Here is a 57,671-nt window from a genome sequence, read left to right as displayed (position 1 = left end):
CTTCCTGCTCATGATGCCTCACAAGCCTCGAGTGGCCGCCGATGAGTACGACCCCTTTGGAGTGCCAGGGCATCGCGCTCAGGCACTCCGTGTCGCCGACCCATCGCCGCAGCGTCGATCGAATAGCGAACCGATTCGCCTCTGCGGCACCCGACCGCGTGACATATGGACAGCACTGTGGTCCTCGGCGAAGTCGGCGGGCGACGCGGCCTGACTTGTTCGGTTCGAAACTGAAGTTAGGCTGCTGGCAAGGAACGTGCTTCGCCAGCGTCACGGGCGGGTTACGGGAACTTAACGGTGAGTGTCTGACTGCGTAGACATGACTACGCAAACATACAGGACTATGGCCGGCGATGGGAGATGCCGTGACGCGATTGGCGGGGCCGGGTGGAAGCCCTCCGACGCCGCGCAGCGTGGACGTCGCGCGGCTGGCCGGCGTCTCCCAGAAGACGGTGTCCAGGGTCCTCAACGACGAGCCGTATGTCTCGGCCGACGTGCGCCGGCGGGTCCTGGACGCCGCCGAGGAGCTCGGCTACCGGCGCAACCAGGCGGCCCGGGCGCTGGCCTCCGGGCGGACCCGGTCGATCGGCGTGGTGACGCTCGGCAGCTCCTTGTACGGCCCGGCGTCGTGGCTCATGGGCATCGAGCGGGCGGTCCGGGAGGTGGGCTACACGCTGCGGGTGGCCACCACGATGGAGGGCGACCCGGGCGGCATCGCGAGCGCCCTGGCGTCGCTGCTGGACCAGGGCGTGGACGGCGTCATCATCTCCGAGCCGATCGACGAGGGCGTCGGCCCCATCAGCGTCGACGTGCCGGTCCTGGTCCTCGGCGCGCCGCCCACCTTCACCGCGCGGCAGGTCGTGACCGCCAGGGTCGGCGCGGGCCGGCTCGCGCGGGCCGCGACCGAGCACCTGCTGGAGTTGGGGCACGCGACCGTCCATCACCTGGCCGGCCCGCAGCGGTGGTATTCGGCACGGGACCGTCTCGCCGGCTGGCGCGAGGCGCTGCGAGCCCACGGCGCGGACGAGCCGCCGGTCGTCGAGGGCGACTGGTCGGCCGCGTCCGGCTACGCGGCGGGCCGGGAACTGGCCGGCGACAGCACCGTGACCGCGGTGTTCGCCGCGAACGACGACATGGCAATCGGTCTCATCCGCGCGCAGCTCGAGGCCGGGCGCCGCGTGCCCGAGGACATCAGCGTCGTCGGGTTCGACGACATCCCGGTCTCCGCCTACGTCACTCCCCCGCTCACCACCCTGCGGCAGCCGTTCGACGAGGTCACGCGGCAGGGCCTCGCGCTGCTGGTTCAGGTCATCGAGAAGCCGGACGTCGAGCTTGCACCGGCGGCCGACCAACCGGTCGAGCTCGTCGTCCGCGCCTCGACGGCACCACCGCCGCCCCGGCCGATCCCGGGACGTGGCCGCCGAGCGATCCCCCAGCCCACGGTGGCCCGCACGGTCAGCCCGCCGGCAGCGAAGTCGCATCCGCCGCGCCCGTGATCAGCGTCGATTTTTCCACCTACGGCGGCACGTCACCCGATGCCCCCACGGCCGTCGCCGACCAGCGGCGGTAGCACCCGCGCGGACGCACACCTCTCGATACCCCCTGTCCCCAACACGCCGTTGCCCGACGCGCCGGTCCCGCTACCCTTGCGACGGGAGTTGACCATGGCCACATCGTCCCCAACAGTCCCCGGTAAGCCGCCGAACCTTGCTTGCCTCGGCCGCAGCGGTGTCGTCGAGTGCCGCGCTGGCCGCGTGCGGCGGCGACGGCAAGGGCGGCGGTACCTCCGCCACCGCGGCGGTGAGCCAGGCCGACATCGACAAGGCGATGTCGACCGCGACCGAGCTGACGTTCTGGGGCCTGGGTTCCGGACATCGCGCAAGAGGTGGCGCTGTTCGAGCAGAAGTACCCGGCTGTCAAGGTGGCCAACGCCGGTCAGGGCGCCCCGGAGTACACCAAGCTGCGCACGGCGTTGCAGGCCGGTACCGGTGCTCCCGACGTGGGGCCTCGCCTCCTGCGCCTCCCAGACCGCAGGGGGCGGACCTACGAACAGCGACACGGTCGTACTCGTGGTGACCGGGTCCATGCTCTCGATCGTCCCGCTCGTCGTGGCCGTCCTGCTCCTGCGGCGGTACTGGCAGAGCGAGCTGGCCACCGACAGCGTCAAGCAATGACCGACCGCTCCACCTCGGAGGTTCCCCCCATGGCAGTGCTCCCCGCCCGCGTCCTCTTCGGCGCCGCGTACTACGTCGAGTACCAGCCCTATGAACGACTCAAGACCGACCTCGACCTGATGGTCGACGCCCGCTTCACCGTCATCCGGGTCGGCGAGTCGGTCTGGTCGACCTGGGAACCGGAGAACGGACGGTTCAACCTCGAGTGGCTCCAGCCAGTGCTCGACGGCGCACACGAACGCGGCATCTCCGTCATCCTCGGCACGCCCACCTACGCCGTGCCGCCGTGGCTCGCCCGGCAGTACCCGGAGATCGCCGGCGAGCGGGCCACCGGGCAGCGCATCGGATGGGGCGCGCGGCAGGAGGTCGACTTCACCCACCCGGGCTTCCGATTCCACGCCGAGCGGGTCATCCGGCAGATCGTCGGCCGGTACGCCGGCCACCCCGCAGTCATCGGGTTCCAGGTGGACAACGAACCCGGCAACGAACTGCTGCACAACCACGGCGTCTTCCAGCGATTCGTGGACCACCTGCGCACCACCTACGGCGACGTCGAGACCCTCAACCGCGAATGGGGCCTGGTCTACTGGTCGCACCGCCTCTCCACCTGGGCGGACCTGTGGACCCCGGACGGCAACGCCCAGCCCCAGTACGACGTCGCCTGGCGGGCGTTCCAGGCCCGCCAGACGACCGAGTTCATCGGCTGGCAGGCCGGCATCGTCCGGGAGTACGCGCGCGGCGACCAGTTCGTCACCACGTGCATCGCCTACGGCCGACCCGCGGTGCACGACGACGAGCTGACCGAACGCCTCGACGTCGCCGCCGGCAACCCGTACTACGTCATGCAGGACGCCCTGGCGCTGCCGGACCGCGACCACGACGACGTCGAACAGCACGGGAAGACCACCGGGGTATGGGCGCTGTACCAGAGCGCAGACCGCATGTTCTCGTCGCGCCAGGCGCCGTTCCTGGTCACCGAGACCAACGCCATGTCCATCGGCATGCCGTGGGACAACCGGCCGGCGTACGACGGCCAGTGGCGGCAGGCGGCCTGGGCGCTCGTCGCGCGCGGGGCGCAGATGATCGAGTACTGGCACTGGCACACGCTGCACTTCGGCGCGGAGACCTACTGGGGCGGGATCCTTCCGCACAGCGGCCGGCCGGGCCGCACGTACGCGGAGCTGTCCCGCCTCGGCGCGGAACTGGACGCCGCCGGCCCCCTCATCGCCGCCCTCGAACCCGACGCCGACATCACGATGGTCTACTCGATGCCGAGCAACTGGCTCATGCAGAAGTACCCGCCGCTGTCTGCCGCGGACGGTGGACCGGACGCCGCGGCGTACCACGGCATCTTCGACCCCTTCTATCGCGGCGCATTCGACGCCGGCCGGCAGGTGCGCATCGTCCACGCCGGGCAGTTGCACGACCCGAGCGGTGAGCGGACCGGCCCAACGCCGGAGTCGGCCGCGCGACGGCATCCGGTCCTGGTCGTCGCGGCGCTGTATGTCGCCGACGACGCGACGCTCGACTGGCTCGCCGCCTACGCGGCCGCCGGCGGCCACCTCGTACTCGGCCCGCGGACCGGCTACGCCGACCACGAGGCCCGCGCGCGACACGAGCCGGCGCCCGGACGGCTCGTCGAGGCCACCGGAGTCCGCTACGAGGAGTTCAGCAACCTGGTGCGCGATGTCCCGGTCCGTGCCGCCTCGGGCGGGCCGCTCGACCTGCCGGAGCGGGCGGCGGCGACGCGCTGGGCCGACGGCCTCACCGTCGTGGACGCCGATGTGCTCGTCGAGTACCACCATCCGCACTTCGGCCGCTGGCCGGCGGTCACTACCCGCCGCCACGGCGCGGGCCGGGTCACCTGCGTCGGCACGGTACCCGGACGCGACCTCGCCCAGGCCCTCGCCGCATGGCTCGCGCCGGTGCCGACCGGCGGATGGCGCCGCCTCCCGGCCTCCGTCACGGCCACCACCGCCACCTCCCCGGACGGGCGCCGGGTCCACGTCGTGCACAACTGGAGCTGGGAACCCGTCGCGGTCGAGGCGCCGGTGCCGCTGACCGACGCCCTGAGCGGTGCCGCGGTCGCGCCGGGCACGGCGGTGCACCTCGGCGCGTGGGACGTGCGCGTCTTCGCGGCGGCCGGAACTGAAGCTTCTGGCTGACCCGCCGCGGGTGAATCGCGGATCAACGAAGCCGATCGTCGCGTTGCCGAGGGTCCGCGCTAGATCAGGACCTTTGGCGCGACGTCGGCGAAGAGCCCTGGTGGCGTCGAAGTGTTCGCGTCGGCCGTGGTAGCGGGCCTTCGGGATCACGCGCAGCTTTCCGAGGTCTCTGGATTGTCGCGTGCGGGCGACTACCCTGCTCGTGTGACTCTGCTACTCGAGACGCGTCCGTCCGACTCGCCGTGGGTCGAGTCCGTTTGGACCTCGACGAGCGAGCAGGTCTTCGAGATGACCTCCGTCGCGGCGGTGCGCTGGGGTCTGGTGTTCTGGCAGCGCGAGGGCAGGTCCTACGCGAGCGTCACGGGTCCGGAGAGCAGGTCCAGCATCGCGCCCGTGCCCGACGGCGCGACGTTTCTCGGCATCGACTTCGCCTTGGGCACGTCGCTGCGGACCATGCCTACCCGGGCGCTGCTCGACGGCGGCATCGAGCTGCCCGACACCACCCACCGGACCTTCCGGCTGGACGGCGCCCGGTGGGAGATCCCATGCCCCGACGATGCCGAAGCGCTCGTCACGCGTCTGGTCCGCGCGGGAGCCGTCGTCCGTGATCCGGTCGTCACCGAGGTCCGGCGGGGGCACGTTCCCAAGGTCTCGGAACGCACCGTCGAACGCCGGTTCCGCGCGGCAACCGGGCTGACTCAGGGCACTGTGCGGCAGATCGAGCGTGCCAGGAAGGCATCGATCCTGCTGACCGCCGGTATGCCGGTCGCCGATGTCGTCGCCAGACTCGAATACTTCGACGAGCCGCACCTGGCCCGTGCCCTGCGCCAATACATCGGGCACACGGCACGGCAGCTGCGGGAAGGCGTCCGTGGCGCGATCTCGCTGGACCTCAATCAGCGAACGACGTCGTAGATCAGCTTGACCACACCGTTCGGATAGGCCTCAGACTCGCGTAGACGAAGCATCTGCTTGTCGTTGTCTGCCCGGCTGAACAGACTCTTTCCGGCACCGAGTAGCACCGGGAAGAGCAGTAAGTTGTACCTGTCGATCAGTCCCGCGTCCGCGAGGCGGCGAGCAAGCGCAGCGCTCCCGTGTATGAAGATCGCGCCGCCACCGCTCTTCTTGAGTTCCGCGACGTCATGAGTTGAGCGCAGGATCGTCGTCGGGCCCCAGCCGTCGAGGAGCGCGTCGTCGGCCAGGGTGGTCGACAGAACGTACTTCGGCAGTTCCTTGTAGGCGGCATGGTCCGGCGAGTCGCGCCAGACCGGCGCGAACAGCTCGTAGCTGTGCCGGCCGAACAACAGGGCGGTCGTGTCCTGCAACTCCTCATCTTTGAGCGAGAAGACCTCGGGCAGGACCTCAATGTCCTTGATCACCCAGCCGCCGCTGCGGTGCTCCTCACCCGGGCCGCCACCCGGGGAATCCAGCACGCCGTCGAGCGACATGAAGCCGGTGTAGACAAGATCGCGCATGGCGACACCCCCTGGTAGATCAAACACAAGCTGGTCCGCCCAGGGTAAGAAACGCCACCGCCCATCGTCTTGGACGGAAACGACACCCGCGGAGCCGTCAGCACGAAAGAGCGTCACCAACAGGGCCATGGACCGGCAAGATTAGTTGCCACGCACTCACATCGGCACGTCCGGATGCCTCACCCGGGCGTTATCTGGCTGCGCTCCGTGACGCGCAGGACACGGCAGATCCGTACCCGCACGGACCCCGCTGGCCAGGCGTGTCAGAGCGGATCCAAGAGCAGCACGCCATCCGGTGAGTAGACGAGCACCGCCCTGCAGAAGCCACGTAGCGGCGCACCCGTCGCAGCCCCACCCGCGCGAGGTTGACCAGGAGGATCACGTTGCCGTGCGACCTGGCATGACGAAGATGTTTCATTGACGTGAACCAATGCTGACCCTACTGTTGTCGAATCGATTCGAACACGCGGACCCGCGGCCTGTAGGCAGACCCGACCGGGCTGCAGCAGCGCCGGGGCCATGTCGCACACAACGCTTGAGCCTCGGTGTCGAGAGGAACTTCTGATGACGGACCTGCCCGTGAGCCGTAGGCGCCTGCTCGCCACCGCCGCGCTGAGCGCCGGCTCGGCGGCCGTAATCCCGGCCGTGGGTGCCGGACGGGCCGCCGCCGCTGCGCCTCAGGTCACGCTGCCCGAGCGGGGGATCTACGACGCGACGGCGGCGACAACCTGGACGGACGGGTTTCTCACCGGCAACGGCGAGTACGGCGCCGTCCTGTACGGAACGCCGACCCTCGAGAAGGTGATCTTCAATCACCACCGCTTCGTACTGCCCAACAGCAGCCGGGGTGTGACCCCGCCAGTAATCTCAGGGCGGCTGGCCGGCGTGCGCGACAAGGCGCTGGCCGGGAACTACGGCGGAGCCAACACGGACTTCGCGGCTGGCTGGAACCTGCGCTGGACCCAGACCTACCACCCCGGCTTCGAGTTGCAGATCAGCACGCCAGGCATGACAACGGTCAACGGATACGCCCGCACCACCGACTTCCGGACCGGGGAGGTCAACTCCACCTGGATCGACAGCTACGGCACCTGGACTCGCCGCGCCTTCGCCTCCCGAGCCGACCACGTCGTCGTACACGAACTGACCCCGGCATCCGGACGATCCATCGACGCGACGCTGAGCGCCAACACATCCCTCGCGGGCGTCCCCGGCTCGGTCCGTTTCACCACCCTGGCCAGCGTCATTGACGGCTCCGGCTACCTGAACCTGCGAGGCGCCTACCCGTCCGGACAGGGCGCGTTCGGCTTCGAGGGCGTCACCCGGGTCGTCGCCAGCGGTGGCACGGTAGCCGCGAACGGGTCGACCATCGTCGTGACCGCGGCAACCAGGCTCCTCCTGCTGACCAAACTCGACCGTTACGAGTCCCCCACGGCCTGGGACAGCAAACCGTTGCACGCGGCGCTGGCCGCGGTGCGCGCCGACTATGCCGAGCTACGGACCCGGCACGTCACCCTGCACGCGGCGATGTACGACCGCTCCCGCCTGGACTTGAACGTCTCCGCCGCCGACCGGCAGCTGTCGACCACCGAGCTGATCGCCCGGCAGAACGCCAATCGCAACACCATCGATGTGGCCCTGCTGGAGCGCCTCTACGACAGCGGCCGTTACCTGTTCATCAGCTCCAGCGGCGTCCTGCCGCCGCGGTTGACCGGAATCTGGGCCGGCACCTGGAACGGCGCCTGGGCCGACGATTTCACCACCGATGCCAACATCAACCTGCAGGTCGCCGGCGGCAACATTCTCGACCTCACCGATGCCATGCAGGGCTACTTCAACCTGATCCTCGGCCAGCTCGCGCACTGGCGTACCAACGCTCGCAACCTGTACGGCGCCCGCGGCTTCCTGGCCCCATCGCGAACCGATGGCGAGTACGGACACATGCTGCACTTCGACGCCGGCTTCCCCGGCCAGTGCTGGACCGGTGGCGCGGACTGGCTGCTCTACCCGCTGCTGGAGTATTACCAGGTCACCGGGGACCGGACGTTTCTGGCTGAGAAGCTGGGACCGGCACTGATGGAGCTAGCACTGTTCTACGAGGACTTCCTGACCCGCACCGATTCGGCCGGCCGTGTGGTCTTCGTGCCGTCGTTCTCGATGGAGAATTCGCCGGCCAGCACGAACGTCCTGCTGGCGATCAACGCCACCGGCGACATCCAGGCCGGCAGACACGCCCTGCGGGCGGCTGTCGAGGCCGCCAACGCGCTCGGTGTCGAGCAGGGCGCCGGTCAAGGTGTCGCACGCTGGACGGCCCTGCTGGCGAGGATCCCGCCCTACACGGTCAACGGCAGCGGCGCCCTCGCCGAATGGTCCTGGCCGGGACTCACGGACCGCTACAACCATCGGCACGTCCATCACCTGTACGGCGCGTGGCCCCTGCACGAGATCAATCCCGAGGAGGCGCCCGGTCTGGTCACCGCCGCGCTCAGGGCCCTGGCGCTGCGCGGTGACGAGAACACCTCAGCGCACGGCAGCCTGCATCGAGCCCTTGCCTCCGCTCGGCTGAAGGACGCCGCCGGCGTCTACAACAACCTCCGGAAGATCATCGGCAACAACATGATCTTCCGGTCGCTGATGACAGCACACAACCCGAACCTGGAGACCTACAACGCCGATGCGGCAAACACGCTGCCGGCCGTGCTCAGCGAAGCGCTCGTGTACACCAGGACCGGTGTCATCGAGCTGCTGCCCGCCGTGCCCGGCCAGCTCGCCAAGGGCACCATCACCGGGGTCCGCGGACGCAACCAGGTCCGCATTCACAGCCTCTCCTGGGATCTGCCTGGTCGCTCAGTAACCGTGGCACTCACCTCGACGATCACCCAGGCGATTACCCTCATCAGCCGGCGCGGGATGGCGTCCATCACCACTTCCGCGACGGTCACCCCCTCGCCGCTCGGCCCGCATGCCCGGGTGATCTCGATGACGGCCGGACAACAGATACAGGTCGTCGTAGGTCTACCAGCCGCCGCCGGCGGCGGCGTCGTTCGACTGCTCAACCGGCGCAGCGCAAAGGTGCTGGACGTCAACGGCGGCTCCACCACGGACGGGGCAACTGTCATCCAGTGGCCGTGGACTGGCGCGGCCAATCAGCAGTGGCGACTGCTACCCAACAGCGATGGCTCATTCCGTCTGTCCGGTGTCAAGAGCGGGAAAGTCCTCGACAGCCCAGGCGGCTCCGGCCAGGGCGCGGCACTCGTTCAGTGGGCCGACAACGGCGGACGTAACCAGTGGTGGAACCTCGTCCCGGCAGCGACCAGCGGATACTACCGGCTCGCCAACGTGAGCAACGGCTGGTGTGTCGGGATCGAGGGCGGCTCCACCGCAGACGGCGCCAGGGCGGTCCAGCAACCCGTCAGCGGCGAGATCAGCCAGGAATGGCAGATCCTTGATGCCTGAGGCGGATGGTCAGAGGCACTGGTCGCAGCGGCTCCGGGCGATGGGCCGCCAGCACCTCAACAGCCACCGACGATCGTGCAAGCGGTGAGCGCACACCCCCAATGGCTTCGCCGAGCGCCCGTACAACACCTCACCCAACGGTCGATGACCGTCGATCGCCGCGGTGTCGTGCCGGGAGACATGGTTGTCGCGGAGTGAGCGGCTCAGCCCGCCGCAGGCTGCTTGTGTCTGATCTCTTCGAGCTCCCACAAGCCACGGATGTGGGCTCGGTTACGAGCCGTGCTGGTCGGGACGACAGCATCGCCGCGGTCCGGAGGGCAACACCTTGACCTTCGGTTGTTTCGGTTTTCGCGGCAGATGAGCATGCGTCTCGTCGGGGGGAAGCGGGACAGCGAGCAGGCCATCCCGCCTCGTCTTGAGATTTCGTCTACACCGTAGATAGAATCTACGACGTAGACGAGGCGTACGGTGGTCGCGAACTGACAGGGGCGGCGAGCATGACTTCGGAATATGTGACAGTTCCCGGGGCTCGGCTCTACACAGAGCGGGCAGGCTCCGGCGCTCCGCTGCTGCTCATTTCGGGCGGCGGGGGCGATGCAGGAATGTACGAGGAGGTCGTCCCGCTTCTCGCGCGCCGGTACACGGTGTTCACCTACGACCGGCGGGGCAATTCGCGCAGCCGGTTCACCGACCCGCAGGCACCGATCGGAGTCGCTGCGCAGGCGAGCGACGCCGTCGCGGTCCTGGACCATTACGGGGTGAAGAAGGCGTACGTCTTCGGCGGCAGCGGCGGCGCGATCATCGCACTCGAGGTGCTGGCCAACCACACCGACCGGCTATCCGGTGTGGTGGCGCACGAACCACCGCTAGTCTCGCTCCTCCCGGACGACAGCGCGGAGCGGCGGGCGCTCGCCGAGATCGCCCGGATCGCCCGAGAGAAGAGCCCTTTGCGGGCGTACGCGGCCTTCGGTGCCATGACCATGGACGACCCGCCCTGGCTGTTCCGCTCGACTGTGGGACAGGCCCTGGTCGCAGCCGCCTCCCGGGCCGCTCTACCGGTCGGCGCGGCCGTGCGCCGGGTCACCGGCCGCGAGCCCAGCTCGATGACGCGCCAGTTGGGCAATGCCGACCTGCTGCTGCGGCGGGAACTGCCGCTCATCGGCCTCGACTACCACCCGGACCTGCCCGCGCTGCGCGAGGTCGCCGTGCCCTGGCGGCTGGCCACCGGCCGGGACAGCGTCGGCAAGCCGTACTACCGGCCGGCGCACATGCTCGCCGAGCGGCTCGGCGTGCCGTGCGAGGAGTTTCCGGGTGGACACACCGTCTACCTCGAACAGCCAGACAGGTTCAGCGAAACCCTCGAGAGGATCCTCGAAGGATTCCCCAGGTGAGCACACCCGCCGTGCCGCCGCCCCCGACGCGTCCGACACTCAACCGCGAGTACCTGGCCACAGCCGCGCTCGCGCTGATCGACGCCGAAGGGCTGCGCAAGTTCTCCATGCGTCGCCTCGGTGCGGTCCTTGGCGTTGACCCGATGGCCGCTTACCGCCACTTCGCGGATCAGGAGGCGTTGTTCGACGGCATCGCCGAGGTGCTGTTCGTCGAGATGGACACCGACTCACTGCCATGGCAGGCGCCGTGGCCGGAACTGGCCGCGCAGTACTGCCGCCGCCTGCGCGACGTGCTACTACAGCACCCGAACGCCGTTCCGGTGTTCGCCACCCGACCCGTGCGATCATCTGCGTCCATCGATATGGGTATCCGCGCGGTGGCAAAGCTGCAGAACGCCGGCCTGCCGCCCGCCACCGCCTTGCGGATCCTCCGATGCCTGCGGGAATTCACCATCGGGCACGCGCTCAGCGTGTCCATCCTTCAAGCGGGCGCACAGTCACGAAGCAGGAAACCTGACAAAGGCAGCTCGCAATACAACCTGTTGGCTCAGGCGGCCGACGAGACCACACCGGACGACCATTTCGAACCAGGCCTGCAAGCTATGCTCTGCGGCTTTCAACATTCCTGACCTCACCACCTGGACCGAAGTACAACCGTGACCGATCAACGCCCTGGGCTCAGGAGATCGTCCACCCGCTCCCGGCAACGGCGTCGCCTATCTCGGTGACACCCCAGGCACATACTTCGAGAACCCGGACGCGGCGCGCGGCACCGATGACGCCGCTGCGGTGATGGCGCGCCCTCGTGACACGGGCCATCGAGCCGTCGCACAATCCGTGGCATGAGTGCCGACGAAGTGCAGCCGCCGGTAATCCTGCGGGTACAGCAGCCCACCGACCCAGTCGGCGCGGTCACCGAGGAGGACGCGGCACGGCGAGCGGCGGCCTACCCGATGACACGCATCGGCGCCCCCCTGTTCGGCCACGCAGTGCAGGTAGATGACGGGCGGTGGCAGGTGTACGCCGTCGTGTCGGATACGCCACAGGCCGCCCGGGACGAGCTTGCGCACCACCTCATGGAGCAGCTCGACGAAACCACTGACCCCCCGCGGGCTGCGGAGTTGACCACCGCGCTCGACGTCCTGGACCGGGAGAAGGTAGACGAGGTGGTGATCAACGGCCGCGTGCACCGCGTCGTGCGGGTGGACACGTTCGCGCGGTTCGGCCCGGACGGGCCCGAACCGCCCCGACCCACCGACCGCGACCCCCGCAACGCCGAGGACCACGACAGCTTCCTCACCCCAGAGATCGTCATCGACCCAGACGCGGCGACCGGGCCGAGTGAGGCGATGCTGCGGGCAGAGCTGACGACCGCGCACTACCCCCGGGCCCAGGTGCCCGCCACCGTATATGCCGAGAGCGTCGCCGCCATCGCCTCTCACCCAGTCGGCGTCATCCTGCCGACCCGCTACGCCGCAGCCGAATCTGTAGCAGGGTCGTGGCGGCCCTACAGTCGCGCGGTCGCCACACCGCAGCTGGCCCGCGACGAGATCACCTTCGGCCTGCGCCACATCGAACCGCGTCTGCTGAGGCTGACCGACGACCAGACAGCCGCCTACCAGCAGACCGCCGACGACCTCGATACCAATCCCGTCGACGACGTCACCGCGCTGGGACGCCATTTCCGGGTCACCCGCATCGAGACGCTGCTGCGCATGAGCGCCAGCGGCCCGGAGATGCCCCGACCATCGGACCCCGATCCAGACCAGCCTCCGGGCGCGGGCCGCCAGCGCTAAGACCAGCAACGGCAACACTTCAGGCCCTGGACATCGTTCAACCGGCCGCCGAGAGCCGCTTCGCCCCCCTCGACGTCGACCGGTCTGGCACCACCAACTCCCGGACAATGAGCTGCGGCTGCTGACACGACCAGCGGTGCGACTGACGACACGGCGCCGAACTGGTGTAGGCATGATCCGAGAGCGCATGGCTGGGGAGGTGGCATGCCGATGGAACCCGAGATCGTCGGGTTGCCCGGTCAGGTCTGGGGCCTGGCGGCCGCGGACCGAGACGGGCCGATCTATCTGACCAGTTATGCGGGCCGCAGCCCGAGCACCCGCAACCTGTACACCACCGTCCTCACCGCGGTCGATTTGAGCGGAGCCACGCTCTGGCAACGCACATTCGCAGGCCATCCGTTCCCACCCCGCGTCGACGCGGGTGGGACCGTGTGGGTAACCCACCACGACGGTGCCAGCCCACCCGTGTTCACACTCACCAGCGTCGGCGCCGAGGGCTCGGTGCTGCATGAAGTCACCCCGCAGCAGGAGCCGGGCGAGCACCTGGGAGCTGCCGTTCGGATGCCGGACGGCTTCTGCGTCCTGTGGCTACCGACCGCGCCACGCCAGCGGCTTCCCCAAGGCCGCACTGCGCGCCTGGCTCGCCTCAGCGACACCGGCAGCACCATGTGGTCCACGCCCCTGCCCCTCGAGACGGTCTCCTTCTCCGGCGTCGTCGAAGCCGGCGTAGCGACCGGATGGCACGTCCAGCCCAAGAAAGAGTGGAGACCATCAACCCTGGAGGCGGATCACTGGCAACCGCTGCTCGTGGCCGGCGATCGCATTCTCGCTGGGATCAGTGACGGAGGCAGCGGCATCGGGAGGTGCACCATCCTCGACACCGAGACCGGAAACATCATCTCCACCACAGAGCCCGGCCCCTACCACCACAAGGCCATCGCCGGCCACGGCCGTTTCCTCGTCGGCGCCCAGGGCTACGGGGCGTTCTCCAGCACCCTCTACGGCCCTGACGGCCAGCCAATCCACACGTGGCCCAGCCACGGCCAGATGCTCATCGACCAGCACGGCACGATCCGTGGCCCGGAATCGGAGAACAGGCTGCCGTCCCGGTCGCAGTTCCGGGTTCTCAACCCCGACGGATCAATGGACGACGGCCCGCCTCTGTCCGGCTACTACACCAGCTATCCCGCGCTCGACGCCAACGGCGCCGCAGTGTTCTGGCGCGACGGCAAGCTCCTGGCCGTCGACGCGAACCTGGACCAGCACGAACTGTTCCGGCGCACCGATGACGACCGAACCGTCATGAGCAGAACCCTCCTCCTCCAGGACGCAACCGTCGCTTTCGCACTCGGCAACGAGCTGCTCATCTTCGGCGACACCGGCCTGGCACCGCTCGCCGCCGGCCCATGGCCCTGCGCCGACGGCAACATCCACGGAAACCCCGTCATCCCAACGCTGGCACCTCCCACCATCTGAACACCCACTCGACGAACCGCTCCCGACACCTACTCGTTCGGGCCCGCTGGAGATGTCAGCCTGCCTGTTCCCGGTCGTCGATAAGGCCGCCATGTCGACCTGCGGGTGTTCCTGGTAAATGCGGTAATCAAAGATGTTGGCCATGAGCCACGAGCACCACACCTTTCACAACCCTCCATCGGCAACGCCCGACGATGTGCGGAAGGCTCTCGACCGCAACGACATCGCCGGGGCCACGGATGCCATGGTCGGATCGGCGTTGTACGGCGACGGCGACTGGAGAGCCTCGCAGGAGCTCTACCTAACCCTGCTCGATCACCCCGACCACCAGGTGCAGGCGCTCGCGGCCACCTGCCTCGGGCACCTCGCGAGGGTCTACGGTCAACTCGACCAAGATCGTGTAGTGCCCGCACTCCGCCACGTACGCGCCAGACCTCACGTCAGGGGGACCGCCGGTAACGCGTTGGAGGACATAGAGACCTTCTTGCATCCTCGGCGTGCGCGCTGGCGTGGGCGCCTCTGGCGACTTGTACGACCGGGAACCTGGTTCTGACGCAGTCCGGCGCAGCGGTCTTCAGCAGTCGCGAGCCGGGTGCAGGCAGGACGTGCACGCTCAGTGGTTTGCCGCCGATCGGTCGGCCGCGCGTCGATCTCTATCCGCAGTGAATGGCAGTCGAGGCCGTGCGGGGAATCGAACCCCGGTGCGCGGTTTTGCAGACCGCTCCCTGACCACTCGGGCACACGACCAGGATGCCCACGGAAGGATTCGAACCTCCGCCAACCCGGCTCCGGAAGCCGGTGCTCTATCCGCTGAGCTACGTGGGCATGCGTGGGAGTCGAGAGATTCGAACTGCGCCCGTGTGGGCGCAGGGGACCGGCTGCGCGATGACGGCCGGGCCGGTTTCACGGCTGCGGCGAACGGAGGCCCAGAACAGGCATGTGGCCAAGGATCCGTGTGCATGCGGTGCACCCAAGTCCCATAAGGCCAAGCTGCGTCGATCCGGGACGTACGAGAGCAAGCCGATCGTGAGCGTGCCCGACCTGGCGCGACTGGCCTGGATCGCCGGGCTCATCGAGGGTGAGGGCGCCTTCGTTCGAAGGCGGTCCGGAGGAGGGGTGGTTCGCGTTCAGATGACCGACCTTGACGTGATCGAGACGCTGACCGAGCACCTTCCGTTCGCTCCGCGGGTCTGGTCGTACTCGCCCACGGTGGCTCACCACAAGCCGTCATGGATCCCCAGTGTCCAGCGGCGGCGCACCAGCGCAATTGGCCGCCTAATCTCTGTGCGCGCCCCTGGACTTGAACCAGGCGTGCCGTAAGGCGCCCGTTTTACAGACGGGGGAGCGACCAGCCGCTCACGACGCGCTTGGGGTGACTGAGCGGAATCGAACCGCCATCACCGGGACCACAACCCGGTGCTCTACCGTTGAGCTACAGCCACAACTGCGGCCCGGAGGCCAGTGCCCGTACCTGGACTCGAACCAGGGCGACCCGGTGTGTGGGACCGGTGCTCTGCCGCTGAGCTACACGGGCGTGGCTCCCCCGCCTGGACTCGAACCAAGATCAGCCGGTTAACAGCCGGCCGCTCTACCTTTGAGCTACAGGGGAATGGCAGCGCGGACGGGACTCGAACCCGCAACGTGTCCCGGGTGAAAGCCGGGCGACTCTTCCATTCGTCCACCGCGCCAGGTGGGTTGCGTGCCGCGAGCTGGAATCGAACCAGCGACCTACGCCTTGTCGAGGCGCTGCTCTCCCGCTGAGCTACCGCGGCGGGAGCGGGGGCGGGATTCGAACCCGCGTTACTCCGGCTTATGAGGCCGGCGAGGACAACCGAACTCCTCCACCCCGCAGTGCCGCCCGAGGGAATCGAACCCCCGCAGTCCGGAGTAAAAGTCCGGAGCCCGGCCATCAGGCGCGAGCGGCTTGTGTACGTGCCCCGGGCGGGGCATGTCACAGAACTGCAAATGGTCGCTGCCCCCGTCGTCGTCGGCGGGGGCAGCGTCGTTTGCGCTGGTGTGGCGATGGGTGGCGGTGCGGGGATCGTCTGCCGTAGCGCGGGTTAGCCGGGCCAGGTGTGGGGCGGCGTGATGGCTGACGGTGGCTCGGAACGCAACCTTGTTGGTGCGGACGTCGTGGTAGATCTGCACGGCGAAGGCGTCCAGAAGGCGACGGAGACGTTCCGTCGGTAGTAGGCCGAGTTTGATTTCCATCTCGGGTAGGGCGGCGAGGATCTCGGCGCTGCCGGGGTCGGCCGGCATGGTTTCTTCGAGGCGGGCGAGTTCGGCGGTCTTGGTCTCGCGGTCGCGGTCGAGTTGGGCTCGGCGTTCGGAGATTTCGGCGAACACGGTGCCGTCGGGGTCGTCGTTCTCCTCGATGACTCGCAGGAGGCGTCGGCGGCGGGTGGTGATGTCGTCCAGGGTCCGTCGTAGTACGCCGATCTGTCGCCGTTGCTCGTCGGCTGCCTGCTGGGCGGCGATGTCCAGGCTTCGGGTAGCGAGTTGTACCCGGTCGGGGCCGAGGACGTAGGTGTTGAAGAACCGGTCGGCGAAGTCGAGTAGGACGTCTTCGGTCACCGAGATCATGCTCGGGTGCCCTTCGGGGATGGCCCTCTCTCGGGGTTGGCAGGAGTAGTAGGTGTATCCGGTGACGGTGCGGCCGAACATGCGCCGCTGGCACGGCGCGCACCAGACGTAGGAACGAAGCGCGTAGACCCGTTTGGTCTGCCGGTGCCGGTTGGGAGAACCCTGGCGGGCGTCGGCGCGTGACCGTTCCCGAGATCGGCCCACGTTCTGCGCGGCGAGGAACGTCTCGATCGGCACGATGCCCGGGTGGGTGGGCTGTGCGGAGACGACCCACTGCTCGCGGGGGTTGATCTTGCCGGGGTGCAGTTTGTCTTTGGTCGAGCGCCGGTTCCAGACCATGTGGCCGGTGTACTTGGGGTTGACGAGGATCTCGCGGACCGCCGAGCCGGTCCATCGTCCGACCGCGCGGGCGGGGTCGACGGGTTGTGGGGGCGGGTAGCGGTCGAGGTCGGTGTTGAGCCGTTCGGCGATGGCCCGGTAGGACAGCTTCTCGTCGATGCGCCAGGCGTATATCTGCTCGACCACCGGCCCTCGGTCGGGGTCGATCTTCAGTTTGGTCTTGTGTTTGCCTTCCGCGCGTTTGGCGGGGACCGGGTGTTTGTGCTTCTCGGCGAGGTAGCCGTATGGAGGCTTGCCGACGTTCCAGCCCTGGGTGGTGTGTTCCTCGAAGCCGTCCCACGACTTCTCCAGCATCTCGATCATGTACCACTCGGCCACACCCTGTTTGGTGCGGCGCAAGAGGATCTGGGCGGCCCGTTTACGGCTGTTCGACTGCATGACCGGCTCGTCGGCGGCCAGCAGCGGCACCCCGGCGAGTTCAAGATCGTGCTCGATCTTGGTGCCCTGGTGGGTCCAGCGGGCGATGCGGTCGATCGACTCGCAGATGACGACATCGAAGCGGCGATCCGGTGAGGTGGCCTCGTCGAGCATGTCGGCGAGGCCGCCGTCTCGTTGCACGGCGATGTCGAACTTCTGCCATGCGGTGCCCCGGCCGCGCTGGCTGAGTTCCTTGCGGGAGGATTCCACGTCCCAGAACCACGCGACGATGACCATGTTGGGCAGCAGAGCCCGTTCGGAGTTGGTCAACTGCCGGGGGATCGACAGGGTGGGGTCCTGCTGCTCCTCGGTCGAGGTACGCCCGAGGAACGCGACCCGTATCGTCCGCTTCGGGGCAGTGGTGGCGGGTGGGCGTAGCCAGTCGGGCAGGGTGCTCGTCACGGGTGGCCTCCGTCGCGGATGAGTTGAGTCAGCACCTCGATGTAGTCGACGCTGCGCAGTCGCCAGGGCATGACCGGCAGCCGGTCACCGTCTCGAATCTCGGGGACGTGAAGGAACTCGATGCCGGCGACCGCGAACGCACGTAGCAGCGCGGTCCTCGTCACCGTGTCGCAGGACAGGCGGTGCACGTCGGTGCTGATCACGAAGTCGAACCGGCGATCTGGCCGGTTCGCCTCGGTGAGCAGGTCATCCAGACCACCGTCACGGCTGACCGCCCGCTCGTTGTCGAGGAAGAGGCTGGCGGGTGCCCGCCGGTAGTCGGGCCGGGTGCCGAGGTCGGAGAACACCGCCGTGATCGCGCCGTGGGGCAGCATCGAGACGCACTGCTGGTACTGACCGCCGACCACGCGGGCCGCCGTGGCGAGGTCACCGGCCTCGGCGGTCCGGCCGTAGAATGCCACACGCGGGCGCACTGTCGTGCAGTGGATGTTCATGCCTCGGCCAGGGTGCCGGTAGTGGGGTCAGCGGACCCTGATGGGCAGATGGCGACGGTGACTGCCCCATCGTTCGGTGCGATGGCGGATGTGTCGTGGGGGCCGTAGACGACGATGCGCCCGGTGCCGTGGCGGGTGACGGTGGCGTACATGACGCGCGTGCCTCCTGCGGTTGGTTGGTGTCTGGTCAGGCCACGGGCCGACCGCCGGTGCTGCCGGTCGACCCGTGGACGTCGATCACCGCTCAACTCCGTGAAGGGATCAAGACCGCCCCGAGGGCAACACCGGCCACGGCACACCGAGTGGCCCGGCGGGCGACCAATCAGGCGGGCTCGGCGTGGTGCTACTGGTCGTGAAGCCAGGTCAGCACGTCGAGGATCACCTCGGCTTGCAGCACGGCCAGCCGCCGACCGGCCTCACCATCGAGCACGGTGACGTCGAACCGCACCTCCGGCACATCACCGCAGGCAACCGTGCCCTCTGCCGACTGCCCGTCACCGCAAGCCGGAGACTCGCGATCGGGCGGGGTCGACACCCTGCGATGTCTGCCGTCGTCCGCCTCCGGGGCGGACGGTCCGTGCCCGTCCGGTACTTCCGGATCGGGGGTGCGGGGGACATGGATAGGGGGAAGGAACAAACCGGCCGTTGCCGGCTGGGGCCGGTCGCCGGGGGTGGTGAAGCTGGGCTTCGGCATGGGCGTGTGGGCCACGTCCGCCGACAAGCGCTGACACTAAGGGATTACAAATTCGGGCCTCGAATTGGAAACCGCGCTGCGCGCCGAACAACTCGCATCGCCCGCCGACGCCCGGTTGAACAAGATCCTCAACGGGTTGAACACACAGGTCAGGCTCGTGAGGTGCCGGCTTCAGGCGGCACGGGAGCGGCGTGGAGCGCCAATGTGATCAGTGACAGGTTGCACAGAATCTTCGCCCAGTTGAACAAGATCATCTTCTGCTGGAGCACGTGTCCTGACTGACCGCCTCTGGCCGTGGACGAGATCGCCATGTGGTGCGGTGCGCCGGCACGACCCGTACGCGTCCCCGTGCGCCGTCCCGGACGTTCGACGATCCCGTCTCCGCGCCTCGTCCTGCGAGGCCGTCCGCACCAACCAGTGCGACCCCGCCGTCCCCGTCCGCCGTCCGCGCCGGACGGCCTCCGTCCCCGTCGCCTGCTCGCCCTGTCCGACCGTCCCCATCGCAGCGGCGCTCGCCCCATGGAGGGGTGACCAGCGGTAACCCAAGCCCGAATCCTCGGCGCCAGCTGAGCTTGCATCGGTCTGTCAACGGCGGACTGGAACTGGCGCGTCGTCGACACGGTCGGGCTGATTGGCCGCGAAACACGTGCTGTTCAGGGGTGAGGGTTCTAACGAGAGGTCCAACGAGCGATCCAACGAGGAACGCAACGACCACGAACAGCCGGGTGAGAACGCCCCCTTCAGCACGTCGTACAAGCACGTCAACGGGGGTGAGGAGGGCCGGTGGACCGGAACCGACTGATAAGAGATATCCCTCCTACCCGCACATCTGCCAACGGCAGTCCCCCGCCTGGCGGCGTCCGTCGTGGCCGCTGAACTCGGCCGACTCACCCCCGCGAACGCCCCCTGCTCGGCGCACTTCCAGCGACCGAACTGCGGGATGCCCGTGCGCGCCTATGCCTCGGATTCCGTCCCGGTCAGCTCGTGACCGTCGCCGTCGGTCGCCGACGCGAACCACGAAGTCGGGGCAGCACCCGCCGTGGTCGGCGCGGCGCGGCGCACCCCCGAAGCTCCTGGTCGACGGCGTGGCAGACGTCCATACTTGATGATCATGGTGCCGGCCTCTTGGCGTCCGGAGCACGGCTCGATCTCACCGCACGTCACACACTCTCCGGATGGTCGGACCGTCAGGTGGCGTTCGAGTTCTGCCTGGGCTCGTTCGACCTCTTCCAGTGCCACGCTGGCCAGATAGGTCGTGCTCACCACGGCCTCGACGATGGCGTTATGCGCAAGGCGCATATCCGAACGAGTGCCGGTCGAGGGCTTGGGCCGAGCGGCGTGCCGTCTACCCGTAGCGCCAGACCTTCCTCGTTCGACGAGCCGTGGCCGTGCATCCGGATCTGGTCACCGACACGGGTGACGCGTGGAGTCAGATCACTGCGTCCGTGCATGTAGTCCTGCTCCCCGACCTCGATCACGTTGCATAGCGATTACGGCTCCGGCCAGGTCGAGCGCTACGGAAAGTGGATCATTCGCCGTAGCTGGCAGGTAGCCCTGGTCTAACCCGCTCGCCTTCATCAACGGGCGTAACGCCTCTTGGTGTTCAACCGCGACAGCTGGGTGATTGATGAGGTCGCGTGCCGCGTTCGCGTCCTCGTCGTGGATCGCATCTGCCACCAGTTGTTTGGTCAGGTTGTCTACAACCTCAATTGGCATGCCCGCCGAGAGGTCCAGGGCCGTCAGTTCGAGGCGGACGCGGAACACTGCGAGCATGGGAGTTCGCGGTACGGCTGACACTCGATCGATGAGGTCAGCGTGGTCGACGGCGACCGTCCCCAGGGCCAACTCCTGCCAGGTCTTGAGGAGCCCATGCACCGCTTGCTCCCACGGCGTCTCGATCTCGGTGGCCGCGAGGAGAGCCGCTGCTGACGGCCCTTCGTCTTGCAGGAGATGAGCGACGATCGCGACCTGTCGTCCATCGAGGAGGGTTGGTCCGATCCCGTCGTATCGGCGTGCATGGTTTACGGCGTCGTCCCACCGCCCGGCGAGGGTGAGGGCACGGGTTCCGTCGGAGAGCAGTGTGCCGCGCAGCCAACTGATGATCTGACTCAGTTCTTCGGGATCGGCGGGAAGTTGTCGAGGATGTATCTCGAGGCCGTCCAGAAGAACGGGAGTGCCGCCGACGATGGCCGCGTACAGGTGGGTGAGTAGGCGGTACGCGCCGTCGCCGTCGCCTTCACGAATGCGCAGGCGAGCGAGGTTGACGACTGGTTCGAGAGCGAAGCGGGCGGTGTAGCCGTTCAGCGGGGCTTGGTGGAGGTAGAGGCTGGCGTGGCGGCGGCACCAGGCGCGGGCAAGGTGGGGGTCTCCGCAGTCGGAGGCGATGAGGGCGGCCCCGTTGAAGACCATGGACGCCTTGTCCGGATCGCTCTCCCGGTGCGCAGTCTCGGCGAGCCTGACGAGCCGGTCTACCCGAGCGTCCAGTGGTTTGGCGGGCGGTCGTTTGCGGGCGACGAGAGGGAAGCGGGCCGCGATGGTGGCGGCAAGAGACGGATTCATGGTGTCCTCATCCGCTGCGGAAAGGCCGCATATGGGCAACGAGGTGCGTTCAGGTCGTACGTGACGGCTCAGCTGCGCTCGTCCTCGGGGCACCCGGGGCGGGACAGGGCACCGCCCCGGCCTGGCTGCGGTCAGAAGGAGATCGTGAGGATGGTGTCGGCTCGGCTGATGTCGCCGTAGTCGGCGGGCCGGGTTCCTGCGCGGTGCGCGGTGACGGTGGGCTGGTTGGGGCGGTTCGCCTCGTCCCATTGGTCGAGCAGGTTGGTCAGCTCGGTGGCGAGCGTGTTGGCGTCTGGGCCGTGGGCGATCGCGCCGAGTTCGTGGTGGCCGTTGCCTGCGTCCTGGAAGGCGAGGTAGGCGATGGTGCCGCCGTGGTAGATGGCGGCACCGGCCCACCGGTAGGCCGGGGTGACCAGTCCGCTGGTGCGGGCGGTGTCGCCGACGCCGAGGCGGCCGAACGGCCTGCTGGTGTGGACGAGGAGCCACAGGTCGAGGTGGCCGATGGGGTCGGCGTCGCTGACTTGGATGCCGGTCCAGCGTTCGAGCCGGGGGTGGCTCAAGGCGCTGGCGAGGGCGGCGCGGTCGGGCTGGTCGGTGGCGTCGAGTTTGAGGACCACGTCGGTGTCGAGGCGTACGTGGTGGTCGGTGTGTTCGGTGCTGCCGCGCATGGGAACGAATCCGCAGACCAGCGGCGTCGTGGTGCTCACTAACTGGTGGGGGCCGGTGCGGTCGAAGTCGAAGCATCGGGTCAGGCCGCTCTCGTGCACGCGCAGGGGCACGACGACGCGGCCGTGGTCGGCGAGTTGTTCCCACCAGGCGGCGGAGATGTCCCAGGCTCCGGCGGTGACGATGATCCGGTCGTAGGGCGCGTGATCGGGGTCGCCGAGGGCTCCGTCGCCGCAGACCACTGCGACGGTGTCGTAGCCGGCGCGGTCGAGGCCGGCGCGGGCGCCGTCGGCGAGGTCCTGGTCGAGTTCGATGGTGACGACCGTGCCGCCGGGGCTGGTCAGCTCGGCGAGCAGTGCGGCGTTGATGCCGGTGGCCGCGCCGATCTCCAGGACGCGGTGGCCGGGTTGTGGGGCGAGTTGTTCGAGCATGTCCGCGACGAGGCTGGGGCTCGACGCTGATGACAACGCGGCACCGTTGGGGTCTCGTTTGGTGACGATCTGGCGGCGGGTGTACACGGTTTCCAGGTCGACGCCAGGGAGGAACTGCTCGCGGGGGACCGTACGGAACGCATGCGCGACGGGGGCGGAGCGGATGTGGCCGCGCTGTTCGAGCGTGCTGACGAGCTGGTCGCGGAGCGTCGCGGCACTCGACGTTCCCGGTGCGGTGGGGGAAGTGTTCACTGTGTTGACCCTACTGTCGATCTTGGCGGCGGGTTGATAGCCGTTGGGGGTGTCGAACGGGTGGTGGAAGGTGACGGTCACGGCCGACGTCGCGAGCAGCCAGGTGTCAGCGGCGGAGATGCCGAGCCGGTTGAACAGGAACAGAAGGTGGTGGGTCAGCACCTCGCGTAGGTCGCGGGTCAGCGCGCCATGCCGGTCGAGGAGGCCGAGGTCCGCGCCCGCCTGCTCGTGGGCTTGTGGCCAGCGCGGGGCAATGGCCAGAGGGCTTTCGGACGTGTTGTCGGCTGCGGTGAGTAGGCGCTGCACGGCCGCGATGAGCTTGGGGCTCGGCGCGGGGTTGTTCGGCTGGTGCCGGCGCGAGGCGAGGAGCCGCCAGACGTCGCCCTGCTCGGAGAACTCCAGTCCGGCGGCGCGCATGAGGCGAGTGGCGAGTAGGACGCCGAGTTCCCGCCTGTGGGTGCCGCCGGTGGTGGCGAGATGGCCGAGGATGTGGCGGCTGTCCGCGTGGAAGAGGGTGTGGGCGATCGTCATTGCCTGGTCCCCGCCGAGGGCGTACGCCTCGGGCCGGTAGACGGGCTCGGTGACACCGCGGATGCGGTCGTCGTCGGTGATGGAGGCGAGGAGGGCGTAGAACTGGGCGAGCCGGTCGCCGGGCAGTAGTCGCAGCCGCCACGTCTCGCTCTTGCGGATGAACCAGAAGGCGGTGATCGCCCGGTGGTCTTCGGCAGCGGTGAGCTCAGGGGCGAGCCGTGTTGCGGCGAACTCCTCTGCGGTCTTCCAGTCCGAGAAGGTCAGGTTGATCTGGCGCCATCGGCTTACCGGTGCCACGCCTGGTGGCTCGGTGTCGGGTTCGGAATCGAGATCCACGATGCTCTCCTTGTCTAGTTGATCAGTAGGCTGGTGGCCCAGCGGACGTCGGTGCCGGTCGCGACGGTGTGCAGGGTGAGGGCGATTCCGGCGGGGCCGGTGATCAAGCCGGATCGTGCCGGGGTGGTGTCCGTGGCGTGCTGGATCAGTAGGCGCACGATCTGGGGCAGCTGTTTCTGGAGGCTGGTGGTGCGGGCGTCGGCGGCGGCGTACCAGGCCGTAGTGGCAAGTCCTGCCCAGCCGTGGCACAGCGACGGATCGACGATCCGGCTGAGTTGGAGGGGGTCGGCCAGGCAACTGGTCAGACCCTCTTCTGCCGCCTCTTGCCGAGCGGCGTTGTTGAGAGCGATCCCCGCTAGCTGCTGGGCGCGGGCGACTCCGGGGGTGCCGTAGCACCAGGACGGCCGCGCCGGTCCGCTCATGGAGGGTTTTCCGGCGTGCAACTCCGCGACGGTGATCTTCTCCGGCCACCACGGTCCTGCAGGGCTTGTCTGCTGCCAGCGGTCGAGCCACGTGCAGATCCGGCGGATCGCCTCCGCGTGCCCCGGCACCCGGATGTCCTGCCGCATGGCCAGGGCCAGGAGAGCCAACGGGCCAGCGATGCCGTGCGCCATGCCGAAGTTGGCATGTCCGCCCTGCTCCGAACCTTCGCGGTCGGCGGGGTCTGCGCTCCACCAACCCGGCGCGAGTCGGCCTGCGGCGTCGTTGGAGTGCACCGGCTCGGTGAGCCGTACCAGGTACGCCAGCACCCGCCGGAGCAGCGGTCCGTCCGGGGCGCGGCGCAGCAGGTGGGCTCCCAGGCCCGTCAGCCCACGTACGAGGTCGAACTCCGACAGCGAGGGCCGGGCACCCGCCGCGAGGCGTGCCGTGGCAGCGGCCAGGCGGCGTTCCACCAGGTCATCGAGGGCACTATCAAGCGCGTCCAGGGCTGCTGGGCGGGAGTGCGGCATGGCCATGGTCAGTGCGTGGGTGACAGCGGGTGTGCCGAACCAGAGTCCGGCTCCGCTGCCGCTGTTCAGCGGGTCAGCGGTCGCGCGTCGCAGCCATGCATGGACCGGTTCCCACCCGCCGTGTCCTGTCTGCGCTCGCACCCCGTGCAGGAGTGCCACCCCGGTGGCACCCCGGGACAGCGACTGGGCGTACCAGCGGGTACTGCGTGGCCCGTAGTCGTCCGCTGCGAAATCCGGGGGCGGCGGCTCGGTCAGGGTGTCGGTGATGCACGCGGCCATCGCCTCAGCCGCCCGGAGCAACGGTGTTCTCAGCGGTGCTTCGGTCATCGGGATGCTCCTTTGGCGCGAACCCGGCGACGCACCGCCGCCAGCGCGACATGGCGAGCCAACCGATAGGTGAGCTGTTCGGCGTCTTCGGGACCGAGAGCGCGAACGACGTGCAGGTGCATCAGCGACGCGAGCACCGAGGCTGGGGTGAGCGGGCCGGCGACGGCGGACAGTTCGGCTACGTACCGGGCGGCGGCCCTGGAGCGCTCCCGCCATGCATGCTGGATGGGCTCCGGAAGTTCGCTCGGGTCGAGGGTGACCGCTTGACGCAGCACGTCTCGCTGGACCGGCGCCTGCCCGGTCTGCTCGGGGCGCGCCACCAGCCACTCGCATCCGTCGGTGCGGCTGCCGAGCATCGAGGCGGCCAGGTCGACCATGCTCAGGGCGGTCAGTGCCCGCTGATCGATCCCAGACTCGGGCTGCGCTACCAGCTGCGCCAGGGCTGCAGTGGAGTCGGCGGCGAACAACTTCTCGGCCGCTGCCAGCGCGGTGCCGCAACCGTACCGACCGGACTCGGGATGGTAGGTGTCCAGGCTCCAATCGCCGGCAAGGCGCTGCTGTCGGAGCCCGGCGACCCACCGGCCGACCCGTACCGCCGCGTCGCCGTAGTCATCGGTGTGCAGCCGTAGTCGAAGATGCGGGGTGGGGCGTTGCAGGCGCACGAACCACCACAGCGGCGGCTCGGGCCAGTCGTCGAACAGCGCTGGCAGCCCTCGCATCAGAACCAGCTCAATCGTCGAAGGTTCGACGGCCACCGAAGCGGACAGCAGGCCACTGGCACCCGGTATGACCGGCTCGGGGGGAGCAGGTGGCGGCCATGCGCCTCGCGCGGTAATCGCAGCCGGTGCGGCAGCGGGCGCAGCCGTCGAGGCGACTGGCACGACGATCTCGTGGGCGCGGCCGGAGAGCCAACCGAAGTCCGCCGGGCTCGCCGCGTCCACCACGGTTACCGGTCCGGTGCTGGCGTCCAGGTGGGCACGCAGAAGGGAAAGATCCATGGGCTGATCGAGGTGGAGCCGAAGCCGCTGGTCACCCTTGCCGACCTGCACCCATGCCGGCAGCCGCAGCCTCGTCCGCAGCGCCTCCCAGGCGGCCAACCATTCGCCATCGCTTGCGTTCGCATCGGGCAGGGCCGTCGGATCGACGCGCCACCGGGCCGCCGTCAGAAGGACGCGGCCGTACTTCAGCGCGGGTCGAAACGGCAAGCAGGACGCCGCACCCCAGTCGAACGGTTTCAGCCGGGCATCCGTGGCTCGCGGCAGCTCCAGGAGGAACCGGCCGAGCAGCGGCATCGTGTGTACGGCGGCGGCATGCGCCACTGTCGGCTCTACCACCCGCCGCCGCGACATCGACACGAGCACCAGCCGGTCGCGGCCGGCGGTCACGCCGAGGTCGTCAAGGCCGATCACGTTCTCGGCCACGGGCCGGTGCTCGGCCAGGCTGACCAGCCACGGGAGTACCTGCCGAGAGTTGAGCACGTTCTGGGTGTGCAGCTTGCGCGGCGGGAAGCTCAGCTGCGCCGGAATGGCCCCGTCCACCGCGACAGGAAGGCGGGCGAACTCCCGGCACATCAACTCCCGATCGGCGTAGGGCAGCCCGTCGAGGAAACGCCCGCTCGTCGCCATCGCCGAACGGCCCATGCCGGTCAGCGCGACAGTGAACCGTCCCTGTGTCAGCGCCTCCAGCGAAACCGCGCGGACCTCTGCCGAGACGTCGATATGAGGACTGACAGGCCCGGTGGCCCGGCCAGTGCCGGCGAGCCATTCGACGGCCGCATCATCGAGAACCACCTCACGAGCACCGTCGATCAACGCCTGCTGAGCCATCGCGAGCAGGCGCTCGTCACGGCCGGACAGCAGAGCCGCAGGCGCGTCGGCCACAGTGCCGAAATGTGCTGGGAAGCCCAACCCGACGAGCGGATCTACCAGCCGAGCGAGCGGCACCACCGCCGTCATCCCGTAGCGGTCGACGAACCGGGCACGGTACGCACGCCACTCTGGCCGTCCCGCCGGATCTGGCGTCAGCCGTCGTAACACCTCCACCGATGCGGCGATCTCGGCGGCGACCTGCTCCGGCATTGCGACCTGATCCGCGAGGTGAAGATCCACCGCGAGCGGCTGGTTGGCCGGTGCCACGCTGCGCATGCGGTCGGCGAGCCCACGAAGGTACGTCGTGCTCCCTGCGCTGGTACCACCGAGACGACCATGCAGCGAGCGCAGCTCAACCCGAAGAGCTCGCTGTCCCTCAGGATCACTCTCGAACACCTCATCGAGGGTGTCCCGGATATGCCTGATCGGGTCCGTGTAGGTCGATGGTGGTCGGAGAGCGGAGATCAACACTCCGTGATCCACCAGGCCGGCAACCATCGCGTCAGCGGACGCCCGTGGAAAGCCTGGAAACGCAGCAGCGACCGCGTCGACCAGCTCAGCCCACGGCAACGGGTAACGGGCGAGCGACACCGCCAGCCGTACCGCTTCGGTGTTCCTGACCGAGGTCGACTCCGTACGTGCACAGGCGTGCGGCCGGCGCGCCACGACGATCCGAGGCCCGTTCACGAGCGCCAGGTTGTTCGCCTGCACTGGTAGACGGCGGCGCACGTCGGGCTCAGCTTCAAGGCGCGCAATCAGGGACGCGAGCCAACCCGCGTCCGGCCGTACCCGGATCGCTGGCCGCCCTGCCGGCACCACCGCAGCCACCGTGTCGATCCGCAGGGTCGCCACCCCCGAGAACAACCCGAAGGGCGTTGCACGCCGCTGCGCACGGACCAGGTACCGGGCCAGCGCCAGCGCCATCCGCCACCCTCGGTCCGGACTAGCGCCTCCGGCGGCGAGGACCGCTTCTACGCGAGCAGCGAACTCAGGGCTGGCGGCCCAGACAGCCTCGGCCAGGCCGACCTTCCGCCACGTCGCGTGCAACCATCTCGCGATACCGGAGGCGTCGCTCCGCTCCGGCCAAGGCGCAGGGCCGTCGGGCCATGAGTGAGCGGCAATGCGGATCGTCCCGGCATCGACCGACCGAAACATGAGTCGTCCTCCTTCCGTCACGAAGCGCACCTCCGGGGAATGGCTGGTGTGTGGAGGTGCCGGTTCCGGCAGGCATCGGGGGATCGCCTGCCGGAACCAGCGGGGGTGTTCGGGTCAGCAGTCGCTGCCCTTCACGGTGTCGCAGCCGTCGTCCGTGTCCGCCAGCAGAGCGGCGGCGACCGGACCCTCCGTGACGATCTGCACGTCGAGCTCGAACGGGTCGTTGCTGACGGCGAGCAGGCTGTTCATGGAAGCCCTCCAATGGACTGGGATGATGGGTGGGCAGGTAGCCCCCGCAGCTACCGGCACGTTGGCAGGCGGATCGATCCGCCTTCCTGGAACGGCCTCCCAAGAGAACTCGCGACGTTCGGCCTGCCCGCCGTCACGCCCTTCTTGGCAGTGACAGCGGGCAGGAGCCCCAGGTTTGCCGGATGGCGATCAGCGCCCGTGGCGGCCATGCCGCTCCTCCCGCACCTCGGACGTGGGGGTCCGCCGCGAAAAGTTCGCCAAGTAACCCCACTTCAAGCCGTATACACATCGCTTGTGGTGATTCCACGATCGCGGTTCTTGCGTAGCTCCGGGAACACCGGCCAATGGGGAAAGTTAGGGGGAGACTTACCGGTCGGCGCGCGCTTGACCAGGGGTTTCCTTGCGGAAAGCATGATCGGCGCTGGCGGTGATCGGCAAAACAGGCGTTACGCTCTCGTCGCCGGGGTCCAGGCGGGATGGATCGCCGGGGCTATTCGCGTCTCCCGCCGGAGGTGTCGGTGATCAGTCCGTATGTTCGTCGTCGCCGGCTCGCTAGCGAACTTGTGCGACTACGGGAGGAACACGGCTACTCCGCTGAGCGGCTTTGCAAAGAGACAAAGATCGCCAAGCAGAAGCTGAGCCGTTTGGAGAACGCGAGAGTCCGACCAGATCAAGACGAGATCATGCGAGTCCTCGACCACTTTCGGGTTGACGAGAAGCGGTGGAAAGTGATCATGGCCATCGCTCGCGAGTCCCAGGAGAACGGCTGGTGGGAGAAGTTCCGCGTCGAGATGGGACCACGGCAGGCCCTCTACGCGGACCTGGAAGCCGGTGCGGAGCACATCGCCGAGTACCACATCACCCTGCTGCCGGGCTTGTTGCAGATCCCGGCGTACACCGAGGTCCGCGCGGTGGCAGATCGTGCTGCCTACCCCCGGAGATTCACGGTGGAGCGAGCACTGGAAGCCCGAGCTGCCCGGCAACGGGCCCTTGATAGACCCGGCGGGCCCACCTACGAAGTGATCATCGATGAACTCGCGATCCGTCGGCACGCCGCACCGCCGGAGATTGTCCGCGCGCAGCTCGATCACCTGATCAACGTCGGCCACGAGAAGCAGAGGACCACGATCCGGGTACTGCGGCTGACCGCACGAATCGCTGGCAACGCGGTACCCCGGTCGTCGTACTTCTGCTACCGATACCCCGACCCGAGCGATCCAGTGGTCGTCGCGGTCGACACCATCACCAGCGACCTCGTCCTCACCGACCCACACGAGGTTGCCAACTACGCCTCCCTGTACGAGCGCCTGCGTTCCGCGGCCCTCAGCCCCGCCGACAGCCTCGACTTCCTCGCCAGGGTGGCGGAGGAACTGCCCGACTACACCAGGAGATGACCATGCACCCCGAGAAGTTCACCAACTGGCGGAAGTCCAGCCGCTCCGGCGGTGGCGACAACTGCATCGAGGTCGCCTTCGCGCTCGACGGCACCGTGGGGATGCGGGACTCGAAGGACCAGACGGGACCAGCGCTGGGGTTCACCCGGGGTGAGTGGGCGGCGTTCACCAACGGCATCCGTGACGGTGAGTTTGACGCACCCTGAGCTTCTGTCTCGTCGGCGCGCCCGGCTTTCCGGGCGCGCCGCGCAGACCTCGGCCGCCATGAGTCCACCGCTTGCAGGCGCAGTTCATGCTGGTCCGCGTAGTGCCCTGCCCGCCAGTCTCACGCCGGCTCAGCAGGCAGCCGGGCGTTTATGCGAGCATGAGCGGGAGTTGCGCGCTCCTGTCGACTTGTCTTCGGCTCAGCGCGTCGAGACGAGCGTCTGCTCGATGTGTTCGAAGATGTCCGAGTCCGTCTCTCGCTGCCACTCCGGCATGTCTGACCAATCGGCCACGTAGGAAGCCTTCGGGTTCGGGAAGTGCTTGAATATCTGGGCAATCCAGCACAGGGCAACAAAGCGTCCTTTTTGTTCACGGGTCAGCTTCGCCGTCGCGCCGTCGGCTGCCTCGATGAACTGGCGGACCTGCTCATACACTGCGGCGGCACTCTCCCGTTCCCATCCGGGCGTATCCTCCCAGGGCGTGACGTAGCCCGGTTTTGGTTCGCCAGGGTAGTGCTTACGGACGCCCGTGATCCATGCCTCGCGGAACACGCGCCCCGGTTCTTCGACCTGCACGCTGACCCTCCCTCTGGTCGTGTCAGTTCCCTGCCCTTGTCAGGGCATTGATCTGGCTGTTGAGATGCCGAACGTGAGTGTCGGCAAGGAACGGCTGCAGGTGGTGGTGTAGTTGGTTGAGCTTGGCGCCGACCACGCCCGAGCTGCTTTGGCGGGCAGTATCGAGGGCGGCGCTGCCGTAGAGCACGATCTGGTGTACGTCGCTACGGTGAACTCCGACCAAGGCGAGGTCCGTCAGAACGGTTCCGCGTCGTCGCGTGGAGAGGCTTTGCGACAGAGCACCGGACAGCACCGGCTCGGCCAGGTCTGGGCGCCTCAACTCGACGTAGCAGGCTCCGCGTTCCTCGGCGAGCCGAGAGCCGTCGAAGCGCAACCATCCGCCGTTGTGCACCTGGCCGGGCAGGTGGTTGACCTCTTCGGCCTGGTCGAGCGCCCGCCGGCATCCGCCGAGGTCCCCGAGGCCCGCGAGAGCCTGTGCCCGCACAGTGTGTGCCCAGTGCCGGGTCGACAGGGCGCTGTCCCCGTTCTGGGCCAGGCCAGCGGCAGCGTCCAGCATCGGTGCGGCGTGCCGGAAGTCGCGCTCGTAGACGCTGATGAAGGCGTGACGGATCATCGCGCACGCCCAGAGGTCGTAGGCAGCGGCTTCTCGGGCGGCGGTCGCTGCCAGGGTGTAGCAGTGCGCGGCCTCGCTGTACGCGTTCGCGTCGAAGGCGACCTCGCCGGCGAGCTGGAGCAGGTCGGCGGTGACCCCGCAGAGCCTGCGGTGCACGAGTGTCGTGTGGGAGCGACGTAGGTTGGCCGTGAGCGTGGTCAGCTGACGGTTGACCAGCGGTGATACTGCCGCCTTGGACTCGGCCGCGCCGAAGGCCGCCCACAGCTGGGCGTTCAGCCCCTCGTACTCGTCGAGGGTCGCTGGGTCTAGTCGCCTGTTCCCGTCACCGGAGGACTCGATGCGCGCCCAGTCGAGCTGGCTGGCCGGGACGGGCGCGGCGGCCAGCAGCGCACCTGTCAGGCTCAGCAGGCGTAGCAACTCGCGGCGGTTCATATCGCCAGTGTCCGTGATCTCCCGGCCGGTCAGCGACTCGCCAGCATGATCATCTACAGTGGTGAGCCTCCAGCCAGGGGGCATCTGGTGCACAACGGGATCAGAATGACGTTGGCCACGGGTGATGTAGAAGCCTATATCGGCGTCCCGCGATGCCTTCAGCACCGCCCGGAACGCCTCCCGGGTTGTGGGCTTGGGCCAGCGGTGCTCTCCTCGCTCAAGCTTCCCGACGTGGTTGGCGTCCATGCTGGTTCTCGTGCCGTAGGTGTCCCACAGGTAGGTGTTGACCGCCTCGGCGACCTCCTGCCGGGACATCCGTCGGCCTGAACCGCTTGGGGACAAAAGTCGGCGGCGGGCGTCGCTGAGCAGGTTGTTGGGTCCATCTGACGCACCCGACTTCGGTGCCAACCCATCACCGCCCGTCTCGCTGCAATCCTCACGGGTGGTCCTGCAAGATCGCTGCCACCCTAATCCCTGGCCCGCCGGACTTCGGGCCTCCGCTGCCGAACGAGGCGACCCGACGGACCGATTTGCCGGAGTGCCAGCCCAGCATGCCAGCGTGACTATCTGATTACAAGACAAACTACCAACGGACGGTCAGGCTGACGGAACGCAATCGTCCGGATGGCCTGCGCGCCCCAGACAAGCACGGCAGTGCCACCAAGGGCTGCCGCAACCAAACGGATCTACTGATTTGCCGCCGAGCGAGCGTCACAGTGAGCGATGGAGTTCGGTGGAGATCGGCGCGCGGTCGTACCGCCCCTAACGCAAACCCATTCGACTACATGATGAGCGATATCGCGCTTACCGCTCAGATTCCCTAACGACGTCGGTGACGCCATGTGCTCCGATAGCAAGCAGCCGATCTAGCAGGTCGAGCATCCTTGAACGGTTTCCTTCCGATGTTGTCTGGGCGTACGCCCGAACCAGCAGCTTCCCCACTTGCCGCGCATCAGCCGCAGCACCGGTTCTGATGTCTCCGGCGTCTACGCCGGAGACATCAACGAACCGCTCGCAGCACTGCAGTACCAAGTCATCGACCTGATCCGGTGCACGCTCTAGGGTGATTAGCAACTGCGGCAGAGCGTCGACGAACGCGGCAGATGCGATAAGGCTGGCGAGCGTTCCCCTGAAGGAACGGAGTTTTTGTCCCCGCAGCGCGCCGGCGACTTTGGCAGCTGCCCTGCGGACCTCATCCCGCGAGTCCTCCATGAACTGTTCCAGTGCCCGCCTCGCCACCTCGATGTCGCCTGTCTCCAGGAGACCGAGAGCACATGTGGTGGCCGCTCCTACGCGCACGGGAACGTCGCCCCTACTGAGTACATAGTCGAGCAGGTCCGACGTGCCCCATTGCATGGCTGCCAGAGCAGCCAACTGGCCGCCGACCTGTCGGGTCTCGTAAACAGGCGATCTAACCATCCGCTCGATCACCGGGCACGCGATATCGGGATTCTCGTAACCGAGGTGTGCGGTTAGCCGTCCGACCGCTTCGGTGGCCAGCAGCATGTCATCTGCATCGACAAGAAGGTGAAAGGCGCGCACGGCGTCTCGTCGAGCATGCCTGATGCTGGCATGGATGAGGTGAGCCACGCAGGCGCGTACCGTGATCGCCCGGTCCGACGCCAGGCGATCGAGCATGGGCAGGACCAGTGCCGTCCGGGAGCCGTCGGCGTCGTGCACCAGGAGATCACCCAGAACCTCCGCGTTGCTGCCACGTGCAGAGTTGGTCCCTGAGCTGTAAAGGTCCTGACCGCCAGTATGGTCACGGTTGGTAAGCCACACCTTCAGGCTGCCGTCTACGGGATCAATGGCGTTGACCGCCCGGTCGAGCACGATCTCCGTCACATCCTGCGGTACTAGCTTGAGGTACTTCCGCAGCGCCCAGCCGATCCAGCGGTCGTTGGCTGGCTGGCCGAGCGCAGCAAGGTGGCGGACCGCCTCGAAGGCTGCGGCAGGATCTGTCCTGGCCTCCCCCTGAGCCAGGCCAATTAGGACGGCATTCCCGTAGGCCGGATGGGTCTCGGTGGTAAACCGCAGTGCCAGGCGTGCGAACCTCTCTGGATCGGCAGCCGTCTGTTCTTGGAGTACGCCTGCCTGTTCCTGAGCGCCGCCGGTCAAGGTTTGCCAGTCGGTCTTTCCGGCGTTGTGCTTGACCATCGCGCGCAGCCACTGGTCGTCAGTCATCTTTTCGGCAGCATCGCGAGGGATTGGTGGGCCGATTGAACCTCCCGTCACGCCTTCCGGCTCAGGCGGCTGGTCGGCACCTATTCGCCGCCGCAGTTCTCCGAGGCGACGTCGTCCTACGTCCGAAAGACGCGTTTCATGCATTGCCGATAGCAAGTTAAACATGTACCAACCTGGACGGCGCTTCTCCCACGAAAAGCGGAGTGCCAGGATAGCGTTTTCGAGATGCCGGAAGGGCTCTTCGGCAACGAACGGGCTCGTTGCCTGGATGACCTGCCGTGCGGACCAAACGCCGTTCGAGGTGTAGCCACTCATGAAACGGTGGTTGCCTTCAAGCAGGAGGTCTACCGCCCACTGCGCAATCGGCGGTCCTGCCGTTCTCAAGCCTTCGTATAGCAGCCATTGCGCCGCTTCATGAGAGTCAGCCGCAAGTAGGTCCAGAGTGGGCCACGCCGCAGCAAGATCGCGCTCCACCACTAGGCGAATGGCCGCTGCCGCCCCGGCCAGGAGCGCCTCCCCCAGCTCATGTGGGGCGTTGTTCGGTAACCGATAGCTGAAATGTCTGTCCCGTAGGAGACGCTCATCTCGGTCCTTGTACGCCGTCAGGGCCATCACCCGCAGCATGTAGGGAACGATGAGCTCACAGAAGGACAATGGGGCACCAGCAGCGGCCAGTTGCGCCAGCTTGGCTGCGCCGTGATCTCGGTCGAGCAGCGCAACAACCTTGAATTCATCGTTGATCTGTAAGGCCCCGGGTCGATCAACCAGGAATGCGCTGAGTAGCTCTACAGCCCATGCCGGTTGATGCTCACCTAGGTCATCCGCAGCAAGCCAAAGTTCGTGCTCTGCGCCATCGTACTTCCCTTCTCTGACAGCCGCCAAAACGAGGTCGAACAGATTCCGGCTTTGGCGAAGATCAGCAAAACGCACGACCCATTGAAGCCATTCCGGATATTCGGTTTTCGTAAGGTGAGATCGCAAGATATGCGTCAGCCGATCGGGGTAACGATTGGCTGCCGCCGCCATGAGATCCAGAGCATGCGAATGATCCGCCTGATCCGCCGAGTCTAACCACTCCTCGATCATGCCTTCGGCATCGAGGCGTTCGAACCAGTTGACGTTTCCGAGTGAACGCCATAGCCGGTTTTCAAATGTCGGGTGTGCCTCTAAAACATTGGACACCATTATCCACTCGCCCGCCGTCGGGCTATCGAGTGCCCCGATGAGAGTGAGGGCCACGTCCTTTATGTGATAACGTACGGCGGAGCTCGTCAGCAGTGCTTCGACCTCTGGCAGGAAGCGTTTAGATTCCAATTCACGCAGGTAGTTCACGACCTGTCGAACCTGTGCCCGCCGGAATAGTTCTTGCTCGCCGCCCTCAAGGAACTCGACGAGTGTTTGGTTACGCCTAGTCCACGCGCGGGCGAAGGCATAGTCGAAGAACGACTCGTGAAAAAATGAAATCTGTTGTCCGTCGCGAACCAGAACGTGCTCTGAAATCAGAACGTCCGCATCAACCGAGAGGTCACCGTCGTCGAGCACGGTTACTGGTACTGAAAGTTTCTGCCTCCCGCTTATCGCCTCGGCGACCGCCGAGACAACGTGGTTGAACCGAACCGAGGCTCGCCTCTGTGTGCAGTCGATAAGCTTACGCTGCCAGAAAGCGTCAAGCAGATGATTTGTCGTTTGGAACGAGAGGGCGTTCGCCTCATCGGCTATATGCCGGAGTAGTACCAAATTCAACGGTGAGCTGAGGAGCTTCTTTTGTTGAACATTGAGAGTCGACGCGTCGAGGCCCATTGCCCGAACCGCCTCCACGACCTGCACGTCGGACAGCTCCCCGACGTGGACATGGGCCGATCGTTTCTCGCTCACGAGCTCCCGGATGCGGTAGTCATTATCGACATCAAACTTGCGACAGGCGAGGACGACGCGCATTTCCGGGAAGGCAGATGCCTCACGTACCAGATTGGCGACGGCGTCATAGTTGGTCGGCACTCGTCCGGAGACCAAGCTAACGGCGTCCAGTTGGTCAACAATCAGTACACACCCACGCTCCCCCGCAACCGCTGCGAGCGCGGTCACAGGCGAGACGTCCAAGCCGACTCTACGCCCAAGGTCCGTCGTGGTAGAGAAGGGATCGATTCGGTCCAGCCGGAACCCGAGGACGGGCATTCCGGTGCCTCGCAACGACTGAAACACCTGATGCAACGCAGCTGTCTTGCCTCCGCCCGCAGAACCTGTCAAAAGAAACAAACGGTCCGGGCCATTGAACGAGTCGAGAAGTTGGGTCGCTTCCGTCCGAGGTATCGTGGGCTGAAGGAGTTCACGCTCGATGCTGACGGCCCATCCGACAGTTATTGACTCGGCCTGCTCGACCATTACCTTGCCGCGCCGGGCATCAGAACGCTGGAGCCCATACCGGTTTAGCTCCGCGTCAATCTTGGCGACATCGAGGCGAACACCGAGGTTGTTGAGAACCAATTCGCCAAGGCCGGCTGCGGCTAGCGTCCCCGTCGCACCCTCTAGCTGCAACTCGGCCAACGTTGCGTTGACCTCGATGATGTCGTCTTCGCTCGGCCAATCGATCCAGAACCCTCTGAGTAGCCGCCAGGCGAGCTCAGCATCCCCGAAGATATCGGGCGAGCAGAGACCATCAAACGCCTCGCGTAGGTCTTTGTTCGTCAGCCAATCACTCACCAACTCGATGGCACCTTCGGCACGTCTTGCCCGACTTGCCAAGCTCTTGAGCGTCACGGCCGGCACGATGGATATGAAGTGGAACTGTCGGCCCCCGTCGACATGGTGCCGGACGTTCGCCCATATGCCCTTGTCGTGAAGAGATTTCACCGTCCAACTGTTGGCGTTGTAGTTCTGGCGCTTTAATTGGTGAACCTGGACGACTTCACCGCGCCGGTAGGTGAATTCAACGCCCAAGGCGAGGTCATGAAAATCCTCGACAGTTACGGACTCTGCCCTGCCCGCGAGCACATAGAGGAGGTGCCGGACCGTCCACGCGCCCTCATAGCGATTGCCGAACTTGTCGGCCTCGCCGCCGGACCGCGGACTCACGAGCACTCCTCCGTTGTTCGCAATTCGGGTGCACACCCATCGACCACATCAGTGTTGCGGTACTGCGAGAGCGGCAGTCTATACGACGGCACGAGCGAGACGGGCTGTGCTTCTTTGTAGTACCCGTCGAGCAGCCTGGCTAGGTCCTGGGGCACCCAGGGTCATCTGTCCATCACAGCCGCTCGGAAGCGCGGTCGGGTGGAAGGTGCTGTTCGCCAGCCCGGCAAGATCAGCGCCTCGTTCTGCTGTACATCGAGCCAACGTCCGATGCCCCGGCCGAGCGGCCCAGCCATCCTTGATCGTCTACTCGAACCCGAAACTGGCTTCCACGATCAGTGACTGACCAGTCGCGTTTCGCGTTTACAGTTCTAAGACGCGCCCCCGGCCAGAGACAGACCTGCACGGCTCGACATGGGACATCTCTTGGGCAAGGTGGGCAGACTTGTGGACTGACCGCGTGTCTAAGTTTCCGCAGCGGTTGCAGGTTGGCCTCTCCCTAGCCAGCCTTGTTCGCTGCCGGCCTGTGGCCGGCGCCCGCTTCGAGCCGATAAGAGTACGCTCCTTGTTCGATGAGCCAGTTCGGACGACGGCTGCCGTAGTGAGTCGAAGTAGAGGACATTGTGGACGATGCGTTAAAGCTCCATACCGTCAGGCCGATCGACGTTGCGGCCGCGAATCGCATCCTACGTGCTCTTGGGGCCGTAAATGACCTCGAAGAACGCATGGCGGCCAGCAAGACTCGTCCAACACACGCCCAGTCTCAGCTGAACCGGGATCTGTCGGTCGGCAATGCTGCATTCGCTTACAACTGCGCCAGTAACGCTGTAGGGACAGCTCTCGACCACCTACGAACCTGGTACAACATTCTGGCGTGTGACCTTGGCAAGTTGCCAATGCCAATCCTCGCCCATTACACCCTCGCCCGAGCCGTTTACGAACCGAGCCTGCACACGCTTTGGTTGCTCGATGCCACTGCCACTAGCCGGGACCGGATTGGCCGCGGCTATGCCATGGAATTGAAGTCTTTGCAGGACATGCGGAAGTTCCAGGACGCAGCCAATCCCTCAGAAGCCAACGCACAGGCGCTTATCGATCGCGTGCTAGACGGTGCAGCTAGGGACGGATTCTTGGCCCTCAATAAAAATGGGGCACGGAAACTCACGGTGCCGTTGAAGGACATGACCGCCCTGTTCAATGACTATGACGGCCCTGAGACTCCAGAACGCAAGCCGGAGTGGAGGTACCGAATGCTCTCCGGATTGGCGCATGGCCGAAGGTGGGCAGTAGTAGGAAATGCCGCCGAGATCGAGACCGCGACAGACGAGGGTTACTTCATGCGGCCGAACTGGCAGTTCCTGCAACACTTCGCTGATTACACAGTGCGGATCACATCGCGTGCAGTAGCCGCATTTTTTGAGTACCGATTCGAGCCTTCGCCGTCGGCCGGCACTTCGTCGTAGCGGCGACCGATAATGAACAGAGGTCAGATCAAAGGTTCGAGGCGGACACTCTCGGCCTTGCATCAATAATGCGCGGTGTGACGGTGTGCCCCGACTGTTCCTCGTGCGCCCGCAGGTCTCGCCGCCTAGGTCGTGTTTCGTAGGGCGCGGAGCCATTGGTTGATGGCGGCGATGGTGAGGGTGGCTTCGTAGCGCACGGCGAGTTTGTCGTAGCGGGTGGCCATGGCGCGGTGTTGTTTGAGCTGGTTGATGCCGCACTCCACGGCGTGACGCAGGCGGTAGACCTTGGGGTCGAAGGCGGGCGGGCGTCCGCCTTTGGATCCTTTGGCCTTGCGGTGCGCGTCCTGGTCGGCCTTACTCGGGATGCACGCCCGGATGCTGCGGGATCGTAGGTGGGAGCGGTTGGCCTCGGACGTGTACGCCTTGTCAGCCAGCACCATGTCGGGGCGGGTCCGTGGCCGACCGCCACCGGCACGGGGGACACGCACCTTGGCCAGCACGGGGATGAACTGTGGGCTGTCGCCGCGTTGTCCGGCGGTCACCACCACGGCCATCAGTTTGCGGCCTTGCTCGCAGGCCAGGTGGCTCTTGGTGGTCCAGCCGCCCCTGGATCGGCCGAGCCCGTGATCGGCCGGTTCGGTCTGCACACCAGCGGGGGGCTCTTTCTGCGCCTGGCCGTCGCGGCGGGCCCCGGCGGCGTGGTGATGGGCGCGGCTGATGGTCGACTCCACGCTCACCGTCCAGCCGATCAACCCCGCCGCGTCCGCGCTGGTCTGCAACGAGGTGAGGATCCGGGCCCAGATGCCGTCACGCTGCCAGCGCCGGAACCACCGGTACAGGGTCTGCCACGGCGGGTAGGGCGCGGGGATGTCTCGCCACGGTGATCCGGTCCGCACCCGCCAGCGGATCCCGTCGATGATCAGTCTCATGGTCCATCTGCGCGGCCGAGCATGACCCGTTCCCGCAGGCAGCAACGGCTCGGGGACCGTCCACTGCACGTCGGTCAGGTCATGTCGCCTCGCTGCCGCTACGCTCGGCACGAGGTCTCCGGTGTGACGTTCTGCTTGGTCGCTGAACCAACTACCGGAGACCTCTCCTATTAGCGACCACCGCCACACCGTCAACCGCTACGAAACACGGCCTAGGAGCTCGCGCTCTTCAGAAAGCTCCTAGTCGGTAAAGCCGAAACACGCGTAGTTAGCACCGCTGATCCGCTCGCTGACCATGCACTGCGCAAGATGCGCCGAGGCGCAGCTTGCGGCTAGACATCAGCTTGACCTCCATTAGGGCCCGGCGGCGCCAGCCTGCGGAGAACTTAAAGTCGACTGGACCACGGCCCACGTTGGCTTCTCAACGTACGAGCTAACTGTGGAATTCGGCTTCAAAGGGCTGCCCGCCTCGCACCATCGGACGAAAAACAGCGTCGGCCACTCAGGAAATCGGGCGCCTAGTGACTGCTTCGTCCACCCCAATCCGGAAATGGCAAGGCATCGCCTTGGACGATAAAGCTATCGTCGTTACCTGCAAGCCGCAGCCCCATGTCTGGCAACTGGACGTCCACGGTTGGGCGGCGCGAAGTGGCCGCGTCGAATATGAAGATCGGTATACGTCCTTGCGCTGCCAGGGTTTGGGTGGAGTAGCCAGCCGATTCGAGAAGATCGATACTCTTAGGTAGCAGTGACGGCAACTCCGGCGCGGTCCCCTCGCCGGGTTCCTGGCGTCGCCAACCGTTAGACGACAACGCAACCATGGCCCTCTGGTAAGTCGACTCGGTCATCACCTTCAACTGTCGGCAGCGCATGAGAACGGCCTGCAGGCTGACACCCCAACGCTCCTTAAGTACGAACAGTTGTTGCCAGTCCACCTTGGCAGGCAGGTCCTCGATGATCCCGGCCGCCGGCATCAGAAACTCCGCCGCGAAACGATGCGCCTGATCTTCGACAATCTTGCTGCCCGGCTCGGAATCAGCGTGCATGACGAGATGGCCCAATTCATGGGCAATATCGAATCGCTGCCGGTAGTAGTCTTCCTTTACAGGGTTGAGTAGAATAATCGGCCGCGCTCCCGCCTCGAACGAGAATGCATCCACGGCGGCTGTCTGCGGAAGCGAGAAGACAACCAGAACACCCCTGTTCTCCAGCAGGCGGATGAGGTGGCCGGCAGGTCCGCTGCCCATATTCCATTCGGCACGGACAAATGCGGCGGCCGTCTCGGCTTCACCCGAAGCAACCTCGTCCTGGGAAACTGGCCAGCGCGGAACGTCACGCGGCGGTAGTTCGACGTACTTCTCGAGTGAGGCGGCGACCTCGGCTACCAGGCATCCGTAGGCATACGACTGGTCACGTACAAGCTGCGTGGTGGACCTTAAAGATCGAAAGTGAGGCGTCGGAACTTGCGTCTCGGGCAAGTCGACGCCGATGAAGAACGACGGCTCAACCTTAAGAGTCAGCGCAAGCTGTGCCACCGTTGCTGTCGCTGGTCTCTTCGTACCGTTCTCATAGCTGGCGACAGCAGTCGGGGTCTTGCCGATCCGTTCGGCGAGACCGTTCTTACGCAGTCCGGCAACCTGGCGTGCCAAGGTCAGTCGTCGCCCGCTGAACAGCCGCGCGGCGTCAGCGAGCCGCGCGGCTGCGGGCGGTTGTGCAGCACTCATCGTCCTACGGATCCAGTTCCTGGTTCCTGACCGGCGATACGGGGCCTCAACCGCACCGTGGCGTCGGGCACATCGGCACTGCGCGTCGGCTCGATACGCTCTGGAGCGTCAACCCTGGTGCCTGACCCGGCGCTTCCTTCGCCGGACAGCAAGGAGCGCAACCACACCCAGGGCTTGCCGCCGCCGATGTTGAGGCGGGGACGGCCAAGGAACAGCTCGGTGGCCCCGCTATAGGGGTCCAGACTGTGCGCGAGCACGAGATCGGACAAGTTGCGCTCGTTCGCGGCGAGCAACTCGCGGAGAGTAACCGGGGTGAGGTTCTCACCGACGGGGACGTCATAGGTCCCCGGAAGGACGAACTGCTCGGGACTGTCCGATCCTGCCTGCACTGCGATCTTGCGCTTGGTGGGACTCTTCCGACCCCAGGCGATGTCGTGGACCTTGCCGTACTCAAACGAGCTCAAGAACCATCGCCTGTGACCGTACCGCCACGCAGGCGAATTGTTGAGGTCTGCACGCTCCACCCCCGTGACGGCCGGCATCGACTTCTGCTCGGGCGACGACAGCCCTGCCAGCAGCACGTCCTGGTCCCGAGCATCCTCACTGGCAAGGTACTTCTCCAGCCGGAACACCCGGTCAAGCCGATCAGCAAGAAGGGTGTGCGCTGCGATGCCCAACACGGTCTGGTTGTGGCCCGTCTCCTGGTCGAAGTCCGCCCACGCTCGTGCATGCGCCGATGCCACCGCCCACCGGAGCGCCCCGACAATCCCGCCGTCGGTCATCTCGGAGATAACCTTCTCGTCCTCGGTCACGACGAGGACACTACCATCTCCACGTAGTTGATGTATAAAACTGAACCAGAGCGGAGTGTTCCGAAGGCCCCTGGTGTCGCCCGAGGGATCACTGTCGCGTGGCGCGCACGCTGACGGGCTCGGCTGCCTCTTGGCCTCAGTGTCCGGGCTCAGGATGCTGGCACCACCCTCGCGCGGCGTTCAAGTGTCGCTTCGTAGCCACTTCCGGCGCCTTGCCGGCCGGCGCACTCCGGCGATAAGCCGGGCCTGGCTGGTTCCGGGCGCGAGCTGCAGAGTCCGGCGGCGGCGCCCCAGAAACATCAGACGCAGCCCCCCGGGCGCACGCCCGGGGGGCTGCGTCTGATGTTTAGACAAAAATGAAGTGAGCTTCAACTATCAGGTGCAGATCGACTATGCTGCGCTTTTTGCAGTTCGCGGCCGCGCTGGATTGAAGATTCGTCCCCACATGTCTTCCCGGGCCCGTCCTCGCAAAAACGGCGTCTTTGATCATCTGCTTGTAGGCGACGTCCCGGTCATCTAGTGGTTTGAGCACTGGCAGTCGGCGTTGAAGCACCTGTAACAACGAGGCTTGTCCCAGCAGTGCCAGCACGCGTCACAGGCGACATCGTTGGTACGCAAAGTGTGGTGCGCCGCGGCTTGCTCGTTCGTAAGGTCAACTGGATCATGACAGGTCTCGCAGGTTCCCAGTTCGGCGATCTCACGTCCAGTCACAGTGTCCACCCTGCCATCTCTGGCCTGCCAATTGCCATACGACTCGGAAGGGTAACTGGGGTGGAGACGATCGACTCAACCCAGTGCTGACGCTGCCAAGTTGGTCATCAGACCTGCTTCGACAGACATAACAACGGTGACAAGCGTTGCTACCATCCGGCTCACCTCGCTCTCAGGACTCATTGCCGATACGGACACTGAGACAAGGGTTGAGATGCAAGCCAAGCTAAGGAAAATCAGCACCACGGCCCAGTGGGTCAACACCGGGTTCAACCGACCGGCTCCGTGATCAAGGGTAGCCATGTCCGGCACACGCCGTCTCCTCCGTTCGGCTCGTTAGACGTCGAGGCGGCCTTGACGCTCGCTCATACTGCCCTTGAGTCGGTGACGGGTGCGGCAGCGCGCGCCTCGTGCGGGCGGGCTACCGGCCTGCCGCTTGACTCCTGACCGCATAGGGTCGCAGGGCTCCGCTGCTCAAGGGCGACCGGTTTGTGTCATCGCCTGCAACGCGAAGCGCCTTTCATGGTGGAGGGGTGGCCGGGCACCATGCGCGCCGCCGCACGCAGAGCTCGACGACCGTGGCGCGCCCTGCGGCCGACGCGGGCAGCTGGTGCACGTCGTCCAGGCCGTGCCGGTCGGCCGCCGGCCAAACCTTTCCACCCTCACAACCCATGGCTTGTCTGTGGTCGGCGCGGCCCGACTCCGCTGCTCCACGCCAGCCGACGGGCCGCCTGCGTGTCCGGGCCAACGGGCCCGAGGTAACGCCGCCCGCTCGACCATGTCCGCTAACTTGCGATCGCGACTGTGGGGGCAGCGAGCCGCCGACCTGGCCACGACGCGCACATCTCCTGCGATCCGGGCGCGTTCGGCACCCTACATCGGGGTCAACGCGAGGATGCCCCGGCCGAATGGTCGGGGCATCCTCGATCATCTATTCAAGCGCGAAACCAGCTTCTACGATCAGTGATCGGCCGGTAGCGGTGTGTTTTTGCAGTTCTGTGACGTGCCCCCGGCAGGATTCGAACCTGCGACGACCCGGCTTAGGAAGCCAGCGCTCTATCCGCTGAGCTACTGGGGCAAATACGTGCGCCGGGAGGGAATCGAACCCCCGTCTTCGGATTAAGAGTCCGTAGCTAAACCAACTCAGCTACCGGCGCATGGCGGTGAGGGGGAGGACCCCACGCCTAAGATGATATGTATGGGTGACAAGTCAGCCCAGATGCGTTACCTGCGGCAAGCCTTACTGGTCAGCCGACCGGCGGCGTGAATGCGAGCCGTGCCGCTACCAGCGTCTGAAGCTGAGGTGGCGGTGCGCGTGTGGCGCACCGATGGACCGCAAGTCAGTGCGGTGCGCGACCTGCACACGCGAGCGGCCAGCCCCGCAGGAGCTACGCGCAGATCAGCGAGCATGGCTAGCCGGGCTCTTGGAAGGCGAAGGGACCTTCTTGGTGAAGGAAGGTGCACCCCGCGTACGGGTCCAAATGACGGACCGAGACGTAATCAGCGACGCCCACCAGATGACCGGGGTCGGCACGGTCAATGCGTACACGCCGAGGAACCGCGCGCATAAGCCTTCGTGGTACTGGACCGTCAACGCGCATCACCACACGGCTTGGCTCGTCGCGGAACTTGCACCGCTACTCGGTCACCGCCGCCGTTCGGCTGCCATCGGCCTCTGGTCGGCCGGAGGGCAGCCGGTTGACACCTTCCCCGCCCGGCGGGAGTTGACGCTCGCCGAAGGCATCCCGTGGGTCGCCGGCATCGTGGAAGGGGAGGGCTGCATCAGCGTCTCCGCCCGAGCTGGCGAGACGGTGATCTACATCGCCAACGACTCCGCCGTGCCGATCGTGGACATCACCTTTCACGCCTTCTACCAGGAAGCTTTCTGGTCGAGCAGGATCTCTGGCGGAATGAGATGGTCCGCGATCGGCTGGCTCGCCAGAGGACCGGCCATAGTGCACCCTTCTCAAACGTTGGTGCTGAAGCTGAAGCACCTGAGGATGCACGGGGTGGAGGAGCCAATCAAAGGGCTACCCGAACTTACGCTCCTACACATGCGCTACGAGGCGCGGGCGGAGGCGCGGAGGGTGGCAAGCTTTCGTCGCGTCAAAAAGGCCCCGACGAAACTCCGCATGATCGGTGTTGGTGGGCTAGAGCGATGCGATGGGCAGTACCTGAAGTCGGGATAGCCGGATTCGAACCGACGGCCCCCTGACCCCCAGTCAGGCGCGCTATCAAACTGCGCCATATCCCGTAAGTGCCCCCGAGACGATTCGAACGTCCGGCCTCCTGATCCGTAATCAGGCGCTCTATCCGCTGAGCTACGGGGGCGAGCCTTACTGCGTGCCGACGCCCGGATTTGAACCGGGGGCCCCCGACTTATCAGGTCGGTGCTCTCACCAGGCTGAGCTACGACGGCTTGGCGAAGGGTGAGAGATTCGAACTCCCGGCGGTGTGACCCGCTCCGCGCTAGCAACGCGGCGCCATCGACCAGACTCGGCCAACCCTTCATGCGCGCCAACGACGGGGATCGAACCCGCGGCCCCCCGATCGACAGTCGGGTGCTCTCACCACTGAGCTACGTCGGCATGGTGGACCCGACAGGACTCGAACCTGCCACCTCCGCTGTGCGAAAGCGGCGCTCTACCAGATGAGCTACGAGCCCATGCGTACCCGGGGCGGGAGTCGAACCCGCAGAATCTCCGCAGTCTGAGTGCGGCGGCTTTGCCAGTTTGCCCACCCGGGCAGGTGGTGTTGCGTGCCGACGCCCGGTGTCGAACCGGGGCCACAATTGGTAGGATCAGGTGTGGCACATTCCAATCCCGAGGACCGAAAGCGATACGCGCAGGCCCACTACGCTGCCAACAAGTCAGCCTACAAGGCCCGCGCTGTTGCGTTCAATAAGAAGAACCGCGAGAAGTTAGCGGCTCTCGTCAGGCAGGCCAAAAGCAAGCCATGCGCCGACTGCAATGTGCAGTACCCCCCTTATGTGATGCAGTTCGATCACGTGCGCGGCGAAAAGAGCTTCAATATCGGCGAGTTCGCCGGTCGCAACATCTCCATCGCTCGGATGCTGGCTGAGATGGACTTGTGCGAGGTGGTGTGCGCGAACTGCCACGCCGAGCGCACTCACCGGCGCGGACGACCTCCCCAGCAGGAGTTGCCGCAGAGGAGTCCGATCAACGAAGCCCTCACGCTGTTCTGAGAGTGCCGACGGCGGGAGTCGAGCCCGCGGCCTTCCGGTTATGAGCCGGATGCTCTGACCACCTGAGCTACGTCGGCGAGAGAGCCACCGCCCGGACTTGAACCGGGTGCCTACGTCTTACGAGGACGTCGCTCTGCCAGGTGAGCTACGGCGGCAAGGTGTGGAGCCGGCGACCGGGATCGAACCGGCGCGCTTCGCCTTACAAGGGCGCTGCTCTGGCCTCTGAGCTACGCCGGCCTGGTGCCCTCGACAGGATTCGAACCTGCCCTACACGGCCCCTCAGACCGTCGCCTCTACCGCTGGGCTACGAGGGCATCGAGCTGGGAGCAGAGGATTCGAACCTCTACGCGCTGGGTCAGAGCCAGCGATGCTGCCGGTTACATCAACTCCCATCGCGGCCGGCGGGGTGATGGCCCGCCGGCCGGGTCAGCGCTGCGCCAGCGACCCCCACGCGGGCACGAGCGGGCTGATGCGAAGCACCATGCCGGCCTCGGCCGGGGTCCGGTCGCCCTTGGCCTGGTTGCAGGGCGCGCACGCGCTGACGGTGTTCCGCCAGGTGTTCAGCCCACCCCGCGAGCGGGGCAGGATGTGGTCGACCGTGGCGGCCGGACCGGAGCAGTAGCCGCACTGCCGGTTGTCGCGGGCCAGGACACCACCCTTGGACCAGGCAGGGCCCTTCGTATACCGCCACCGGGTGACGACGTACCGCACCAGGCGGACGACCTTCGGCATGGGGAACACGCCGAGGGTCCGGTCGGGTTCGGCTTCGTGGATCTCGGCGACCCGCCGGCACAGCATCCGGATCGCGTGGGCGACCGTGACCCGGTGAAGGGGCCCAAGGTCGGCGTTGATGACGAGTACGGCGTCCACCAGGTCCCTCCTTCGGGTCGTGGGTGGTTGGACGGATTTGACAGATGATCTGTCGATTGAGAGCGGCTGGCCGGATTCGAACCGGCGATCTTCTCCTTGGCAAGGAGACGCGCTACCAACTGCGCTACAACCGCGTGGAGCCACCGGCGCGAATTGAACGCGCGGCCTTCCCCGTACCAGGGGGACGCTCTCCCAATCTGAGCTACGGCGGCATGGGTGCCTCTCCCACAATGGGCGGGAACGTACCTGTCGCCCCGGAGGCGATTGATCCCGCTGTGCCGGGTCAGCCGGCCGTACGGTTTCACCGTGGTCACAACGAGGCGTTGCGTGCCCTGCGGCGGACTCGAACCGCCACCAACACCGGGTTTGAGCCGGCGACCTTCACGCTGACTCGGGGAGCTGCCCCGCGTCGGCCGTCAGCCAGGCTGCGCAACCCGGCCTCCGGATTCGCGGCGTCCGCCGCCCCACTCCCTGCCCCGTCGAGCGGTACCGGGGACTCGAACCCCGCCAACCTGCTTGGAAGGCAGGCGCTCTACCAGATGAGCTAGTACCGCGAGATCGTGCGTAGGCCGTGTCGGGCTCGAACCGACGATCTCCTGGCTGAGAACCAGGTGAGCTTTGCCATCAGCTCCAACGGCCCATCTAGCCGGCGGGGGCCGGGAGCCTCGCCCCGGGAGGTCCCCCCGCCAACGTGCCCACCCCCCGACTTGAACGGAGTCCTCGGGAGCTTCACGCCCGTGCGCTGCCAGTTACGCCAGGTGGGCAAGTTCTTGCGGGTGTGCCTACGTAGTCGCAGCACACCCTGTGCGTGGAGTCGGAGGGGTTCGAACCCCCGGCCTTCGGTCTGCCAGACCGATGCTCTACCGGCTGAGCTACAACCCCATGGTCCGGGACCGGGGTGTCGAACCCCGTGTCTCTCGCTCCCAAAGCGAGCGGGTCAGCCGTCTCCCTCGTCCCGGATGTAATGCCCCCGGCCGGCCCGTGCAGGCGCCGGCCGGGGTCTTGCTCATGCCATTCACTGTGGAATTAAGAATCAACAACGCCACCGACCGAAGCCGGGACGGAAGCAGGGGCGACAGGACTCGAACCTGCGACCTTCGGTTTTGGAGACCGGTGCTCTACCAGTTGAGCTACGCCCCTATGAAGTTGTTCCGGTAACGAAAAAGCCGCCCTGTCCCGGTCGGGGTGGGCGGCTTCGCAGCTTGCGCTGACGCTATTCGCGCCGCCACCCCGGCTTCCAGTTCTGCTCACTCGCGCACAGATCGTGAGCCCGCCCGATCGGGAGCAGCACGACACCGCCGCGCGGCATGAGCCGCGTGGTTTCGGTGTAGGCGTACTGCGACACGGGGAACTCCTCTGGTGGATCGGTTTGACCTTGCTCATTCAAGGTAGGCGCGCTGCCCGTGGTTGGCAACGGATATTCCGAAGCCACATTCACGTACCCCACAGCCGGCAGTGATCAGTCGTTCGGGTGAGCATCCAATGAGGACGACGTGTACGCGACCGGCAACGCCGGCTGACACCGATCGCAGCGGCGGTAGTTCAGGACGCAGGCAGGGGTGGGTGCCACTGGCCGCCGATCGGTGCCGTTGAACCTTGGTCAGCCCTTGACGGAGGGCCGAGGCGCTAACGGATGGTGAAGGTCAGCGGGTTTGAGATGCCGAGGCCGCCGTGGGAATCGTGGACCCGCACGGTGAAGGTGGACGACGTGCCGGCCGCCAGGGCCGTCTGGAACTGGTAGCGCTGTCCGCTGTTGGTCGGCGTCACGGCCAGCCGGGTTGCGCCGAGGTAGAGCTCCACCCGGCTGACGAGGTCCCCGGGATCGGTGTCGGCGACGTCGGCGACCAGCGTGACGGTCGTCGGCTCGAGGAAGTAGGTCTGCCCGCCGGGGGTGCTCATCGCCACCGCCGGCGGGTGGTTGGTGCCGGTGGACGGCGGCGTCACGACCGTGACCAGCAACGGCGGCGCAGCGCCAGACAGCGACTGGTCGGTGCCGGCCGAGACGTACAGCACGAAGGTGGTGCTGGTGCCGGGCTCCCCGATCGGTGGTGTCCACAGCGCCTCGTACCGGTCACCGGTCGTCCTCACCCCCTGGGCCACCGTGACGCCGTCCACCCGGAACGACACCGAGGTGATGCCGTGTCCGCCTCCCACGGTCGCGGTCGCCGCCAGCGGGACGGTTCCCGGTGTGGTGTACACCGCGCCGGCGGTCGGGCTGAGCCAGGTGACGATCGCTGGGTAGTCAGCGACCGGCGGTGGGGTCGTCCGGGTCGGCGTCATGCTGGGCAGGACGCCGCCGGTGCACGTGACGCCGTTGAGCGTGAACGACTCCGGTATGGGGTTGCTGCCCGACCAGGCGCCAACGAAACCGATGTTCGCGGAGCCATTGGTGCCCAGGGTCGCGTTCCAGCTCAGATTGGTCGCGCTGACCTGCTGGCCCGCCTGGGCCCAGGTGGCGCTCCAGGTTTGCGTGAGCCGCTGGTCGACTGCAGGGAACGCGAACCGCAGCGTCCACCCATTGACTGGGTCACCCAAGTTGGTGACCGCGATGTCGGCGTGGAAGCCACCGGTCCACTGGCTGGTGACGACGTAGTTCACCCGACACCCGGCCGCCGCGTTCGCCGCACTGGCGTGTGAGATCGCGGCCATCGTCGCGACCATGGCAACGGCGATGGTGGCCACAGCAGTCAGCGACTTCCGCATGGCACACCTCGCCGCAGATAGTTGAACGTCTATGAATATGTCGACTGTCCTGCTGCTCCACCTTCCTGTCAAGGCACGCACGGCAGTCCTGCCGCCGGCAGGACAGGTCGTAGTCCGGGTCCGGTGGGATCCACTTGTGCGAGCCGTCGCTGTGGTGGAACTTCCCGTCGCCGGGCCGCAGGCTGCTCACCGCAGCCAGCCGAGGAAGCGTCTGTGCAGCGCACCCGCCGGCACCCAGCTCAGGTCCTGGGAGGCCCGCACCAGCTGGGCACCGAGGTAGATTGCCAGGGAGATCGGAGCGCCGTCGAACTCGGCGCGCAGCTCGCGCTGCCGTGTGCGGCAGGGCCAGGGCGCAGCGCAGCCGCCGCAACTCCAGATCGGCAGCACCGGGCCGTGCGTGGTCATGCGCGACCTATGAGCAGCGCCGCCGCCAGGGACCGCGACCGCCGACTGGTCCCCGAGGCCATCTGCCAGCATGGGTACGTGGTCACGGCCGCTGCCCTGCAACGGCGGCGGCCAGGACGTCGACGCTGACCAACACCTCGAAGCACCACGGGACGGCGCAGTCGGCCGTGGACCAGCCGCAGTCCGGGCCGTGGCCGTACACCCACGCGAACCGCGGGTCGTGGGACTCGTGGACCTTGACGATGACGATGGTGTGGTGCGTCTGGCCCTCGATGCCGGGGCTGGGTTGCCACTGGCTGGGCCGCACCGACACCCGCGCGCCGGGCTCGGGCATCTGCCGGCCGCTCACCGGACCGTCCCGTCGGGGCGGCTGGCGCGGCGGTGCGCCTGCGTCACGGTCCGGGCGCTGGCCAGGAGTTGCCGCTTGGCCGCTTCCTGCTCGACGGCCTGGATGCGCTGGCCGGTGCCGGGCGGAACGGGCGGCGCGGCGGGCGTGAGCAGCCGCCGCAGCCTCTGGACGATGTGCACGGTGTCGCCTCCCCAGGTCAGGGGCGCGACGATCTTCGCGACGACGCTGCAGTTGATCCGCGCCCGACTTAGTAACCAGGGACGCTATGTACGACCACGCAACGCGATGGGGACAGACCGTCCCCCTGGCACGGTTACCCCTCGACGCCGATGGCGAGTGCCAGCTCGCGCGCGTCCTCTCCGACAGTCCCGGGACGCGAGGACAGCTCGAATGCGGCGCTCCGCGAATACGGGTTGTGCCGGATCGTGTCGACGCTTTCGCGTAGCGCGCGGCCGAGCAGGTGCACAGCGGCTACTTCCTCGCGGCGCAGCAGGTGCGCGCGGGCCGCGTCGATCAGGTGACCAGCGCGGCGGGTACGCGAGGGAAGCGCGCTGTAGTTCGTCGAGTCGGCTCGCCGAACAGCCTCCCCCACGTGGCACAGGTCCGTCTCCAACGTCACCGCGTACGCAGCGCAGGCGGCCGGACCAAACATGAGCCACGGGTGGGCGTAGCCGGCTCCAAGGCGGCCAGCGGCGGCATCAGCGGCGTCCCACGCGCGCCACGCCTGCCCGGCGCGGCCGGCCTTCGCGTGACCGAGCGCGCGCCCCAGTTGAAGCTGGGCCCAGCGCGCGTACGGCTCTGCTCCCGCTTCCCTGTCAACGAACCGCTCGGCATCGACGAGCACCAGCTCGGCCGCGTCGACTTGGTTCGCCGACCGGTAGACGTGCGCGTAGTACCACGCCGCCGCAGCGATCGCGTTCGGGTCGTCGGCGTCCTGCGCGGCGCCCATGGCGCGGTCAGCGGCCAGCCACACCAGTTCTGGGTAAGGCTGGTGAGCGACGTACAACTGCGCCAGGTGGTAGACGCGTGCCAGCTCGGCCAGCGCCGCCCGCCGGTCGGTGCCTTCGAGTCGTCTGACCGAGCGGCGGGCGTCGTCGAGCAGGCCGGGCAACACCACGGCCACGGCGGTCCGTTCGGTGCTGGACTGGTGCCACAGCGTCCACGCCTGGTTGACCAGACCGCGCAGGACGCCTACGGGCGTCGGCTCCCCGGCAGGCACCGTGGTGCGCTGCATGGCGGCGGCGACGTTGTCGACCCCCGGGTGCCCGGCCCGGGTCACCGACGCGACCGGCAGGGACTGGTCGCCGGTCAGCTCGGCCAGGTCCGAGACGTCGAGGACCTCGGCCAGGCGCAGCAGCATGGGCAGGCGCGGCGTGAGCAGCCGCCCGGACTCCAACGCCTTGACCCAGTCGGCGCTTCGACCGACCAGGCCACCGAGGACAACGCGCGTTTTGCCCGCTCGTTCGCGGTGGGCGCGTAGGCGGGCACCGAATGACGTTGGCTCGGTCATGGCCGCTCCCAGGTAGAGGACTGGGCGGCGGCACCGCCGGCCTCTACACCAGCGGGGCCGCCATGTCCGACCGTACCGCAGCAGTGACAGCCTGAGGTTGCCTGCGGTATTCAGGGCACCGGGGTACCCCCCACTGTGGGTGGCCGCTTAGCTGCGGCGTCGGGCGGCTCTCCGCGCTCGGCAGCCGGCCGCTGCCCTCGTCCTGGCCGGTTGCTGTCAGCCTTGCTGGCGGCGCTATCGATGCGCAGGGCTTGGGAGCCCCGGCATCGCCGGGGCTCCCCGGACTCGGCCCGGCTCGAACGGGCTGCCACCCTCTCCACCTTGCGGGCGTGGTCATCCGGAGCCACCACGCCTTGAGCGAGGACAGCCGGATTCAACCAGGTGACCAGGCGACGTGCTCGGACAGCAACGCTTAACTGGGCGGACGCTTCGTTTTCCCTCCAACGGCGGCCCGCAATTAGTCGTGACCGACTCATGGGTGACTCATGATCTCTGCTACGGGACAGCGAAAAGCCGGCTGGACTGTGTCCAACCGGCTTCTGACCTGCAGAAACTGAGAGTGGGCGATGCTGGTATCGAACCAGCGACCTCTTCGGTGTGAACGAAGCGCTCTCCCACTGAGCTAATCGCCCTCAGCGCCGTTGACTCTACCCGATCGTGGAACCAGACCAAAAATCCGGGGTCAGCGCGCCGCGAGGTACTGCCTCGCCTCGGCCACCACGTCGATGCCGAGGCTGAGCTTGAGGGAGAGCCAGACCACCGCCGCGACGAAGACCAGGCCGACGGCGCCGAGGACGAAGCGCAGCGGCAGTGACTGTCGTCTCACCCAGCGTGTCCAGCCGTGGACGTGTCGACGGGTGAAGCCGAGCAGTCGGCGGGCCCAGTGGAATTCGACGGCCCAGATGCCGAGGCCGGCGATGACCAGCAGCCAGCCGGGGCCGGGCAGCGGGATGAGGGCGATGCCGATGGTGACCACCAGCGCGCCGGCGATCGCGATGAAGATCTTGAGGGCGATCCGGCCGGTGGGGTTGGCCCGGATCAGGTCGAGCGTGGTGGAGATCCGCTGTCGCCAGTGCGGGCGGCGCGGCGGCTCGCCGACGACGAGGACGCCACCGGGGCGGCCCGGCTCGGGCGTCGACCGTCCGGGTCGCTCGGGCTGCTCCATCGGCACGTCGTACCCCCGCTTTTCGGCTGCTCGGACCGCGACGTTCGGCGGGCCCGGCGCGGTCACCGGATCCACTGAGGATCGGTTCGTGACCATTTCACCCCCCAGTGTCGCTCGGGCCCGTCACTGCAACGGCCGACTGGACGTTACCGGAGTAAGTCGACGACTGAGCCACCCGACGCCGGGCGGCATCACGCACTGGGCAGAACCGGAAATCCTACATGAATGTTCACATTCACGAGGCGCTTCCGTCCCCCTTCCCACCACTGGGTGAAGTCAGCGTATGGCGGAGCGTAGCCAGGAGTAGCACCTGAGTATGGGAAAAGCGGGACACGCGCGTTCCGCAGCGGTGCCGGGGGGAGAACGTCCATGAGTGTCATCCGACCGACGACCGTAGAGGTCGAGACGTCGCTAAGGCTCGTCGCGCCTGACGCCACCGCCTTGCCGGTGCGTGCCAGTCTGCGTTACGACCCTGCTGACCCGTATGCGGTCCATGTCCTGTTCCACGCCGAATCGGCCGGTGGGGAGGCGGTGAGCTGGTCGTTCGCTCGCGAACTGCTGGTCACCGGCCTGGACGAGCCGGCCGGCATCGGGGATGTGCGGGTCTGGCCCTGGGCCACACCGCGCGGCGACTTCGTCGCGCTGGCCCTCTCGTCACCGGATGGCAACGCCCTCTTCGAGGTGCCGCGCAGCGTCCTGGTGCGATTCCTTCGACGCACGTACGTGGTCGTCCCGCGCGGTCGTGAGGCCGAGCACCTGGACGTCGACACTGCGGTGAACCGGCTGCTCGCCGGCCGCTGACGCACGAGCAACACCGGGGCCGCGCGGATCTGCCGAGTCCGCGCGGCCCCGGCACACCCACCCCCAGGGGGTACGACCACAGCCGGACCCGGGTTGGCCCGTGCTCAGCCGTGCGTGGTGATGCCGCCGTCGACGGGGATGACCGCGCCGGTCAGGTACGCGCCGGCCCGCGACGACAGGTAGATGGCGGTGCCGGCCATGTCCTCGGGGCGGCCGATGCGGCCTAGCGGCACCTGCTGCTCGATGGCGGACCGGCTGGCCGGGTCGTCGAGGGCGAACGCCATCATCTTGCTCTCGAACGGGCCGGGCGCGATCGCGTTGACGGTGATCTGCTCACCGGCGAGCTGGTGGGCGAGGCTGCGGGTGAGCATGTGCACGGCGGCCTTGGTGGCCGAGTACGCGTACACCTCCATGAACGGCACCCGGATGCCGTCGATGGACCCGATGTTGATCACGCGGGCCGGGTCGTCGGCGCTGGCGGCGGCGCGCAGCGCCGGCAGCAGCGCGGTGGTGAGCCGGAAGACGGCCTTGACGTTGACCGCCCAGAGCTTGTCGAACGCGGCCTCCGGGTAGCTCTCCAGCGGCGCGCCCCAGGTGGCGCCGGCGTTGTTGACCAGCACGTCGAGGCGGTCGACGCGCTCGCGGACGGCGGCGGCGAGGGCCTGCGCGCCGTCGTCGGCGCTCAGGTCGGCGGGGATGGCCTCGCACCGGCCCTCGGCGGAGAGTTCGTTGGCGACCTGCTCGCAGACGTCCGCCTTGCGGGACGAGATGATCACGCGGGCGCCGGCGCGGACGAAGCCCTGGGCGATCATCAGCCCGATTCCCCGGGACCCGCCGGTGACCAGGACCGTCTTGTCTTCGACCGAGAACAGCTCCGTCATAGGAATCCCATCGCGAGTCGGCGTCTTGCGTCGTCCGGCGAGCGGCCGGTGGGGCGCCGGGCGGACCGGGACCGGACGGCGCTACCGCCGGGTAACGTAGCCCGGCCGTGGGGACCACGACAAGCCACGACGTCGCCGCGTACCCCGGTCGGGATGCGGTGACCTGCGGTTCGGGCTACCGTCGCAGGCGATGGTCTCCACCGATCCCTCCCCCGCGCCATCGATCGGAACGGCATCACCCGTACCCGACGAGATCTCCACGTTCGCGCTGGCCGACCTGGCCGGTGACCCCGGCTGGCGGCGGCCGGTGTTCGTCGAACAGGAGCTGCTGATCCTCACCACCCGCGGCCACGGCGACGCCGAGCTGGATTTCCACCTCCTGCCGTGCCGACCCGGCACGCTGCTGCGGGTCCACGCCGGTCAGGTGCTGCGCTGCGCCGGCCCCCAGTTCGACGCGTCGGTGGTCGGCTGGACCGCCGACGCCCTGCACGGCCTGGCCGTCGACGTGGACGCGGCGCCGACCTGGCGGCAGTTGGCCGGCGAGGACGAGGACGCGGTGATCAACGAGGTGAGCCAGTTGGCGGTGGACTGCCAGCGGCACGGCGACGGCCCGGCCGGCCGCGCGCTGCTGCGGCACCAGCTCGCCGTGCTGCTGCTGCGGTTGGCGCTGCCCGACGCGGACCCGGCCGGGCAGCGTAACGAGGCCGAGACGTTCCAGCGGTTCGCCCGGGAGGTGGAGCACGGCTACCAGGTGTCCCGGCGGGTCGAGGACTACGCCGCCGCGCTCGGCTGCTCGGTGCGTACCCTGACCCGGGCCTGCCTGGCCGTCACCGGCCGCAGCGCCAAGCAGGTCATCGACGAGCGGGTGGCGTTGCAGGCCGCCCGGCTGCTCGCGGCGAGCGACGAACCGATCGCGCAGATCGGCCGGGGGCTCGGCTTCTCCGAGCCGACCAACTTCGGCCGGTTCTTCACCCGGGAGATCGGGGTCAGCCCTGGGGCGTTCCGGGCCGCCCGCGACCAGCCGGCCGGCGGCCGGGTCGTCCGACCCCGACCACCGGTCGAGCCGACCGGCGCCAACAGCGGACGGTTCCGCTCCGGCGCACCCGGTAACTCGGGCCGGCCCGGTGGCCCGGGTATCCCGAGCGGGCGGGCATGATGACGGGGTGCAGATCTCCGCGCGCGGCGACTACGCGGTACGTGCGGCGCTGAGCCTCGCGACCGCGTACCCCTCGCTGCTGTCCACCCAGGCCATCGCGGCGGAGCAGGACATGCCCCGCAAGTTCCTGGAGGCGGTCCTGGCGGATCTGCGCCGGGCCGGGATCGTCCGCGCCCAACGCGGCGCGGAGGGCGGTTACACCCTGGCCCGTCCGCCTCGCGAGGTGACCGTCGGCGCGGTGTTGCGCGCGGTGGAGGGCCCGCTCGCGGGCGTACGCGGCCTGCGCCCGGAGGAGACCCGCTACGAGGGCTCGGCGGAGAACCTGCCCGGCCTGTGGGTGGCGGTGCGCGCCGCGGTGCGGCGGGTGGTCGACGAGGTGAGCCTCGCCGAGATCGTCAGTGGTCGACTGCCCGCGCACGTTCGCAAGCTCACCGCGCTGCCCGACGCGTGGGAGCCACGCTGACGCCTCACAGGGCGCGCACCACCTCGTCGGTGTCGAGTCGGGGCAGCCGGTCGCCCCAGGCGTCCGGACCGGGGTGGCCGACGTTCACCAGCAGCAGCGCCTCGTGCCGGCCGTCGGGAAAGAACTCCCGGGTCACCCCGGCCGCGTCGAACCCGGCCATCGGGCCGGCGGCGAGCCCCGCCGCGCGTATCCCCAGCAGCAGGTAGCCGATCTGGAGGGTGGCGCTGAAGCGAGCCTGCTCCGCGCGGGCCGTCCGATCACCCAGCCACTCCCGGGCCTGCGGTCGGTGCGGGTACAGCTCGGGCAGCCGCTCGTGGAAGTCGACGTCGGCGGCGAGCACCGCCGCCAGCGGCGCGCTGGACGTCTTCGCCCGGTTGCTCGACGACACGTACGGCAGCAGCCGGGCTCGGGCCTGCGGCGAGCGCAGCAGCAGCACCCGCAGCGGCTGGCCGTTGTACGCGGTCGGCCCGTACCGGATCAGATCGTGGATCGCGGCCACCTGGGCGTCGGTGACCGGCTCGTCGGTGAACCTGTTGGCGGTGCGGGCTGCCCGGAACAAGAGGTCCTGGGCAGCCCGATCCAACACGAGCGGGTCGGCCGTGACGGGCCTGCTCACCCGCCGGCCGGCGTGGTGTAGCCGCCCCGGTGGTGCACCAGCGGCGGACCGTCGTCGCCGTCGCCCAGGGCGAGCGGTTCGGCGATGACCAGGGTGTGGTCGCCGACCGGGACGCGGTGCACCACCCGGCAGAACAGTCGGGCCAGCACCCCGGTCAGCAGTGGCACCCCGAACGGCCCGGCCGTCCAGTCCGGATAGGCGGCGAACCGGTCGATGCCGCTGGTGGCGAAGACGGCGGCCGCCTCCCGCTGCCCGGCGGCGAGCAGGTGGACCGCGACGTGTTCGGCACGGGCCAGCACCGGCCAGCTCGACGACTCGGTGCCGAGGCAGAACGAGACGAGCGGCGGTTCCAGTGAGACCGAGGTGAACGAGGTGGCGGTGAACCCGGCCCGGATCGGTTGGCCGATCCCGCCCAGGCAGGCCGGGTCGGTGGACCGGGCCACGGCGGTGACCACGGTGACGCTGGTGGCCTGCCGGCGCAGCAGCGCGCGGAACAGGTCCCGGTCCACCGGTCGCAGGTCGGTCGCGTCCGTCGTCGGACGCTCCATGGTGGTCACGTCGGCACCGGGGCCGGCGCGGCGTGGGCGATGAGGGGAAGCTCAGTCCGCGACAACATGAAACCCATGCTGCCGACGGCGCGAACGCCCGGTCAACGGTCTTCCACAAGATGAGACTTGCATCGCTGACGATGTTACGGAGCGCCTTTAGCAGCGTTTACCGCAGCGCAACACCCATCTGGTGGATAGGAATTCCCGTGTCATGGCGGCGCACGGTCCACCCGGGACGACGAGGGGGTTTCGGAATTCGCCCGTCCGGGAATATTCGATCCCAACACGGCAGGGAACGGTTGACGAGGGGAGTGCTCCGATGGGCCTCATGTTTCGCAAGCGCAAGAAGATCGGTCCGCTGATCCTGAACTTCACCGAGAACGGTTTCTCCTCGTGGAGCATCAAGATCGGGCGTTGGTCCTGGAACTCGAAGGCCCGGGCACACCGCGTCGACCTGCCGGGACCACTGTCCTGGAAGCAGGACAAGGCCCGGTCGTAACGACCCGGGAGTCGAGGGGGGGGGGGGGGGGGGGGGGGCCGGCCCCCCCCCCGGCGGGCCCCCCCCCCCCCCCCCCCCCCCCCCCCCCGCCCGAGCGGTGGGGGGGGGGGGGGGGGTGGGGGGGGGGGGGGGGGGGGGGGGCCC

42 protein-coding genes, 32 tRNA genes and 1 pseudogene are annotated in these 57,671 nt (G+C 67.4%); 17 read left to right on the top strand and 58 right to left on the bottom strand.

Features of this window, described 5'->3' with window-relative positions:
* Positions 1–365 precede the first annotated feature (365 nt).
* From ACIBTX_RS14935 to ACIBTX_RS14925, 3 genes are all read left to right on the top strand, one after another.
* Positions 366–1,496, top strand: coding sequence for a LacI family DNA-binding transcriptional regulator (locus tag ACIBTX_RS14935; RefSeq protein ID WP_363661460.1), 1,131 nt, complete (start codon positions 366–368; stop codon positions 1,494–1,496).
* 707 nt (positions 1,497–2,203) lie between these two features.
* Positions 2,204–4,339 (top strand): beta-galactosidase, encoded by a 2,136-nt coding sequence (locus tag ACIBTX_RS14930; protein ID WP_396832586.1) that lies wholly within the window; start codon positions 2,204–2,206, stop codon positions 4,337–4,339.
* 204 nt (positions 4,340–4,543) lie between these two features.
* A complete protein-coding gene (locus ACIBTX_RS14925) occupies positions 4,544–5,254 on the top strand; it encodes a helix-turn-helix domain-containing protein (RefSeq protein ID WP_357123419.1) in 711 nt (236 codons plus the stop codon).
* Here the strand turns inward: ACIBTX_RS14925 and ACIBTX_RS14920 are convergent.
* Positions 5,236–5,814 (bottom strand): dihydrofolate reductase family protein, encoded by a 579-nt coding sequence (locus ACIBTX_RS14920; protein ID WP_357123179.1) that lies wholly within the window; start codon positions 5,812–5,814, stop codon positions 5,236–5,238. The genes ACIBTX_RS14925 and ACIBTX_RS14920 overlap by 19 nt on opposite strands.
* 564 nt (positions 5,815–6,378) lie before the next feature.
* On the opposite strand from ACIBTX_RS14920, the gene ACIBTX_RS14915 reads away from it, so the two are divergent.
* The 5 genes from ACIBTX_RS14915 (at position 6,379) to ACIBTX_RS14895 (ending at position 13,933) form a co-directional block, all read left to right on the top strand.
* Positions 6,379–9,270 (top strand): glycosyl hydrolase family 95 catalytic domain-containing protein, encoded by a 2,892-nt coding sequence (locus ACIBTX_RS14915; RefSeq protein WP_357123176.1) that lies wholly within the window; start codon positions 6,379–6,381, stop codon positions 9,268–9,270.
* Positions 9,271–9,767: 497 nt separating this feature from the next.
* Complete coding sequence (locus ACIBTX_RS14910) at positions 9,768–10,661, top strand: alpha/beta hydrolase (RefSeq protein WP_357123173.1); 894 nt, start codon at positions 9,768–9,770, stop codon at positions 10,659–10,661.
* Complete coding sequence (locus ACIBTX_RS14905) at positions 10,658–11,290, top strand: TetR/AcrR family transcriptional regulator C-terminal domain-containing protein (RefSeq protein WP_363661463.1); 633 nt, start codon at positions 10,658–10,660, stop codon at positions 11,288–11,290. The genes ACIBTX_RS14910 and ACIBTX_RS14905 overlap by 4 nt, the downstream gene beginning before the upstream one ends.
* Before the next feature lie 213 nt (positions 11,291–11,503).
* On the top strand, positions 11,504–12,457 hold the full coding sequence (locus tag ACIBTX_RS14900) for a DUF5954 family protein (protein WP_357123167.1): 954 nt from the start codon (positions 11,504–11,506) through the stop codon (positions 12,455–12,457).
* A gap of 210 nt (positions 12,458–12,667) precedes the next feature.
* Entirely contained in the window at positions 12,668–13,933 is a 1,266-nt protein-coding gene (locus ACIBTX_RS14895; RefSeq protein ID WP_357171386.1) for a hypothetical protein, read from the top strand.
* A gap of 676 nt (positions 13,934–14,609) precedes the next feature.
* Here ACIBTX_RS14895 and ACIBTX_RS14890 read toward each other — a convergent pair.
* The 18 genes and pseudogenes from ACIBTX_RS14890 to ACIBTX_RS14805 form a co-directional block, all read right to left on the bottom strand.
* Positions 14,610–14,680, bottom strand: a tRNA-Cys gene (locus ACIBTX_RS14890).
* Between the two features lie 4 nt (positions 14,681–14,684).
* Positions 14,685–14,758, bottom strand: a tRNA-Arg gene (locus ACIBTX_RS14885).
* A 460-nt stretch (positions 14,759–15,218) separates the two neighbouring features.
* Positions 15,219–15,300: transfer RNA gene (locus ACIBTX_RS14880), tRNA-Tyr, on the bottom strand.
* Position 15,301: 1 nt separating this feature from the next.
* A tRNA-His gene (locus ACIBTX_RS14875) sits at positions 15,302–15,375 on the bottom strand.
* A 20-nt stretch (positions 15,376–15,395) separates the two neighbouring features.
* Positions 15,396–15,467: transfer RNA gene (locus ACIBTX_RS14870), tRNA-Val, on the bottom strand.
* 1 nt (position 15,468) lies between these two features.
* A tRNA-Asn gene (locus tag ACIBTX_RS14865) sits at positions 15,469–15,542 on the bottom strand.
* A 1-nt stretch (position 15,543) separates the two neighbouring features.
* A tRNA-Glu gene (locus ACIBTX_RS14860) sits at positions 15,544–15,621 on the bottom strand.
* A 12-nt stretch (positions 15,622–15,633) separates the two neighbouring features.
* Positions 15,634–15,705 (bottom strand) — tRNA-Val (locus ACIBTX_RS14855).
* Positions 15,706–15,707: 2 nt separating this feature from the next.
* Positions 15,708–15,784, bottom strand: a tRNA-Met gene (locus ACIBTX_RS14850).
* Position 15,785: 1 nt separating this feature from the next.
* Positions 15,786–15,857 (bottom strand) — tRNA-Lys (locus ACIBTX_RS14845).
* A gap of 923 nt (positions 15,858–16,780) precedes the next feature.
* Positions 16,781–17,734: pseudogene (locus tag ACIBTX_RS14840) on the bottom strand (recombinase family protein); the annotation flags it as partial.
* Entirely contained in the window at positions 17,731–18,195 is a 465-nt protein-coding gene (locus ACIBTX_RS14835) for a hypothetical protein (RefSeq protein WP_396832585.1), read from the bottom strand. The pseudogene ACIBTX_RS14840 and the gene ACIBTX_RS14835, both read right to left, overlap by 4 nt.
* Before the next feature lie 376 nt (positions 18,196–18,571).
* Positions 18,572–18,949: a hypothetical protein gene (locus tag ACIBTX_RS14830; RefSeq protein ID WP_396832584.1), complete on the bottom strand. Its 378-nt coding sequence runs from the start codon at positions 18,947–18,949 to the stop codon at positions 18,572–18,574.
* Positions 18,950–20,356: 1,407 nt separating this feature from the next.
* Entirely contained in the window at positions 20,357–21,481 is a 1,125-nt protein-coding gene (locus ACIBTX_RS14825; protein ID WP_396832583.1) for a hypothetical protein, read from the bottom strand.
* 131 nt (positions 21,482–21,612) lie between these two features.
* Positions 21,613–23,697, bottom strand: coding sequence for a methyltransferase, FxLD system (gene fxlM, locus ACIBTX_RS14820; RefSeq protein WP_396832582.1), 2,085 nt, complete (start codon positions 23,695–23,697; stop codon positions 21,613–21,615).
* 14 nt (positions 23,698–23,711) lie between these two features.
* A complete protein-coding gene (locus ACIBTX_RS14815; RefSeq protein ID WP_396832581.1) occupies positions 23,712–24,974 on the bottom strand; it encodes a lanthionine synthetase C family protein in 1,263 nt (420 codons plus the stop codon).
* Positions 24,971–27,997, bottom strand: a complete 3,027-nt coding sequence (locus ACIBTX_RS14810) for a lantibiotic dehydratase (protein ID WP_396832580.1) — start codon at positions 27,995–27,997, stop codon at positions 24,971–24,973. The genes ACIBTX_RS14815 and ACIBTX_RS14810 overlap by 4 nt, the downstream gene beginning before the upstream one ends.
* Before the next feature lie 114 nt (positions 27,998–28,111).
* On the bottom strand, positions 28,112–28,246 hold the full coding sequence (locus ACIBTX_RS14805; protein ID WP_016815038.1) for an FxLD family lanthipeptide: 135 nt from the start codon (positions 28,244–28,246) through the stop codon (positions 28,112–28,114).
* A gap of 518 nt (positions 28,247–28,764) precedes the next feature.
* Here ACIBTX_RS14805 and ACIBTX_RS14800 point away from each other — a divergent pair.
* Positions 28,765–29,640, top strand: a complete 876-nt coding sequence (locus ACIBTX_RS14800) for a helix-turn-helix domain-containing protein (protein ID WP_396832579.1) — start codon at positions 28,765–28,767, stop codon at positions 29,638–29,640.
* Positions 29,637–29,846, top strand: coding sequence for a DUF397 domain-containing protein (locus ACIBTX_RS14795; protein WP_396832578.1), 210 nt, complete (start codon positions 29,637–29,639; stop codon positions 29,844–29,846). The genes ACIBTX_RS14800 and ACIBTX_RS14795 overlap by 4 nt, the downstream gene beginning before the upstream one ends.
* Positions 29,847–30,044: 198 nt before the next feature.
* Here ACIBTX_RS14795 and ACIBTX_RS14790 read toward each other — a convergent pair whose 3' ends face one another.
* The 3 genes from ACIBTX_RS14790 to ACIBTX_RS14780 form a co-directional block, all read right to left on the bottom strand.
* Positions 30,045–30,419, bottom strand: coding sequence for a hypothetical protein (locus ACIBTX_RS14790; RefSeq protein WP_396832577.1), 375 nt, complete (start codon positions 30,417–30,419; stop codon positions 30,045–30,047).
* Positions 30,420–30,441: 22 nt separating this feature from the next.
* Entirely contained in the window at positions 30,442–31,779 is a 1,338-nt protein-coding gene (locus tag ACIBTX_RS14785; protein WP_396832576.1) for a transcriptional regulator, read from the bottom strand.
* A gap of 489 nt (positions 31,780–32,268) precedes the next feature.
* Positions 32,269–36,720 carry a hypothetical protein gene (locus ACIBTX_RS14780; RefSeq protein WP_396832575.1) on the bottom strand — a complete coding sequence of 1,484 codons (4,452 nt, stop codon included), beginning with the start codon at positions 36,718–36,720 and terminating at the stop codon, positions 32,269–32,271.
* Between the two features lie 620 nt (positions 36,721–37,340).
* Here ACIBTX_RS14780 and ACIBTX_RS14775 point away from each other — a divergent pair.
* A complete protein-coding gene (locus tag ACIBTX_RS14775) occupies positions 37,341–38,180 on the top strand; it encodes a hypothetical protein (protein ID WP_396832574.1) in 840 nt (279 codons plus the stop codon).
* A 125-nt stretch (positions 38,181–38,305) separates the two neighbouring features.
* Here ACIBTX_RS14775 and ACIBTX_RS14770 read toward each other — a convergent pair whose 3' ends face one another.
* The 5 genes from ACIBTX_RS14770 to ACIBTX_RS14750 form a co-directional block, all read right to left on the bottom strand.
* On the bottom strand, positions 38,306–39,220 hold the full coding sequence (locus tag ACIBTX_RS14770) for an IS5 family transposase (RefSeq protein ID WP_396832573.1): 915 nt from the start codon (positions 39,218–39,220) through the stop codon (positions 38,306–38,308).
* A gap of 407 nt (positions 39,221–39,627) precedes the next feature.
* Positions 39,628–40,833, bottom strand: coding sequence for an XRE family transcriptional regulator (locus ACIBTX_RS14765; protein ID WP_396832572.1), 1,206 nt, complete (start codon positions 40,831–40,833; stop codon positions 39,628–39,630).
* Entirely contained in the window at positions 40,830–41,645 is an 816-nt protein-coding gene (locus tag ACIBTX_RS14760; protein ID WP_396832571.1) for a hypothetical protein, read from the bottom strand. Before ACIBTX_RS14760 ends, ACIBTX_RS14765 begins: the two co-directional genes overlap by 4 nt.
* Before the next feature lie 1,715 nt (positions 41,646–43,360).
* A tRNA-Arg gene (locus ACIBTX_RS14755) sits at positions 43,361–43,434 on the bottom strand.
* Between the two features lie 7 nt (positions 43,435–43,441).
* A tRNA-Lys gene (locus ACIBTX_RS14750) sits at positions 43,442–43,513 on the bottom strand.
* A 324-nt stretch (positions 43,514–43,837) separates the two neighbouring features.
* On the opposite strand from ACIBTX_RS14750, the gene ACIBTX_RS14745 reads away from it, so the two are divergent.
* On the top strand, positions 43,838–44,545 hold the full coding sequence (locus ACIBTX_RS14745; RefSeq protein ID WP_396832570.1) for a hypothetical protein: 708 nt from the start codon (positions 43,838–43,840) through the stop codon (positions 44,543–44,545).
* On the opposite strand, the gene ACIBTX_RS14740 is transcribed toward ACIBTX_RS14745, so the two are convergent.
* The 7 genes from ACIBTX_RS14740 to ACIBTX_RS14710 form a co-directional block, all read right to left on the bottom strand.
* Positions 44,537–44,610 (bottom strand) — tRNA-Pro (locus ACIBTX_RS14740). The two genes, ACIBTX_RS14745 and ACIBTX_RS14740, sit on opposite strands and share 9 nt — an antisense overlap.
* 4 nt (positions 44,611–44,614) lie before the next feature.
* A tRNA-Arg gene (locus tag ACIBTX_RS14735) sits at positions 44,615–44,687 on the bottom strand.
* A 13-nt stretch (positions 44,688–44,700) separates the two neighbouring features.
* Positions 44,701–44,775 (bottom strand) — tRNA-Ile (locus tag ACIBTX_RS14730).
* Position 44,776: 1 nt separating this feature from the next.
* Positions 44,777–44,866 (bottom strand) — tRNA-Ser (locus tag ACIBTX_RS14725).
* Between the two features lie 5 nt (positions 44,867–44,871).
* Positions 44,872–44,944, bottom strand: a tRNA-Asp gene (locus ACIBTX_RS14720).
* Between the two features lies 1 nt (position 44,945).
* A tRNA-Ala gene (locus ACIBTX_RS14715) sits at positions 44,946–45,021 on the bottom strand.
* Positions 45,022–45,026: 5 nt separating this feature from the next.
* Positions 45,027–45,102: transfer RNA gene (locus ACIBTX_RS14710), tRNA-Leu, on the bottom strand.
* Positions 45,103–45,162: 60 nt separating this feature from the next.
* On the opposite strand from ACIBTX_RS14710, the gene ACIBTX_RS14705 reads away from it, so the two are divergent.
* Positions 45,163–45,561 carry a hypothetical protein gene (locus ACIBTX_RS14705; protein ID WP_357394089.1) on the top strand — a complete coding sequence of 133 codons (399 nt, stop codon included), beginning with the start codon at positions 45,163–45,165 and terminating at the stop codon, positions 45,559–45,561.
* A 3-nt stretch (positions 45,562–45,564) separates the two neighbouring features.
* On the opposite strand, the gene ACIBTX_RS14700 is transcribed toward ACIBTX_RS14705, so the two are convergent.
* The 21 genes from ACIBTX_RS14700 to ACIBTX_RS14600 all read right to left on the bottom strand — a co-directional run bounded on the left by ACIBTX_RS14700 (position 45,565) and on the right by ACIBTX_RS14600 (position 52,638).
* Positions 45,565–45,638: transfer RNA gene (locus tag ACIBTX_RS14700), tRNA-Ile, on the bottom strand.
* A gap of 5 nt (positions 45,639–45,643) precedes the next feature.
* Positions 45,644–45,716, bottom strand: a tRNA-Thr gene (locus ACIBTX_RS14695).
* 6 nt (positions 45,717–45,722) lie between these two features.
* A tRNA-Thr gene (locus tag ACIBTX_RS14690) sits at positions 45,723–45,798 on the bottom strand.
* 1 nt (position 45,799) lies between these two features.
* Positions 45,800–45,875: transfer RNA gene (locus ACIBTX_RS14685), tRNA-Leu, on the bottom strand.
* Between the two features lie 6 nt (positions 45,876–45,881).
* Positions 45,882–45,953, bottom strand: a tRNA-Gln gene (locus ACIBTX_RS14680).
* Between the two features lie 34 nt (positions 45,954–45,987).
* Complete coding sequence (locus ACIBTX_RS14675; protein WP_357171380.1) at positions 45,988–46,431, bottom strand: HNH endonuclease; 444 nt, start codon at positions 46,429–46,431, stop codon at positions 45,988–45,990.
* A gap of 61 nt (positions 46,432–46,492) precedes the next feature.
* Positions 46,493–46,565: transfer RNA gene (locus tag ACIBTX_RS14670), tRNA-Gly, on the bottom strand.
* 1 nt (position 46,566) lies between these two features.
* Positions 46,567–46,643: transfer RNA gene (locus ACIBTX_RS14665), tRNA-Thr, on the bottom strand.
* Between the two features lie 270 nt (positions 46,644–46,913).
* A tRNA-Gly gene (locus tag ACIBTX_RS14660) sits at positions 46,914–46,985 on the bottom strand.
* Between the two features lie 11 nt (positions 46,986–46,996).
* Positions 46,997–47,071: transfer RNA gene (locus ACIBTX_RS14655), tRNA-Glu, on the bottom strand.
* A gap of 169 nt (positions 47,072–47,240) precedes the next feature.
* Positions 47,241–47,313: transfer RNA gene (locus tag ACIBTX_RS14650), tRNA-Ala, on the bottom strand.
* A 1-nt stretch (position 47,314) separates the two neighbouring features.
* Positions 47,315–47,390, bottom strand: a tRNA-Pro gene (locus ACIBTX_RS14645).
* A 108-nt stretch (positions 47,391–47,498) separates the two neighbouring features.
* A tRNA-Trp gene (locus ACIBTX_RS14640) sits at positions 47,499–47,571 on the bottom strand.
* Positions 47,572–47,644: 73 nt separating this feature from the next.
* Positions 47,645–47,776, bottom strand: a complete 132-nt coding sequence (locus tag ACIBTX_RS14635) for a hypothetical protein (protein WP_357123148.1) — start codon at positions 47,774–47,776, stop codon at positions 47,645–47,647.
* Between the two features lie 281 nt (positions 47,777–48,057).
* Positions 48,058–49,134, bottom strand: a complete 1,077-nt coding sequence (locus ACIBTX_RS14630) for a cellulose binding domain-containing protein (RefSeq protein ID WP_396832569.1) — start codon at positions 49,132–49,134, stop codon at positions 48,058–48,060.
* Between the two features lie 186 nt (positions 49,135–49,320).
* Entirely contained in the window at positions 49,321–49,539 is a 219-nt protein-coding gene (locus tag ACIBTX_RS14625) for a hypothetical protein (RefSeq protein ID WP_357171376.1), read from the bottom strand.
* A gap of 82 nt (positions 49,540–49,621) precedes the next feature.
* The gene (locus ACIBTX_RS14620; RefSeq protein WP_396832568.1) at positions 49,622–49,888 is read right to left on the bottom strand and encodes a hypothetical protein; all 267 of its coding nucleotides are present in this window, start codon (positions 49,886–49,888) and stop codon (positions 49,622–49,624) included.
* Positions 49,885–50,067 (bottom strand): hypothetical protein, encoded by a 183-nt coding sequence (locus ACIBTX_RS14615; protein ID WP_357171372.1) that lies wholly within the window; start codon positions 50,065–50,067, stop codon positions 49,885–49,887. The genes ACIBTX_RS14620 and ACIBTX_RS14615 overlap by 4 nt, the downstream gene beginning before the upstream one ends.
* A 134-nt stretch (positions 50,068–50,201) precedes the next feature.
* Positions 50,202–51,398 (bottom strand): helix-turn-helix domain-containing protein, encoded by a 1,197-nt coding sequence (locus ACIBTX_RS14610; protein ID WP_396832567.1) that lies wholly within the window; start codon positions 51,396–51,398, stop codon positions 50,202–50,204.
* A gap of 560 nt (positions 51,399–51,958) precedes the next feature.
* A tRNA-Val gene (locus ACIBTX_RS14605) sits at positions 51,959–52,030 on the bottom strand.
* Between the two features lie 50 nt (positions 52,031–52,080).
* Positions 52,081–52,638, bottom strand: coding sequence for a TIGR02611 family protein (locus tag ACIBTX_RS14600; RefSeq protein ID WP_396832622.1), 558 nt, complete (start codon positions 52,636–52,638; stop codon positions 52,081–52,083).
* A 294-nt stretch (positions 52,639–52,932) separates the two neighbouring features.
* On the opposite strand from ACIBTX_RS14600, the gene ACIBTX_RS14595 reads away from it, so the two are divergent.
* Positions 52,933–53,364, top strand: coding sequence for an SsgA family sporulation/cell division regulator (locus ACIBTX_RS14595; protein WP_007457244.1), 432 nt, complete (start codon positions 52,933–52,935; stop codon positions 53,362–53,364).
* Positions 53,365–53,468: 104 nt separating this feature from the next.
* Here ACIBTX_RS14595 and ACIBTX_RS14590 read toward each other — a convergent pair whose 3' ends face one another.
* A complete protein-coding gene (locus tag ACIBTX_RS14590; RefSeq protein ID WP_355051831.1) occupies positions 53,469–54,245 on the bottom strand; it encodes a glucose 1-dehydrogenase in 777 nt (258 codons plus the stop codon).
* Positions 54,246–54,435: 190 nt separating this feature from the next.
* On the opposite strand from ACIBTX_RS14590, the gene ACIBTX_RS14585 reads away from it, so the two are divergent.
* On the top strand, positions 54,436–55,401 hold the full coding sequence (locus ACIBTX_RS14585) for a helix-turn-helix domain-containing protein (protein ID WP_396832566.1): 966 nt from the start codon (positions 54,436–54,438) through the stop codon (positions 55,399–55,401).
* A 7-nt stretch (positions 55,402–55,408) separates the two neighbouring features.
* Positions 55,409–55,864 carry an Rrf2 family transcriptional regulator gene (locus tag ACIBTX_RS14580; RefSeq protein WP_030333674.1) on the top strand — a complete coding sequence of 152 codons (456 nt, stop codon included), beginning with the start codon at positions 55,409–55,411 and terminating at the stop codon, positions 55,862–55,864.
* 4 nt (positions 55,865–55,868) lie between these two features.
* Here ACIBTX_RS14580 and ACIBTX_RS14575 read toward each other — a convergent pair whose 3' ends face one another.
* Both ACIBTX_RS14575 and ACIBTX_RS14570 read right to left on the bottom strand, forming a co-directional pair.
* Positions 55,869–56,480 carry a malonic semialdehyde reductase gene (locus ACIBTX_RS14575; protein ID WP_357171364.1) on the bottom strand — a complete coding sequence of 204 codons (612 nt, stop codon included), beginning with the start codon at positions 56,478–56,480 and terminating at the stop codon, positions 55,869–55,871.
* Positions 56,477–57,037, bottom strand: a complete 561-nt coding sequence (locus ACIBTX_RS14570) for a flavin reductase family protein (protein ID WP_396832565.1) — start codon at positions 57,035–57,037, stop codon at positions 56,477–56,479. The genes ACIBTX_RS14575 and ACIBTX_RS14570 overlap by 4 nt, the downstream gene beginning before the upstream one ends.
* Positions 57,038–57,347: 310 nt before the next feature.
* Here ACIBTX_RS14570 and ACIBTX_RS14565 point away from each other — a divergent pair, with 310 nt between their 5' ends.
* Positions 57,348–57,527 (top strand): DUF4236 domain-containing protein, encoded by a 180-nt coding sequence (locus ACIBTX_RS14565; protein ID WP_355051826.1) that lies wholly within the window; start codon positions 57,348–57,350, stop codon positions 57,525–57,527.
* Positions 57,528–57,671: the final 144 nt, after the last annotated feature.

Origin of the sequence: Micromonospora sp. NPDC049359, assembly GCF_044466585.1 — a bacterium.
In the GTDB taxonomy this organism is placed as follows: domain Bacteria; phylum Actinomycetota; class Actinomycetes; order Mycobacteriales; family Micromonosporaceae; genus Micromonospora.
This window is presented reverse-complemented; position numbering and strand designations above follow the sequence as displayed.

Bases quoted from the DNA above. Each gene is read 5' to 3' on its own strand.
- ACIBTX_RS14930 (WP_396832586.1), top strand. From the start codon at position 2,204: ATGGCAGTGCTCCCCGCCCGCGTCCTCTTCGGCGCCGCGTACTACGTC.
- ACIBTX_RS14920 (WP_357123179.1), bottom strand. From the start codon at position 5,814: ATGCGCGATCTTGTCTACACCGGCTTCATGTCGCTCGACGGCGTGCTG.
- ACIBTX_RS14915 (WP_357123176.1), top strand. From the start codon at position 6,379: ATGACGGACCTGCCCGTGAGCCGTAGGCGCCTGCTCGCCACCGCCGCG.
- ACIBTX_RS14910 (WP_357123173.1), top strand. From the start codon at position 9,768: ATGACTTCGGAATATGTGACAGTTCCCGGGGCTCGGCTCTACACAGAG.
- ACIBTX_RS14900 (WP_357123167.1), top strand. From the start codon at position 11,504: ATGAGTGCCGACGAAGTGCAGCCGCCGGTAATCCTGCGGGTACAGCAG.
- ACIBTX_RS14895 (WP_357171386.1), top strand. From the start codon at position 12,668: ATGGAACCCGAGATCGTCGGGTTGCCCGGTCAGGTCTGGGGCCTGGCG.
- ACIBTX_RS14825 (WP_396832583.1), bottom strand. From the start codon at position 21,481: ATGAATCCGTCTCTTGCCGCCACCATCGCGGCCCGCTTCCCTCTCGTC.
- ACIBTX_RS14815 (WP_396832581.1), bottom strand. From the start codon at position 24,974: ATGACCGAAGCACCGCTGAGAACACCGTTGCTCCGGGCGGCTGAGGCG.
- ACIBTX_RS14810 (WP_396832580.1), bottom strand. From the start codon at position 27,997: ATGTTTCGGTCGGTCGATGCCGGGACGATCCGCATTGCCGCTCACTCA.
- ACIBTX_RS14805 (WP_016815038.1), bottom strand. From the start codon at position 28,246: ATGAACAGCCTGCTCGCCGTCAGCAACGACCCGTTCGAGCTCGACGTG.
- ACIBTX_RS14795 (WP_396832578.1), top strand. From the start codon at position 29,637: ATGACCATGCACCCCGAGAAGTTCACCAACTGGCGGAAGTCCAGCCGC.
- ACIBTX_RS14785 (WP_396832576.1), bottom strand. From the start codon at position 31,779: ATGTCCCGGCAGGAGGTCGCCGAGGCGGTCAACACCTACCTGTGGGAC.
- ACIBTX_RS14765 (WP_396832572.1), bottom strand. From the start codon at position 40,833: ATGAGTGCTGCACAACCGCCCGCAGCCGCGCGGCTCGCTGACGCCGCG.
- ACIBTX_RS14745 (WP_396832570.1), top strand. From the start codon at position 43,838: ATGACGGACCGAGACGTAATCAGCGACGCCCACCAGATGACCGGGGTC.
- ACIBTX_RS14630 (WP_396832569.1), bottom strand. From the start codon at position 49,134: ATGCGGAAGTCGCTGACTGCTGTGGCCACCATCGCCGTTGCCATGGTC.
- ACIBTX_RS14625 (WP_357171376.1), bottom strand. From the start codon at position 49,539: ATGACCACGCACGGCCCGGTGCTGCCGATCTGGAGTTGCGGCGGCTGC.
- ACIBTX_RS14610 (WP_396832567.1), bottom strand. From the start codon at position 51,398: ATGACCGAGCCAACGTCATTCGGTGCCCGCCTACGCGCCCACCGCGAA.
- ACIBTX_RS14595 (WP_007457244.1), top strand. From the start codon at position 52,933: ATGAGTGTCATCCGACCGACGACCGTAGAGGTCGAGACGTCGCTAAGG.
- ACIBTX_RS14590 (WP_355051831.1), bottom strand. From the start codon at position 54,245: ATGACGGAGCTGTTCTCGGTCGAAGACAAGACGGTCCTGGTCACCGGC.
- ACIBTX_RS14585 (WP_396832566.1), top strand. From the start codon at position 54,436: ATGGTCTCCACCGATCCCTCCCCCGCGCCATCGATCGGAACGGCATCA.
- ACIBTX_RS14565 (WP_355051826.1), top strand. From the start codon at position 57,348: ATGGGCCTCATGTTTCGCAAGCGCAAGAAGATCGGTCCGCTGATCCTG.